The organism is Blautia sp. HCP3S3_C12 (genome assembly GCF_052064155.1).
GTDB lineage: Bacteria > Bacillota > Clostridia > Lachnospirales > Lachnospiraceae > Blautia_A.
On the sequence record NZ_JBQHWC010000007.1, the window covers coordinates 1 to 57,671 of the forward strand.

44 protein-coding genes, 2 tRNA genes and 2 pseudogenes are annotated in these 57,671 nt (G+C 40.0%); 8 read left to right on the plus strand and 40 right to left on the minus strand.

The window, feature by feature from the left end; genetic code table 11:
- From ACTNDS_RS07775 to ACTNDS_RS07875, 21 genes and pseudogenes are all read right to left on the minus strand, one after another.
- On the minus strand, nucleotides 1–634 hold a 634-nt coding region (locus tag ACTNDS_RS07775; protein ID WP_441034836.1), incomplete at its 3' end, for a helix-turn-helix domain-containing protein.
- A 321-nt stretch (nucleotides 635–955) separates the two neighbouring features.
- Nucleotides 956–1,327 (minus strand): TnpV protein, encoded by a 372-nt coding sequence (locus ACTNDS_RS07780; RefSeq protein ID WP_021737611.1) that lies wholly within the window; start codon nucleotides 1,325–1,327, stop codon nucleotides 956–958.
- 31 nt (nucleotides 1,328–1,358) lie between these two features.
- Nucleotides 1,359–1,670: pseudogene (locus tag ACTNDS_RS07785) on the minus strand (23S rRNA (uracil-5-)-methyltransferase RumA); the annotation flags it as partial.
- Nucleotides 1,671–1,948: 278 nt separating this feature from the next.
- Nucleotides 1,949–3,073: a Fic family protein gene (locus tag ACTNDS_RS07790; protein WP_441034837.1), complete on the minus strand. Its 1,125-nt coding sequence runs from the start codon at nucleotides 3,071–3,073 to the stop codon at nucleotides 1,949–1,951.
- A gap of 20 nt (nucleotides 3,074–3,093) precedes the next feature.
- Nucleotides 3,094–4,443, minus strand: coding sequence for a hypothetical protein (locus ACTNDS_RS07795; RefSeq protein WP_441034838.1), 1,350 nt, complete (start codon nucleotides 4,441–4,443; stop codon nucleotides 3,094–3,096).
- A gap of 76 nt (nucleotides 4,444–4,519) precedes the next feature.
- The gene (locus tag ACTNDS_RS07800; RefSeq protein WP_005339644.1) at nucleotides 4,520–4,864 is read right to left on the minus strand and encodes a hypothetical protein; all 345 of its coding nucleotides are present in this window, start codon (nucleotides 4,862–4,864) and stop codon (nucleotides 4,520–4,522) included.
- 681 nt (nucleotides 4,865–5,545) lie between these two features.
- Nucleotides 5,546–5,941, minus strand: a pseudogene (locus ACTNDS_RS07805) ((deoxy)nucleoside triphosphate pyrophosphohydrolase); the annotation flags it as partial.
- Between the two features lie 6 nt (nucleotides 5,942–5,947).
- Nucleotides 5,948–6,703 (minus strand): HNH endonuclease, encoded by a 756-nt coding sequence (locus ACTNDS_RS07810; RefSeq protein WP_441034839.1) that lies wholly within the window; start codon nucleotides 6,701–6,703, stop codon nucleotides 5,948–5,950.
- Between the two features lie 34 nt (nucleotides 6,704–6,737).
- Entirely contained in the window at nucleotides 6,738–7,838 is a 1,101-nt protein-coding gene (locus ACTNDS_RS07815) for a hypothetical protein (protein WP_441034840.1), read from the minus strand.
- Nucleotides 7,839–7,870: 32 nt separating this feature from the next.
- Complete coding sequence (locus ACTNDS_RS07820) at nucleotides 7,871–9,520, minus strand: hypothetical protein (RefSeq protein ID WP_441034842.1); 1,650 nt, start codon at nucleotides 9,518–9,520, stop codon at nucleotides 7,871–7,873.
- 14 nt (nucleotides 9,521–9,534) lie between these two features.
- Entirely contained in the window at nucleotides 9,535–10,119 is a 585-nt protein-coding gene (locus ACTNDS_RS07825) for a hypothetical protein (protein WP_441034843.1), read from the minus strand.
- Nucleotides 10,120–10,134: 15 nt separating this feature from the next.
- Entirely contained in the window at nucleotides 10,135–12,858 is a 2,724-nt protein-coding gene (locus ACTNDS_RS07830; protein WP_441034844.1) for an HNH endonuclease, read from the minus strand.
- 188 nt (nucleotides 12,859–13,046) lie between these two features.
- On the minus strand, nucleotides 13,047–13,343 hold the full coding sequence (locus tag ACTNDS_RS07835; RefSeq protein ID WP_441034845.1) for a hypothetical protein: 297 nt from the start codon (nucleotides 13,341–13,343) through the stop codon (nucleotides 13,047–13,049).
- A gap of 112 nt (nucleotides 13,344–13,455) precedes the next feature.
- Nucleotides 13,456–14,823, minus strand: coding sequence for a recombinase family protein (locus ACTNDS_RS07840; protein ID WP_441034967.1), 1,368 nt, complete (start codon nucleotides 14,821–14,823; stop codon nucleotides 13,456–13,458).
- A complete protein-coding gene (locus tag ACTNDS_RS07845; RefSeq protein WP_441034846.1) occupies nucleotides 14,726–15,994 on the minus strand; it encodes a recombinase family protein in 1,269 nt (422 codons plus the stop codon). The genes ACTNDS_RS07840 and ACTNDS_RS07845 overlap by 98 nt, the downstream gene beginning before the upstream one ends.
- Entirely contained in the window at nucleotides 15,975–16,772 is a 798-nt protein-coding gene (locus ACTNDS_RS07850) for a hypothetical protein (protein ID WP_441034847.1), read from the minus strand. The genes ACTNDS_RS07845 and ACTNDS_RS07850 overlap by 20 nt, the downstream gene beginning before the upstream one ends.
- Before the next feature lie 75 nt (nucleotides 16,773–16,847).
- Nucleotides 16,848–17,363, minus strand: a complete 516-nt coding sequence (locus ACTNDS_RS07855) for an RNA polymerase subunit sigma-70 (protein WP_441034849.1) — start codon at nucleotides 17,361–17,363, stop codon at nucleotides 16,848–16,850.
- A gap of 284 nt (nucleotides 17,364–17,647) precedes the next feature.
- The gene (locus ACTNDS_RS07860) at nucleotides 17,648–17,977 is read right to left on the minus strand and encodes a hypothetical protein (protein ID WP_441034851.1); all 330 of its coding nucleotides are present in this window, start codon (nucleotides 17,975–17,977) and stop codon (nucleotides 17,648–17,650) included.
- A gap of 355 nt (nucleotides 17,978–18,332) precedes the next feature.
- Entirely contained in the window at nucleotides 18,333–20,606 is a 2,274-nt protein-coding gene (locus ACTNDS_RS07865; RefSeq protein WP_441034853.1) for a phage/plasmid primase, P4 family, read from the minus strand.
- 12 nt (nucleotides 20,607–20,618) lie between these two features.
- Nucleotides 20,619–21,602: a phage major capsid protein gene (locus ACTNDS_RS07870; protein ID WP_441034854.1), complete on the minus strand. Its 984-nt coding sequence runs from the start codon at nucleotides 21,600–21,602 to the stop codon at nucleotides 20,619–20,621.
- 17 nt (nucleotides 21,603–21,619) lie between these two features.
- Nucleotides 21,620–21,802 (minus strand): hypothetical protein, encoded by a 183-nt coding sequence (locus tag ACTNDS_RS07875; protein ID WP_441034856.1) that lies wholly within the window; start codon nucleotides 21,800–21,802, stop codon nucleotides 21,620–21,622.
- Between the two features lie 142 nt (nucleotides 21,803–21,944).
- Between ACTNDS_RS07875 and ACTNDS_RS07880 the strand changes: the two genes are divergently transcribed.
- Nucleotides 21,945–22,925, plus strand: coding sequence for a hypothetical protein (locus ACTNDS_RS07880; RefSeq protein ID WP_441034858.1), 981 nt, complete (start codon nucleotides 21,945–21,947; stop codon nucleotides 22,923–22,925).
- Between the two features lie 25 nt (nucleotides 22,926–22,950).
- Here ACTNDS_RS07880 and ACTNDS_RS07885 read toward each other — a convergent pair whose 3' ends face one another.
- The 9 genes from ACTNDS_RS07885 to ACTNDS_RS07925 form a co-directional block, all read right to left on the minus strand.
- Complete coding sequence (locus ACTNDS_RS07885; RefSeq protein ID WP_441034860.1) at nucleotides 22,951–24,330, minus strand: topoisomerase DNA-binding C4 zinc finger domain-containing protein; 1,380 nt, start codon at nucleotides 24,328–24,330, stop codon at nucleotides 22,951–22,953.
- Between the two features lie 25 nt (nucleotides 24,331–24,355).
- A complete protein-coding gene (locus tag ACTNDS_RS07890; RefSeq protein WP_441034862.1) occupies nucleotides 24,356–25,318 on the minus strand; it encodes a DUF4062 domain-containing protein in 963 nt (320 codons plus the stop codon).
- Nucleotides 25,319–25,333: 15 nt separating this feature from the next.
- The gene (locus tag ACTNDS_RS07895) at nucleotides 25,334–28,024 is read right to left on the minus strand and encodes a TnsA endonuclease N-terminal domain-containing protein (RefSeq protein ID WP_441034863.1); all 2,691 of its coding nucleotides are present in this window, start codon (nucleotides 28,022–28,024) and stop codon (nucleotides 25,334–25,336) included.
- Nucleotides 28,025–28,028: 4 nt separating this feature from the next.
- Nucleotides 28,029–29,738, minus strand: a complete 1,710-nt coding sequence (locus tag ACTNDS_RS07900; RefSeq protein WP_441034865.1) for a site-specific DNA-methyltransferase — start codon at nucleotides 29,736–29,738, stop codon at nucleotides 28,029–28,031.
- A 27-nt stretch (nucleotides 29,739–29,765) separates the two neighbouring features.
- The gene (locus tag ACTNDS_RS07905; protein ID WP_441034867.1) at nucleotides 29,766–32,630 is read right to left on the minus strand and encodes an ATP-dependent DNA helicase; all 2,865 of its coding nucleotides are present in this window, start codon (nucleotides 32,628–32,630) and stop codon (nucleotides 29,766–29,768) included.
- An 82-nt stretch (nucleotides 32,631–32,712) separates the two neighbouring features.
- Complete coding sequence (locus ACTNDS_RS07910; RefSeq protein WP_441034869.1) at nucleotides 32,713–32,898, minus strand: DNA-binding protein; 186 nt, start codon at nucleotides 32,896–32,898, stop codon at nucleotides 32,713–32,715.
- Nucleotides 32,899–33,180: 282 nt separating this feature from the next.
- Nucleotides 33,181–34,551, minus strand: a complete 1,371-nt coding sequence (rlmD, locus tag ACTNDS_RS07915) for a 23S rRNA (uracil(1939)-C(5))-methyltransferase RlmD (RefSeq protein WP_441034871.1) — start codon at nucleotides 34,549–34,551, stop codon at nucleotides 33,181–33,183.
- Between the two features lie 5 nt (nucleotides 34,552–34,556).
- Nucleotides 34,557–35,504, minus strand: coding sequence for a 3'-5' exoribonuclease YhaM family protein (locus ACTNDS_RS07920; protein WP_173743172.1), 948 nt, complete (start codon nucleotides 35,502–35,504; stop codon nucleotides 34,557–34,559).
- Between the two features lie 187 nt (nucleotides 35,505–35,691).
- A tRNA-Leu gene (locus tag ACTNDS_RS07925) sits at nucleotides 35,692–35,776 on the minus strand.
- A gap of 241 nt (nucleotides 35,777–36,017) precedes the next feature.
- Between ACTNDS_RS07925 and ACTNDS_RS07930 the strand changes: the two genes are divergently transcribed.
- The 3 genes from ACTNDS_RS07930 to ACTNDS_RS07940 are packed head-to-tail and all read left to right on the plus strand — an operon-like array spanning nucleotide 36,018 to nucleotide 40,531.
- Nucleotides 36,018–38,399 carry an endonuclease MutS2 gene (locus tag ACTNDS_RS07930; protein ID WP_441034873.1) on the plus strand — a complete coding sequence of 794 codons (2,382 nt, stop codon included), beginning with the start codon at nucleotides 36,018–36,020 and terminating at the stop codon, nucleotides 38,397–38,399.
- A 21-nt stretch (nucleotides 38,400–38,420) separates the two neighbouring features.
- Nucleotides 38,421–39,122: a response regulator transcription factor gene (locus ACTNDS_RS07935; protein WP_173743175.1), complete on the plus strand. Its 702-nt coding sequence runs from the start codon at nucleotides 38,421–38,423 to the stop codon at nucleotides 39,120–39,122.
- Nucleotides 39,119–40,531 (plus strand): sensor histidine kinase, encoded by a 1,413-nt coding sequence (locus ACTNDS_RS07940; RefSeq protein WP_019160992.1) that lies wholly within the window; start codon nucleotides 39,119–39,121, stop codon nucleotides 40,529–40,531. The genes ACTNDS_RS07935 and ACTNDS_RS07940 overlap by 4 nt, the downstream gene beginning before the upstream one ends.
- 81 nt (nucleotides 40,532–40,612) lie before the next feature.
- Here ACTNDS_RS07940 and ade read toward each other — a convergent pair whose 3' ends face one another.
- The 3 genes from ade to ACTNDS_RS07955 all read right to left on the minus strand — a co-directional run bounded on the left by ade (nucleotide 40,613) and on the right by ACTNDS_RS07955 (nucleotide 45,392).
- Entirely contained in the window at nucleotides 40,613–42,337 is a 1,725-nt protein-coding gene (ade, locus tag ACTNDS_RS07945) for an adenine deaminase (RefSeq protein ID WP_441034875.1), read from the minus strand.
- A 278-nt stretch (nucleotides 42,338–42,615) separates the two neighbouring features.
- A complete protein-coding gene (locus ACTNDS_RS07950; protein ID WP_441034877.1) occupies nucleotides 42,616–44,592 on the minus strand; it encodes an oleate hydratase in 1,977 nt (658 codons plus the stop codon).
- Nucleotides 44,593–44,837: 245 nt separating this feature from the next.
- Nucleotides 44,838–45,392, minus strand: coding sequence for a TetR/AcrR family transcriptional regulator (locus ACTNDS_RS07955; RefSeq protein ID WP_441034879.1), 555 nt, complete (start codon nucleotides 45,390–45,392; stop codon nucleotides 44,838–44,840).
- A gap of 199 nt (nucleotides 45,393–45,591) precedes the next feature.
- Between ACTNDS_RS07955 and ACTNDS_RS07960 the strand changes: the two genes are divergently transcribed.
- Nucleotides 45,592–47,145: an ABC-F family ATP-binding cassette domain-containing protein gene (locus ACTNDS_RS07960; protein ID WP_441034881.1), complete on the plus strand. Its 1,554-nt coding sequence runs from the start codon at nucleotides 45,592–45,594 to the stop codon at nucleotides 47,143–47,145.
- Nucleotides 47,146–47,328: 183 nt separating this feature from the next.
- Here the strand turns inward: ACTNDS_RS07960 and ACTNDS_RS07965 are convergent, their stop codons facing one another.
- The 6 genes from ACTNDS_RS07965 to glyA all read right to left on the minus strand — a co-directional run bounded on the left by ACTNDS_RS07965 (nucleotide 47,329) and on the right by glyA (nucleotide 53,188).
- Nucleotides 47,329–47,829, minus strand: a complete 501-nt coding sequence (locus tag ACTNDS_RS07965; protein ID WP_019160987.1) for a tRNA (cytidine(34)-2'-O)-methyltransferase — start codon at nucleotides 47,827–47,829, stop codon at nucleotides 47,329–47,331.
- 19 nt (nucleotides 47,830–47,848) lie between these two features.
- Entirely contained in the window at nucleotides 47,849–48,514 is a 666-nt protein-coding gene (locus ACTNDS_RS07970) for an AIR synthase-related protein (protein WP_173743180.1), read from the minus strand.
- Nucleotides 48,515–48,707: 193 nt separating this feature from the next.
- Nucleotides 48,708–50,378, minus strand: coding sequence for a B12-binding domain-containing radical SAM protein (locus ACTNDS_RS07975; protein ID WP_441034884.1), 1,671 nt, complete (start codon nucleotides 50,376–50,378; stop codon nucleotides 48,708–48,710).
- A 6-nt stretch (nucleotides 50,379–50,384) separates the two neighbouring features.
- Complete coding sequence (trxA, locus tag ACTNDS_RS07980; RefSeq protein WP_019160983.1) at nucleotides 50,385–50,687, minus strand: thioredoxin; 303 nt, start codon at nucleotides 50,685–50,687, stop codon at nucleotides 50,385–50,387.
- 38 nt (nucleotides 50,688–50,725) lie between these two features.
- A complete protein-coding gene (locus ACTNDS_RS07985; RefSeq protein ID WP_441034886.1) occupies nucleotides 50,726–51,634 on the minus strand; it encodes an NAD(P)/FAD-dependent oxidoreductase in 909 nt (302 codons plus the stop codon).
- Nucleotides 51,635–51,949: 315 nt separating this feature from the next.
- A complete protein-coding gene (gene glyA, locus ACTNDS_RS07990; protein ID WP_441034888.1) occupies nucleotides 51,950–53,188 on the minus strand; it encodes a serine hydroxymethyltransferase in 1,239 nt (412 codons plus the stop codon).
- Between the two features lie 259 nt (nucleotides 53,189–53,447).
- On the opposite strand from glyA, the gene ACTNDS_RS07995 reads away from it, so the two are divergent.
- The 3 genes from ACTNDS_RS07995 (at nucleotide 53,448) to ACTNDS_RS08005 (ending at nucleotide 56,277) form a co-directional block, all read left to right on the plus strand.
- The gene (locus ACTNDS_RS07995) at nucleotides 53,448–54,632 is read left to right on the plus strand and encodes an iron-containing alcohol dehydrogenase (protein ID WP_303243233.1); all 1,185 of its coding nucleotides are present in this window, start codon (nucleotides 53,448–53,450) and stop codon (nucleotides 54,630–54,632) included.
- 114 nt (nucleotides 54,633–54,746) lie between these two features.
- Nucleotides 54,747–54,819, plus strand: a tRNA-Phe gene (locus tag ACTNDS_RS08000).
- A gap of 174 nt (nucleotides 54,820–54,993) precedes the next feature.
- Nucleotides 54,994–56,277 (plus strand): O-acetylhomoserine aminocarboxypropyltransferase/cysteine synthase family protein, encoded by a 1,284-nt coding sequence (locus tag ACTNDS_RS08005; RefSeq protein ID WP_441034890.1) that lies wholly within the window; start codon nucleotides 54,994–54,996, stop codon nucleotides 56,275–56,277.
- Nucleotides 56,278–56,426: 149 nt separating this feature from the next.
- On the opposite strand, the gene ACTNDS_RS08010 is transcribed toward ACTNDS_RS08005, so the two are convergent.
- Nucleotides 56,427–57,566, minus strand: a complete 1,140-nt coding sequence (locus tag ACTNDS_RS08010; RefSeq protein ID WP_441034892.1) for a 3D domain-containing protein — start codon at nucleotides 57,564–57,566, stop codon at nucleotides 56,427–56,429.
- Nucleotides 57,567–57,671: the final 105 nt, after the last annotated feature.

A 57,671-nucleotide genomic window follows, 5' to 3' on the forward strand; every position in this document is an offset into this window, starting at 1 on the left:
GTTTACCACTGGAAATACAAAATGGATGATATTGAAGAGACTGAGTCTGCATCTGTTTAATATGGTACTTATTAAATGGTCGATGTACTAGATGTATTCTAAAAATTCCTTGTGAAACATAATTTATCTTGTTGGCATCATAATATGTTGGTAACATGTCTTTGGCAAAGAAACAAAACCATGCACCAAATAAAAGCATTAACCCTGTAACCAGCAATATATCACCTTTCATCTCTGCTATTGAATTCCCAGATGCAACTAACATAATAATTTCTGTAATAGATATTAAAAAACATAGCAAATATGCTAATATCCAGTTTTTTCTATGCTGATGAATAGAATTCCTAACAGCCATATCGAGAGAGCCTACTACCAATTCCTCGACTTCTTTTGTATCAATATTTTTCTGTGTATCTATTTTTTCTTCACGTAACAATTCTGTAACGGTAACATCTAATATATCAGCTATTGGTATGAGTAATACGACATTAGGCATACTAAGACCACGTTCCCATTTACTAACTGTTTTATCTGATACATATAATTTTTCAGCCAAATCCTTTTGAGTTAAATTCTTTTCCTTTCTTAATTCGGTTACAAATAAACCAAATTTTTCATTACTAATTTGATACATACATCCACCTCCTGCACACATATTATAATGAGAGTGTGCATAAATCAATCGACTAGCAGTAGAATTACAGAATATTAGCACAAAATTCATCAAATAATCTCCCCATCATGATTATTTCTATAAAGTTATCTTCGAATATTTTTTAAGGCATACTATGGAATAATTAAATCGGCAACTTATGACTATGACGGAAAAAACCAGCCTTCCGGAACTTAGAAAAAGTCACCTGATATGGAATTGTAATTCGATTCTTCTTAGAACTCTTATAAACACAAAAGCTGAACAAATAGGATTTTTCTTCCTACCTGTTCAGCTCTTTGTTTACCTGTAAATCAATTCATTTAACACAATCTCTTCTGCCATATTACGAATACCATTTACTGCTCTGACCCATTCCATCTGGTCACAAGCTTTCAATTCTTCCGTAATGCCCTGCCGCTCTATCATCTGACACACCAGAATATCCATTCTCTCCTGTGCTTCATCGTCCACAGTATTCAGATGTTCTGTCAGTCTGTCTTCCAACATATACAGTGAATACATTGCCGGACGATGCTCTTTCAGATACGTTTTTCGCATCATTCCATATTTCCCATAATGCGGTTCTTCATCTGTACTAACAAGATTCGGATAGTAAATTCCGTCTGCGCCCAGTGTGTAGGTACCACCCATTTTTTCAAATGTGCTTTTCATGTGTTATTCCTCCTTGAAATCAGCGATATCCTTAGATCATCGCAAAATATTTCAGGGCAGCCTTGATAGCATCTTCTTTCTCTTTCGGACATTGTGGAACTCTTGCATTTTCTGATTTTGGAAGGTTATAGTTTTCTCCCACTTCAATTCCACATTTGCGTTTTATCTGAGAAATATATAAACTTGAAACCTTCAGGCCAAATTCTTTCAGCACATAATCTTTGATTTCCTGATAGGTAGCTTTCGTCTCTGCACTGGTTGCATCCAGCTCATCCAGATTCAAGTCGATCTCTATTGTATCATCCGGCTTCTGTTGGGACAAAAGAACAACCGTCTCCACATGCGGAATCGTTTTTCACCGCTTTAACAGTACGCGAACCCGCATAGTTACTGAGTTTTTACACCCTTTGACATGTTGCTAATATCCGCAATCATAAGGTTAAGACATGGCGTACAGACCGTTTGATTTTGTAAACGTGTGGCGGGTACGCCGATATTTTGTAACACTTTTATAATGCAAAATCATTATAAATACTGCTGCCGATTTTGGTAATATATCTGTCCGCAAATTTGTTTAGGGCAGTTTTGCGAATGGCATTAACACCCTTTCAATGACCACTTTTATTGAAACCGATATTTTCCTTTTCCATGTCCGGTTACGGATACGATCACCTTGCTATCAACCAACAGTTTTATCAGTTCGGATGCTCTTGTTGATTTTAACCCGGTAATATCTTCTACAATCGTTCTGCCGAAATATTCTTCTTTTCCACATTTTGAAAACAGTTCAAAAGTGTGATTTATTGTTTTTTCTGAAATCATATCCGAAAAAGCAAGTAATTTATTTCGAATGTTCGCTTTTTGACTTTCAATGTCCGCTTCCGTATTCCCAATGTCCGCTTTTGCACTTTCAAAATCCGTTTCTTTAAACCTTCCACTAATGTGCATCGAACGATTATGAAGTTCATTCTTTTCATCCAACAGTAAATTTCTTAAAAACAATTCCAAATACTCAGTTGTCTCATGAACACCATTTTTCAAATCGTTATAATTGGCCCTAACAAGTGCATTTCTAAAATACCAAGCATTTTCCGCAAAAATATCATTGGTTACCTCAAATCCCAGCGTTCTAAGATACTTAATAAAAAATACTGCTGTAGTTCGTGTGTTTCCCTCGCCGAATACATGTATCTGCCATAATCTTGATACAAAGAGTGCCAAGTGATGAATAATATCTTCCATACTCAGGTTTTTATAGCTAAACTTCTTTTCCTCTGCAAAATCATAGTCCAGAGTTGCTCGAAGTTCTGATGCACTTCCATAAAGAACCGTTGCTCCATTCAGCACCCATTCTTTTTTTGTGATATTATAATCTCTCAGTTTTCCGGCGTGTCCATAAATCCCAGCAAACAACTTTTTATGAATAGAGATATACTCATTCGGGGTAAAACTAAATGCTTTCTCCGACAATATTTTTGCTATTCTAACGGCAACTTTATCAGCCTCTTCCGTACGGTCTTCTGTATTTGCTTTTGGATTTTCTTCATAATACGTATTTAGAAGTTCCTGCGCTTCATCAATCGAAATATCACCTTCAATATTCTTTATTGCAGTATCAATCAAATACTTCGAAGGCTTTAATCCATCCACTGCTTGAAGTCCGATAGCTGTATGCCAGGCGTAACCTTTGTCTCTTTTATTCGGTTCTGATTGTTTTATATACTCTTTAAAAGGATCTTTATCCATCAAATTGCCTCCATTCATTTTTACCAATACCAGCTCTTTCTGATACTGTCTTGCAAAGATTTTTCCTTTTCTTCAGCACTTTTTTCATGCTGACGTTTTCCCAGATATTCATCCTCAGTCGCTATAGACGGATCATACCAGTAAGCTTTCTTCAGAGCCCATTCAATCCATTCTGGAGTAATATCTTCATTTCCACTATCTATCATAGCCTGAATATATTCTCTTATTTCCTTTGCAATTCTATAGTCTTCAGCTTTGTTTACAAGTTCTTTTACAAGACGAATTTCTTGTTCTTTTCTTTGTCTATTTTCTTCTCTGCGTCTCGCTTCTTCAACTTTCTTACGTTCTGCCTCTTCACGTGCTTCTCGTACAATTCTATTCTCTTCTGCCTTCTCATACAGGGTAACCAAAATATCACCCAGTCTATCTTCTAATTTTTCAGAATCGTTATCTCTAATGTAGCTTCGCTCCCCAAACACAATACGAAGTTTACCATTATATACCTTGTCATACTTTCTTATTTGCGGTTTTGAAGCCCATCTATGATTTTTGATATCATCATTATACTTTACGAGCGCCTGTGCCTCTTGCTTAGTCATTTCATGCTTCACCTGATCTTGACTCTCAACCATACGAAATCTAATAATATCACCTCTAATTTTCACAGACAAATCACTATTAATACTTCCACCTAAAGATTCAATTGATTTGAATACGGTATCTAATATGGCAATTGCACGTGACATACACTCATCAGACATTTCCTTAAAGAATGCAGGTTCGTTTTCTGGTTTATTATGTCTTGGATTATAGTATGGCCTACTCTGTGCTTCTTTCAGTTTTGACTTATAATCTGCAATATCCTTCTTGTATTGGACCAACATTTTATGCAATCGTGTACTTTGACTTATCTGCAGATTGCACGCATATTCTAATACTTTATTTCTTTCCGTCGCATCCAAATAATCAAGAATTCCATCCGGCCACTCAGGTATGTTCTCCGTTTTTTTCTGCGGTGAACCTTCCTCGGCTGTTACATCCAATTCTTCTGTTATGTCAGTATGCACTTTCTCTACTACTTCTGCCTTAGCTTTCCGAATACGCTTAACAACCGCGTCTTTCGTTATTAATGAAATTTCTGTATCTTCCAATCCAGAAAATTCTACAATCTCATTTGATACATCTTTTCCCATATTCTTCTTAGTCCAATAACCAGAAGAAGGAAAAGGTATATTTTCTACTTTACAAGTTGCTATCAGTTTACCATAATTCAAGTTATATTTTCTGGCCACCCCTGCAACTGAAAGAGCCCATATTTCATCATAGAGCTGCTTACGAGTCAATTTAACTATTCCTTTTTCATTCTCCATCCTGGCAGCTCCTTTCCTGCATATTTTTTGTCAACATCTTTGTATTTTCCAAGCGAAAACGCATATTCATAAAGCTCTAATTCTGCTGATCCTCGTTTTCGCTTAATAGAAAAACCAAATCTTTTTTCATTTCTTCAAACTGTTCTATTATAGTATTTAGACTCTTTTCTATATTTTGAACTTGTACTTCTGAGGTTTTCCCATACTTATATGCAATCAATCTCTCACCAATTATGTGATAGGACCAACTCTCAGAATATGTTCTATCTCTTTCTTCATTGTGAATTGCAAAACCGATCGGTAAAAGATCATTTCTCATGCCGATACTAACCGCCATAGGGGATATGCCTAGGTAATCTGCCGCTATCTTACATGTTATTTTACTCATATTTCTAATATCTTCATCTGTGTATTTAGGCATAATTTACCTCCATTTCCAAAATATATTTACACGACTCCAGAACATCTTCCGGTATCATTCTATTTTTTCAGTTCTCCATTTAATGACATTAATTGCGTGCTCAATATAGTTTTCATATTCGTCTTTGTCCATATTAATCAAATTTTTTACAGACATGTTATTGTATATTCCAGCAATTATTGCATCATCTCCACACATATATGAATTTGAGTATTTGTTATAAAATGCCAATGCGTGATCCCTGATTTTCTCATTATTAAAATAAATATCAGGACAATCGTAGCAACAAAATTGTCCTCTGTGAACATTTGCCCCCGGCCAAACAGGTATTATATTTCCAACAGTTTCATATACATCAATAAATTGTTGCAATCCCTGATAATTATTGAGTTCTTTACACTTATCAACACAACTCAAAATAAAATCTTCGCTATATGCCAATTCTCTTGGGGAATTTCTATTTTGTGGCCTAATTGTATGTCCGCATACCTCAACCAACTCTGGATACTTTGCTTTAATTCCTAACAAATACATACTTTTAAACGAGTATAGGACATCTGTATAACACCATTCTATTTTCTGACCTCCTACACCTACGATTATTTTGCCCCAAAGCTTCTTTGTCTTTTCCTCATTCAGTTTTTCAACACTCACTTTTCTGGTAAGCATTTCTTGAACGCGCATATTATTCTTAATACATGAAATCAATGCAACGTCCGCCGGCAACCATTTTACACTATCCAATTTATCTATCGTAAGCCATTTTGCATCCTCAGCCTCTTTTAACACAATTTGGCCGCATATAATTTCTGCCCAAAAGCAGTCCATCGAAAGGTGAAATGCGGGATAATCATATTCAATAGTATCAATCAATTCACCAACATTAATGTCTACTTCCAATTCTTCTTTTATTTCTCTCACAAGAGCCTGCTGAGGTGTTTCACCTTCTTCAATCTTTCCTCCTGGAAATTCCCATTGCCCCTTGAACTCTCCATATCCTCTTGCTGTAGCAAAAATCTGTTTCTTATCTTTGATAGAATCACAGATAACTGCAGCTACTACTTTTATCGTCTTCATATTGCATCAAATAAATTCCAGCATTTTCTTTTCCATGCAGAATTCATACCCCATCTTTTTTAATCCAACTTTATCAAATTCAACAGCAATAGATGTTCCTTCAATAGCTGTAATCGTTCCTACACCAAATACCTTATGCTTTACTTGCTTTCCAACAATATCTACTGGAATAACTATAGGTGGTTTCGGTTCTGGCTTTGGAATAACTGGTGGAACATATGCTGGTTTGCTGCCGCATTTTTTCTTAGCATCTATCATTTTCATATATTGCGCATCAACATCCTTACCGCGATTCTTAAAGTCTTCCATATCTTTAAATACAAACATAGCTGGTTTCTTAACGTCATTATCAGGAACCGGGCGAATCGGAAACATCCATACTTTTCTTGGAACACCATCTTCACCAGGCTGTTCTTCTGTGTATGGTTTATCAACTAACTCAATTCTTCCGCAATAAATATATTCCCCTGCATCCATTACCTCAAATAGATGCACATCAACGCCATTACGCTCACACGCTGCAAGTGTTGCATTTTGTGCCCAATTAATATCCTGATCTCCATTCTTTCCCATTCCGGTGTAGTGAAGAACTCCACCAATCCACTTATCGTGATAAATTCCTTTTGTATAATCAGATACTATTACCAAAGTATTCGTAGTTCTAGAACGACGCATACCACCCATATTTCCACATTTGAATGTATCAACAACATCCGCATTTTTTAGTATCTGACCTATCTTTAGTCCTGGATCAAATGCCACAGAACCACCTCCTGCTCTCTATTATGTAATACCACTATTTTTTCTTTCCAAATGAATGGTACTGTATTGTTATCTTGACATCATGTTCTAAAATTGCACCCTTTTTAATAGACTCCCTTCCTGCCACGACCACCTGCTGAACTGCTCTATCTTTTTTTATCCATCCAGTCTTCAAGTCATTAAGAGGTAACGTATACACTTCTGTAAAACCAACATTTAGTAATTCTTGCGCCAACTCATCAAAATCTCTCTTTATCATCTGGCGTGAGGAATATGGAAATGCAAATTCTTTTTTCATATGGTATGTAACAATTATTTCTGCATCATATGGCACCATCATACCAGTATCTATCCATGATTGTCCATTTATCACGACCTGTGCAACCTCTCCAACACGAAAGTTATTATCAATATAAACGTCCTTTACTGGAATTGCTTTGTATTTATTAAATCCAGTTTCCTTCAATATACATAGAACACGCTCATAATTATCACCTATTAAATCACTCGTAGAAAAGTCTATTTGCAAATTCTTCTTATTGAAGAATAATGCTTTCATTCTCTTTTTCCGAAGCTTCTTTTCATATTGTTCAGCAGCACGTTTCTCTGCACGAATTCGTTCCTCTGCCTTACGTTCCTCCTCTGCTTCCTCTTCTTTGTGCTTTGCATATGCAGCTGCACCAAGACCCAATGCTAAACCAGCCAAACCAGCTGCAAGTCCGATCCCATCTGAAGCATCCCCCTCATCGTCTTCATCGTCATTGTCCGAATCATAGTAAGTGCAACTGTTGTCACTCTCATAATATGAGCCACTTCCATCTTTGTTTTTATACCCCCAACTTCCGTCTTCTCCATAATAGGAACCGCTTCCGTCGGCATTTTTATATCCCCAGCTTCCATCAGCACCATAATATGATGCACTTCCGTCAGCATTCTTATATCCCCAGCTTCCATCAGCGCCATAATAAGAACCGCTTCCATCTTCATTCTGATAGCCCCAACTCCCATCAGCGCCATAATAGGAACCGCTTCCGTCATCATTTTTGTAACCCCAGCTTCCATCCTCATCACCTGAATTAAATGTTTCATTCACATCATCCGAATTCAAGTAATCCCAGCCTTTATCTTTTCCCATAGTGACCTCTTTCTCATTGCTACACTTGCAGCCTAATTCACATATCCAATCTTATTAACACCAATCACACCTCGTCTAACCATTACTAATTGCACTGTCGTAAGCTGCGCATGCATAACTTGAGTATACTTAACCTGTGTTCTCTTTATCTCTGTATTCTTTACTAGAATATTTGATACCGCTGTAATAGTAAGTCCCATATCTCGAAGTACTTCTTCCGGAAGTTCATAATTTTGCTCAACCAATCCAAAGCATGTAAATCCAGAATCAACACAAAATGAAATAAGGCATTTCTCGCCAACATTCAAAACTACCGAAGATAAGCAACTTCCTATTAAACTTCCAAGCATATACCCTATAACCGGTAATTCAGGTGCAATAGCTTGACCTATAGCACCGCCAGCCAATGCTGCAAAAGATATCACGATTTCTTTCGTTATAGTTACTCCCATCTCTCTTGATGTCATTTTACCAACAGCTACTAACATGCTGCTCTTAACTACATCGAGACAAATAACTGTCAATGCTCCAATAACATGAGGACTTACATTTACAAAGCCCTCTCCAAGCTTACCTGCTTTACAAGCAATAGTAAGAGCACTTGCAACGGAACCACGTAAAAATCCCTCTGCACTGGCTGATATTGCCACTTTCCCAGTTTTCTTTAGCTGCTCTAAATCAATTTCTCTATTTTTTATTAGTAAGAATATACCTTTAATAATCTCTGGTCCAAGCTGCAATACGAGAGTAATCGCTGCCGCAGTATATCCAGCCTTTAGTGCCTGACTCAATATGTATTCAGCAGTAACCAAATCATTGAGACTAATGCCAAAATCTTCTGGTCTAAATTTTCCTTCTTTTATCAACTCTGCAATAGCTTCCGCTTCTTCTTTCGTTAAAGGAACTGACTCTGCTCCTTGTCCGTCAGAAATTCTATCTACAAGTTTTTCTAGCGTTTCTTGATAATTTGCTAATACTGCTGCACGATTTGAAGTATCTTTTCCACCTTCCTTAGCAATTTCTCTTTCCAAATACTCTATTGCTTCTCGAATCTGATCGGTAGGAATAAGACGCTCTTGTCCATTATAAACAGATGTAAGTAACGTTGTAATATCATACTCTCCAGCATGTAGCTTAATAAACTGTTCTAAGCTTACCGAACTGTCATTTCCATTTTCGGCAAGAAAACTTTTATAATCCTCAATTATTTTTTTTACATTAACATCTTTAATATATCCATACTGCTCAAGATACTGTTCAAATGATATTGCCTCACCTTTACGTGGTTTACTCAAATACTCATGATACGCCTGAATAACATTCTTTGCTTGTGCTTTCACACTTTCATCATATGTGCGGATATATTTTGAACTATATACTTTACCAAAATTAGTAGATATATCAACAGAAGCATGTTCCGTACTTCCATCAACATAAGCCCTGCTAGCTGATCCCCTTAATGCAGCCTCAATATTAAAGGTATCAGCATGCCAATACTCTGCTACAAAGCCTTTTAATTGCTTGACGCCTAAATTGTTTGCACCTAATTCCTGCATATCTTTGGCGAGTTTTTCAATTGCAACATCTACTTCATGAATATACGCATCCCCTATATGAGCAGCATATTCTGCACCCATTTGTTTACTTGAAAACTCCCAACCTGCTTGCATTTCCTGCTGCATAGAGAACACCCCCCTTATGCCTTCATAAATGTATCTAAATAATTGTTATATAAGTCCAATATCCCATATAAATATAACTGTTGGCGCAGTTTTGCCTTATCCTTAAAGAAATCAACTGCAAATGATGCACCTAATCCAACTAATCCAAAAAGGACTGCAATTCCACCTTTCTTTGCAACCTTTACAGGTGTCTTTTCTTTTTTCTTCTCCGGCAATGTTTGCTTTTTAAATTCTGCCAAAAAAGCCTCATAGTCTTCTTTCTTTCCAATAGCATATTCATCCACCAAGATTAGTGCCTGTTTTCCTGCCCAGCCATACTTAATGCCCCACTTATCAAATTTGTAATCAATAACTGGTTCTAATTTATCAGTGCCTTTTATATTTCCAATAAATAAAACTTTATCTTCTACTGTTCCGGCTTTTTTCTGAGATAACCACATTTTTTCATCCCAAGCAACAATTGTAATGCTTCCATCCTCAGTTCCTACAATTTTACCCGTTTCTTTATCGTCGTCATTTGTCTCAACAAGTTTTTTCAACTGATTTAAAAGCAATTCATCTTTATATACTACAATAAGTGTCTTAGGCTCAATAAACATTATATACCTTCCTTTCTACGCTACATATCCATACATTTCTAATAAGCGTTCCAACGTAATTTTTATCCCTACACTCGCCAATGCATCTTTACGCTCTTCATACAATTTTCTAAGTAACACATCTGCATCCTTTCCATAATGAATTTGATTATGACAATTACTGCAAAGCGAAACAATATTCTCTTCCACATCCAATGAAACATCAAATTCATCCGAAAATGCCATAGGGATAAGATGATGCGGTTCTGTATACTTCTTATCCGACTTCTTTCTTATAAATGTTGGATGACTCACATCAATCTCACATTCATAATTTGCATGCGCCAAAGCATTAATAGCAGTTTGTCTATCCCTTGGATATGTCTTATGCCCATTCGTGTAAACAGGTGCTGCTTTTTCTTTTGGTTCACTGTTATACTCAAATCCTTCTGCACTACCAACATTAGCCTGCTTTAATTCTTCTATTAAGCTATTGTCCTCTTTTTCTTCTACTTCAATATCAGCAGAAGTACTTAACTCCGGATATAATGCAGCCATTGCTTTTACTAATTCTGGTCTAATCTTCCATTCAAAACGGCCATCTTCTCTTATACGCCCCCAAAACGGAACTCTCCACCATACTTGACTTCCATCATGTGCAATTATGGCCGGCAAATGCATTTTCTCAGAAATTCTTTTTGCTAATGCTACAATTGGCGTTATATAACTTGTAGGAGAAACACCGTCTTGAATACTTAAATCATAACATGCAGCAGCGTGATTATCTGACAGATAAAATCTCTTTAACAATTCAATATCTGTTTCCTTAAAAATCTCCGAATCTTGCAATAATTCCATCCATTGTTTCTTTGTAATACTAACTTTTGAAACATACTCCTTCGGATAGGCATTGTCTCTCTCTTCCTGTAAATCTTTTTGTAACTTCTGTTCCTCAAACGGTCTCCCAAAAGAGTGATATAAAAAGCTACTAAACAAATGATTATTCCAATCCTTCATTTCCGGACGCTGTTTCTTCCATTCAACCAATTTGTTTTGTTTATCTAAGATGTCATCTGTTGGATTAAATTGCAAATCAAGTTTTTTAATAAAATAATCCAAATGCTCATCAGAAAAAATACATAAATATTCTTCTGGGAAGAAAACCGACAATATCTTACCTCGAAGCAATGGTGCCAATTCACACTTCCTTATTGATTCTAAATCCTTCTTCTCGCCATCCATACGAAGATATACTATTTGTTTTTTAAGTTCCTGCATCACCTCGTCCGGATCGTTTCCAAATCTTTTTGACCATCTATATTTTTCTTCAGTATCAACACCGCTTTTTCCAAAATACAGACCAAATTTAGCAGACGACGAACCATGTATATCTCCAAGTCCCTGCAGCTCTGTTTCTAATCTATAACAGAAACTTGTCTTACTTCCCATTCCCACAACATATTCTTCTTTTGTCATGTTCATGAGCTTATTCATGTTGAAATCATTTACAAACTGCTGCCTTAACTCTTCCAATTCCATTTCTCTCGGCTGTATTTCTGGCAGTTTCTTTATAAACTGATTAATCAAACTATCGATTACCACACAATTTTTTCCAGATAATAACGACTCAATCTCTGCATCCATTGCTTTAGATTCAGTTTCCATTTTTTTAGACGCTACCTTCTTTCCAGCGGTTGCATCTAAAAAGTATCTGGCTAGTTCCTGCGAGATCGGGAATAAATAACCCATGTTTCCTGAACCATTTTTATCAAATGGACTGTATTTTTCCGGCAATAACAGTTTAATATCTTCCCAATAGTCTTTCGGTGCAATGGAATGACTTAATGCATAGAAATTCACATCTACGCGCCATCCTTCTTTTGCCCCATTTTCATCTGACAATTCTATTGTATATGCATCCGTTTTCGCTGTACTTACAGCGACTACATGCTGCTTATATCCATGAAAAATCACATCACCTTTCTTCACTTCTTTTAAGCGTGACCAGTGATGATTTTCTGTTCCATCTTTAGCTTGTTTTAGCGCCTGAAGATATTCTCCTTTACTTTCTTCACCAAAACTCTGATTCTGAAATACATAAAAATACTGTGGAGTACCTACATTGCTAACTACTGAATATCCATATGGCACCGAACTGCCACTTTTAATAACCAATCCCTGCTGCTCCATGAATGTAAGTTCTGCATGTACGTTGGCTTGCTGTTTACCAATTTCATACATGATATCCGTCAATTCTCTTGCAGTCACCGGACGATTATATGCACGTTGTAAAATCGTAATTGCTTCTCGACGTGTTTTTAGAGCAATTCCTTTTTTATCATAGAAATGGTCAAAAACATTTCCCCCAGTTTCTATCACAGAAAATAAATATGCAGAAAGCTGCGAATTAACCTTACTTGGTCCCTGTACAGTTTTTAATCCATTCTCAATAAGTTTACTGCGTCCCATCAACGGATTATCATATTTGTCCAATAAATGTAAGCGCATATAACGACCATAATTTTCGTAACTACTACCATCTAAAACGAATTCCGAATCATCAATAGTAGCTTCCGGCAATTCAACTTCCATTGCTTCACATTTATATCTAATCGCACTCATCGGAGCGCCAACATATATGTATACAATATCTCCTTTTTCAACATATGTACTCTGCTTCCAATCAATCGTATCTAACTTGTCAAATGCACCTTCGACATTATAAGCATTAATATTACAAGTAATAATCCATTCAGTCATGTGACGTCTCCTCTCTATACGCTTTTTACCAAAATACTCCTTTATGCGCAATACACTTCTTTTCAAAAGCGTATAATATCCCTAATATTAAATTATATCACATAACATCCGTTTTTTCATTCAGTTTTTTATGCAGATTGCCCAATCGCTGCTAGCTATTCTTTCAATAAAATATTTCTATTTTTATACTATTTTATGTCACCTGCTTTCTTGATTAACTTAATATCTGCGCCTGTAATCCCTCTCTTCCGATTATACCTACCTGCAAAATAACAAGCCTTACTACAAAATTTCAACTGTCGACCAAGCAACTCCTTCCCACAAACAATACACTTCTCTTGCTTCAATCCCGGCACGTAAAACAAATCATCCTGCGCCTCGTAATGCCAGTGCTGCCTACACCAAGCTGAACAATAATATTTGAATTTACTCCTTACATCAATTTTCTTCCCGCAATACCTGCAATTCTTTAACTTTTCCATCATGGTCACCTCCGATGGTATATATCACTCTAAATGCTGCAAATTACAAGTAAAAAATAACGCTGTACAAGACTTTTCTCATACAGCGCCAAACACCACCCGTTATTTACTTTTATTATTCTGTCTCACATTCAAATTCTGTTCCGTCATAAAAGCGGATTACCAATCGTCCCGATTCAAAAATCTTGATGTAATCCATAGCCATAATCATAAGCTCGCCATCAAGTTCTTTTATCTTTCCCTTCTTTGCAGCGGCCATAATCTGTTTTGTTTTATAGCGCAATAGCTCGTCTCCTTCTTTTAGATTTTTCTTCCAAAAATCCTTATATTCATCGTAGTTTCCGGCTATCTCATTCCAACTCATTATAAAGAGCTTAATTAAGGCTTCCTCCAACACATACCGATTGCTACATATTCTTGCACCACCGACCTTGTTAGTAGAAGCGCAGCGCCACTTTGCAACTCTCCTTCCATCCCGGTAGGTGTACTGTACTCTGGTATAAAGATGATTGCATTCACCGCAAATAACCTTACAACTAAGCGGTTTTGTTTCTGTTAACTGCGCATACGCATTGGTATGATGCTCTTCGCAATATTTTTCACGCCTTGCAATCTCCTGCTGCACTGCATTCCAAGTATCAATATCAATAATGGCTTCATGGTCATCCTGGATATGATACATCTGTAGCTTACCATCATTGACCACACGTTTCTTGGTTAGGAAATCTTGTGTGTAGCTTTTCTGCAAAATGGTATCGCCCATGTACTTCTCATTTCGAAGCATGCTGTCAATAGAAGTTGCCTGCCAATTATATTTTCCATCCCAATTCTTTACCTTTTCACTCCTAAATAACCTTGCAATTCTATCCGGCGTTTTTCCAGTAAGGTATTCTTGATAAATGCGTTTTACAATTTTCGCCTGCGCTTTATTCACTACAAGCTTGTCATCTTTATCGTAGTCATATCCTAAAAATCGCTTGGTGGAAATCTTATAAGTTCCCTGCTCAAATCGCCTACGAATTCCCCATGCGCTGTTTTCGGAAATGGAGCGTGACTCATCCTGGGCCAATGATGATAATATGGTCAAAAGCACCTCACCCTTAGCATCCATAGTATTAATATTCTCTTTCTCAAAAATAATTGCAATGCCCTTTTCCTTGAGCTCACGCACATAATTCAGGCAATCTAATGTGTTTCTTGCAAATCTGGAAATCGACTTTGTAATAATTAAGTCTATCCTTCCCGCCCTACAATCGTCAATCATACGCTTGAATTCTTCTCGCTTTTTGGTATTGGTACCAGATATACCTTCATCCGCATAAATATCCACCAAATCATATTCTGGATTTTTCTCTATCATCTCTGTATAATAACGGACTTGATTCTCATAACTTGATAACTGTTCTTCTTGATCGGTTGACACGCGGCAATATGCTGCAACCTTCTTTTTCTTCGCAATCTGTTGCCCGGACTCCGTTGTCATAGTCTGTTTTGCTGGTATAACAGTAATGTTTCGAGCCATCAACGACCACCTCCTCTACTACAGTTGGCTCTGTAAATATTCTGCCTGCAAGCTCACTATCTCGTACCCGAATCCCCTTACAGGCAGCTTTTCCTTGGTGAATATATGTAGCACATAACCACTCCACCTTCTTGTTGTAAACATATCTTCTTCTAAGAAACTTCCCACAATAGGGGCATATCAACTTATGGCTATTAGGATACCGTTTGGTATAATCCGTATTTCCCTTCTTAATGCCACGCTGCTTTCTGTTGTAGGCCATAAGCTCTTGCGCATGTTCCCAATCCTCCGGTGATATAATCGCTTCATGACTTTCAGTTACATAAAATTGTGTTACCTGGCCGTTATTTTTCACCGTATTGCGCATGTTTTCCGGGGTATAATATTTCTGTAAAAGACTGTCACCCTTGTATTTCTCATTAGTAAGCATTCCCCTTATGGTACTGGCATGCCATGCAGAGCCGGTAACGGTAGTAACACCTTCTTCATTCAGTGCTTTCGCAATACAATGGGTACCAATACCAGATAAGTACATATCAAATATCCTTCGAACAATGGCAGCTTCTGCTTCATTTATCACCAGATTCCCGTTCTCATCCTTGTCATAACCCATAAAGCGGGTTGTGTTAATCATAAGCTCGCCTCGTTCAAATTTCTTTCTGCAGGCCCACTTATTATTTTCACTCATACTTCTGCCTTCTTCCTGAGCAAAGGAAGCCAACACTGCAAGCATCATTTCTCCCTCCGAAGACATGGTGTAAATATTATTTTCTTCAAACAATACTCCAACGCCGATATCCTTAAATTCTCTTACAACTCGAAGGAGTGTCACCGTATTTCTTGCAAATCGTGATATGGATTTTGTGATAATCACATCTATCCTGCCAGCTTTAGCATCGTTTATCATCCGCTGAAATTCTGGTCTCTTTTCTGAAAATCCTGTAATTCCCTGGTCCGCGTACACGCCTACAAATTCATATTCCGGGTTTGATTTTATAAGCGACTCATACGTTGTAATTTGATTTTCCAGTGAATTTTCCTGGCTATCACTATCCGTTGACACCCTTGCATAAGCGCATACTTTTATTTTCGCTTGCTCCTTACACTCAGGTTCAATTTTCTTTATCTTCACCTAACCTCTTCCTTTCATACTTTGCTCTATGTTCAAGCTCCTGTGCTCTTGTACGAAATGCCGCGTTCCCTTCTAACTTAGAAAGTAAAACTTTGCGGCTGGATTTATATTTCTCCCCCGAAAAACCAATCCTTACAAGCCAAACCCGAAAATAATATCTCTCATTATCCGGCGCCGCCTTTGCTAGCTTCACCTTTTTTGTAATAAACGCTTCATTGCATATTGCGGATGCCAAATCCATATAGGCTCTAATCCATTCCGGTTCCTCCGTATACGGAAACCCCTCAAAATGAATTTTTCTCTCATCAAATCGAATGCCTTTTGTGGAGTCTTCGCCGCCTACCTTTTCCCATAAAAATAGGAACTCGCTTACACTCGTCGGCGGTTCCTCGTTCAACATTTCTATCAGTCTATGGGATATCTGAAATCCATTTAACGCGCCTACTGCTTTATTAATGAGTTCTTCTTTGGTCCATATAATTTGCACCAAATGTACCAAACTCTCTGCCGTATGCGCACCAATTGGAATATCAATTGACAAAATACTTCTGTCATCATCCCAACTATCATCAATGAGTTTCTGTGCCGCAAGCGCCTTGAGCACACCTACATTCTCCATAAAATCTTCTACCAGAAGGTTCCCTTCTCTATCAATTGTGAAGGTTCCATCAGTATACTGGAATGTAGGTGGCCCCTGGTAACGCATTTTTACTCCGGTTAAAGAATAAAGCACATCTACCAGTTCTCTCCTATTTTTTGTAAGTGTTAAAATCGTCATCGTGTGACCTCCTTCCATTTTGGTATGTGTATATATCACTCTACCAGGGAAGAAAGTCAACGATTACTTACATAATTATGAGATTTTCTTTAATACAACTTCTGTTGGAGCTTTCCCGCTTATCTCCTGCCTTTTTGCAATTTCCTTCTTATCTACTTCCTCATCAGGATCGGTCCAAAATCGGTCCTGAATATAGCAATCATGGCTGCAATACTTTCTACCTTTATTACCATACGAATAGAAAATACGCTTACAATATCTGCACTCGCACTTATAAGTTGCTTCTTTGCTATGCATAGACTTTTCCGGATGTTCTTTCCACCAAGCCCTGCGGCATGCATCTGAGCAAAAGATCTTTTTACCTGAATGTGCTGTTCGGATAATCTTACCACCGCAATGTTTGCATACTTCCGGATGTTTCTTATGCTCCTCAAAATTCACTTTTACTAAGTCGCTCTTCCCATCAAGTCCATGTGTTTTACAAAAGTAACGCACATTTTCTTTCGATGTTCCAACTACGACAGCAATCGATTTATATCCCAACCCTTTAAGGCGGAGACTTGTAATTTGTTTTGCAATTTCTGGTCTCATATCTAAAATCCTCCGTAATAATCAAAATATTCATAGTTTCTATCCTTTCAAAGCGCACTGAGTATTACACTTCCTGGCGCACTAATTGTCTCGTTTTTACTTTGTTTTCCTTGTTTTATCGTGCTTTGTCCTATTATTCGTGTTCATCGTAATACCCCTCTTTCAATTTCGCGAAAATCTGCGTGAAGGGGGCCATCGGTCTTCAGGGATAAAAGCTGTAGAGATTAACATCCCCCCTACCCTGGATAACCGTCTAACCATTTAACGTTTAGGTGTTTAATTCCCTATGCGATATAGCCACGTGCTTTGTAATCGAAACACTTGCTTCGCTTACTAATACAATAAATCCAGTTAAGCATATGCTCATCAAAAGGTTCATAACCCGAAAGCAACATAGCATGTTTGAACTGGTTATTGGTAAGATAAATCTTGGTGTCATGTTCCTGGATATGCTTGATACCATAACTTGTATGGCCATGAAGCACACCCTTTCTTGGCGTAACATTCTCTTTAATCCAATCCAAAATAACCTGTTGTTCTTCCTTACTTAAATCTGTTAACAACGCTTCATCCCCATCTGTCCAGGGAACACCATTTTTAATCACTGATTTCATCGTTTATTCCTCCTCCGTTTCTATCGTTTTCAACGTTACTTTTTTTGGTGACAATAATTCTTTACTGGTGACAGTACCTTTTTCTTTCATTTCACCAATTGTCACCACACTAATCCCTATGAATATAGGTAGTCACACTGTTCAGGTGACAATAGTGACACAAAAACCAACTGCTTTTTTATATACACGTTTTATAACTACTATTTACTTTCTTTTTCGGTAGAGCCAAGAAATAGAAAGTATTGTCACTTCTGTCACCACCTACCATTACCCCTGCAGAAACTATGGCATTTGTTTGGTGACAATAAATCGTGTACGCTGTCACTTGACTATCACAAAATGACATATACTGTCACTACGCTAGCAAAGGTTCTACATCATCGTATCCATATACTTTTCTGTAGTTTTCCTTTGCTTCATCGGAAAGAGTATAGGTTCTATAAAAGCTGCCTCCCTTTCCTCTTCGAACTACCATATCCTGATAGTTCATACCAACATGCTTTGAAAGATCATCGCGAAACTCTCTGGCTGTTTTTGAAAACCCATGATTATTATCCTTGCACCATTCCTGGTAAACTTTAAATACTTTACCCGTTGTACAAGCATCACTAATCTTTCCTGCTTGTCTTTCCACCATACAATCATCGAAAAATGCAATTACGGTATTGTTTTCCGCCTGATACTGCTTTCTGGAATCCTTCACACAATCCGGTTCTGAAAAAACATATCCATTTGCAATAACTCTCTTAAGAGCCATAACAGCTTTATAGATTATGCCTTCTCTCTCGGCATACATCTTGTCTAGCAGTTTCTTATCCTGCTTTTCCAACGGGATTACATTGTTGCATTCCACCTGCATGATACGGTTATAAACCCATTCTCCATCATCCCCTCCAAAGCGAGGCGTACGATTCATACAGAACCAGAACACACCACCGAATACAAACTCAAAACCATTCTTGCCCTTAAACTCTGCAAAAATGCTATCGCCTCCGGTACACTTCTTGAAAGTCTTAAGTTCATCTACCGTCATAAAGCTCATATCCGAACTTCCCGCCAGACGCTTTCCATAAATGTTACTGGTTCCAAATCTTGCCTCAATTTCACCAAGATCCATTGCAACATAATTCCCCTTTCCAAGAAGAAGCTCTGTTAGTGACTTAAGTTGTGACTTTCCAGTATCACCGGACCCCACCATAAAGAGCGCCTTTTTCATACGCCAGCCTTTCACATTCGAAATACAAACTCCCATAAACTGTAATAAGAGTTCCTGCGTCTCCTTGTTTCCACCAGTAAGTGTATTAAGAAAATCATCAAATACCGGTGTGGCTGCTGCGCTTCCTGTCCAATTGCATGGTAATTGAATGGTTGACAACACATCTGGACTGTGCGGAAGCATCTCCATTGTGTCTATGTCCAGAAATCCATTTGCGAAATTGATAAGATTCTCATTCGTATTCACATCATCACTAATTACAAAATTCAAATCTGTAATAAGCTGCTGGAACACTTCATTAACATCTCTCATATGAAGAAGTGATTCGTCATAATCCATGATGTATTTTTTAATGAGGCCTTTGATCATCTCATCTGCATAAGGCCTATAACAACCATCTTCATAAACATATCTTTGCACACCACTTCTTCCAGTATCTCTAACAGAAAGCATATATTGATTTTCTCTAAAATACTTAGCCAAAAGTGGACAACTCACATGTCGTCTTTCTTTTTCATCTTCCCAGATAAATGGTGGCATGGGAGGTTTTCCTGTATAGAACACACCATTACAAAGCTCAATTGCTTTCTTAATGGTAGTTTCTCTATAGTCATCACGTTCCCACTTGTCACGCATGATAGCACTGCTGCGATACAGCCTATCAATAACCTCCTCATCTCCGCCACTGTAAAAAGCAAGGAAATTACAAAGGGCCAAGTCCGCTTCTGATCCAGAACCATAATCACTTTTATCACCTTCCCCATAAAGCTTATTAAACTTCTCTGCGTTCTTGGCGTTTCTAGCGATATGTATGATATTCATATCTGAAAGATTCTTTGCTTCTTCCTCCTCTGCTGCCTGAAGCGCTTCCTTTGTAAAATTCTCTCGCTTCATATATTGCTCTAAGAAAGCAAGCACACCTTCTGTACATTCTTTTACTGGTACATCATTTGAAACATTACCTGTAAAGGTCATATACCTATTTGTAAATCCACCTATATAACACTCCAAACCGTTATAAGGATTTTTCATATAGTATATGGAAGAAAGCTTCCCGTTTTCTGTAGGAATAGCAGCGGCATCCACCTTAAATACAATATGCCTTCCTTCACCACTAGGAGATATCTCCATATAAGAAGGAACCAGTGAAAGTATTGCTTTTGGAAATGTATCATCCAAAACATGATCCATATCAATAACTGCATACCCTTCTGGGATTACAAAACCAACACCATCAAAACCTGCATTGACGCATTTTATGGCTTCTTCATAAGATACCCAAAGGCCGCCGTATTTCTTATCCGTACCGCATCTGTATTTCGTTTTCGCACTATACAAAACCTTTGTCTTTTTCCCCTTATTGAATTCGTATTTCCATACAACCCATATAGGCATATCCTTTAACGTCTGCATAAAGATCACCTCCTAAGAAGCGATCTTTAATGTCTTGATCGCCTCTGGCAGTACAAGCTTGCCATCCACACGATGAGTTACTCGATATCCAACCATTCCTTTGTCTGAATACACCTCCCCCATACGCTTTATCGATCTGTTGCTTCTATCACCAATCCAGTAATAAGAGAAATCACCAAACATAACAGGACACTTACCTGGCTCAACATCCGGCATGGCATCTGATACATAAACTTCTCTGCCATTCAGCTTCAAAGGTAATTCTTTTGTCATATCACCTTCCCAGATATTACGTCCCATAACAGATCTTTCCTTCTGAAGAATTCTAAGGGCATCTTCACTCATAACCCATACGCCCTTATTTCGATAACGCTGTCCAACACTGTAAAATAATTCGAGAGCATCATCCAAGCAAAGCTTAGAAGTCTCATGTCCAACTGGTGCATCTACAAGAACACCCGTAGGCTTATGAATACCATCACCAGAAATAAATGCTTCTTCCTCAAGTTCACCAATCTTATCACCGGCAGTATCTACAATGTATTTCTCGATATCAAAACCAGCATCTTCGAGCAATTCCTCTGTTACAAGAGTGATATATCCATTCTTATGGGCATCAATTACAACCTGGTAAAATTCCAAATCTGTATCAGGAAATTTTCCACCTTCTTCTACCCAATCTGCAGTTGGATTTTTAGATACTCCTGGAATTCTAAGCAGATGCTCTGTCTTGATTACATTTGAAAGTCGTCTCATAACTCCTTTACTCTCAAGCTTTGTTACCAACTTCTTTTCAAATTCATCCGGCACAAGATATCCGCCCTCCTTATCAGAACCAACCTTAAGTGAATCTGTTACTTCTGCATATCTAAGGTAGTTCATATAATCCTTTGGATACTGCTTTGCCTTGCGAATCATATCGCGCTTTACAGAATCGCCATTCACGATAGCTTCGAGAGCCGCCATTCTCTCTTCAATTGTCTTTTTCTTTTCCATAAAAAATCCCTCCTCTTTTATGCTGTTTTCTTAACAGCAATCTGGTCAATAAGTTTCATAACTTTGCGCTTTTCATCCGCATCAATTTCAAATCTTAATTTCTTACTTAGCGTTACATCTGTAATTCCAAACTCTGCAGCTATCTCCCAGAGTTTCACTTTATGCAACTTTGCATAAGCTCTGATATCTTCATTCGCCATATTTATCCTCCCTTCTGAAACAATTTCTATTATTTTGCTTTTTGCTATTGTTTCTAGATATAGAATACTATATAATCTTACCAACAACAAATTTTAGTTGGTAAGCCTCTTGGTAAGAAAGCGCAAAAGGAGATCCATTATTATGAGTATTTCAGATTACTTTACATGTACAGAAATTGGTGGTTTAACAGAAGTTACCTACCATAATATTTACTTTAAAAACTATTACTTCAAGGAATTAGATGGTAAAAAGTATATCCTACCGTCTATAGATATTGATGCAATCACTATTAACCGTCCTACTGCACTAAGTGCAAAAGATACATTTTTTTCATTATTGAAGCTTTACAACGAAATCTGCAGTTTAAGCTCCGAGGATGCTGACAATGCTATTCTCCGTTGGTGTAATAGCAATGCCCATCCTTATAACATAGACCGCTTATATGATTTACTTGTTCCAATGGATGGTTCCGTAGGAACGTTTGATGAGAATACAATGAAGCTTTGTTCTTTTCCAGTTTTGAAATTTAAAAAGGACCTAATTAAATTAGTCCGCCATTTCAATTTCTCATATGCACTTGAACATTTAGGAAAGAACTCTAGGATTGCTTTTGAACTTTATAAAGAATATCCAGAATGGAAAGAATACAATTATTTTGAACCATATAAGAAGATGGCCCGCAAAGACGCCGGTAATGACGAAAAATCTCTCTTGCGTGCATTTTATAGATATGTGGCTTCCGATTATGAATCTTTAATTCATCTACTGGTAAAAGACTTCAAACCTCAAACTCTTCAAATCAAACTCAATAGAGAAACCATGCAGCCACACCACACGTTATTAGTAGACTCTGTATTTGATATTGGCTGGTTTGTATTTTCGAAGTTTATCACCGAGGATGCTTTATTCATTGATTTTAAGGACTCTGAATATTTTGATGATTTCGAACCTACCGAAGACAATGATTACGCCATAAAAAAATTAACCCGTTGCTTACACTGCGGCGATTATATTCCTAGGTCACATAACCGGAAGTATTGCAACAAGGACGAATGTCAAGCTGCACGAAAACGCAAAAAATCCAGCGATTATACCAAGCGTAAAAACGAAGAAGGCCGCTAGTACTGCGCTAGTGACCTTCATTGTTTTAGTTACGTATTTTTCTATTATACCGGCAAGTTGGGTAATTACTGCATCCCATGAAGCGTCCGTACGGCCCACTCCTCTCGCGAAGTCTTCCCCCGCACTCCGGACATACATTCGGATCATACTTGCTCCTCAATTTTGCTGTTTGCTCTTCAGCTCTTTGTTTAACAGCCGGATTATTTGTAGAACATTCCTTGCAAGTTCCTAAATTAATGTGCCCTGCTCCGCCATAAGTGTTAAACTCACTTTCCATCGCAATCTTTCCACAAAATTCACATTTAATCCAGCGGTTTCCTGCTGCATCTCTAACTTGCGTTTCCTGCTGTGAAAAATTTGATTCCATATTACGCTTAAAATCTTCTTCTCTCTGATGCTTCTCCTCCTGCTGCCGCTCAGCCTCTTTTCTTCTTTTTTCTTCAAATTCCTTCTGACGCTTTTCTGCTTCTTCTCGTTGCTGTTGAAGTCGTTTCGCCGCTTCCTCACGTTGACGTTGCTGTTCCTGCCTATGGCGTTCCTCTTCCTCCTGCATTCTTCTAATATACTCTGCTCTTAATCGCTCTTGCTCAGCTCTACGTTCTTTCTCAATCTGCTGTTCAATATAAAAATTAGCCTTAGCTGCAGATAATAATTGTTCCAATGTATTGCCTGCATATATTATTTCATTATGAGCTATCGAGAAATCGCGCAATTCCCCTTCAGCAAAAACGCTCTCCTTCCAGAGTCCATCCAGGTCCTTTTCATAAAATACTGCCTTCAAACAAGCCTTATCATACTCTGCTTCTTGAATTGACAACAACAAGCAAAAATTCTGCCTATCCTGTAGTTTCATAAGCGCTTCCGGATATTGGCCATCGGTACCACCATTTGACTCATCCACGATGTATACAACTTTTATTCCTGATAAATTGCCATCCAATACATCCAGCTTATCATCAAGCACATTTGCACGTGTTCTCCAATAACGAATAGCAAATTTCTTTTCCAATGATAAGAATGTAAATTCCGGTTTTCTTTTAGTATCTTCTACTGTATCTATCGGAACCCTTGATTCAATATCATTCGCTTTAAGCTTATCGTCCAGCCAGCATTTTAATACAATCTTGGAATCAACTGAGGTTTTACCCTCTGTTGGCATATTGCATTCATATGTACCAGTTCCCGGTTTTTCCCTAAAATGCTGCTCTCTTAAATTTTTATCACCAGCCACGAGAATCAGGTTGGTTCCACATCCACATGGACAAAACAGTTCATTGTTCTGGCTCTTAGCTCTTAATTCTTTTAATTTTTCCGGAATATTTATCTGCTGGCCATTGATAACCGTATAGATAGTTTCAATTCCAATATATTTACCATTGCAGAGTGCTACTGTTCTCTGTGCCATACGGATATCACCACCTTTCTCATGTTTAATCTTTTAGTATATTTTCTGCAACATCATACCCTTTCTTTGAGAGCTGATATATTTCACCACTATTCCCAACCACTATAATTAAAGCATTATGAGCGAGTTCATCTACTGCCGCCTTCCAGATACTTAATCCCTTACCTATTTTGTCAGAATTCATTACAATACCATTGGTTTGAATTTCTGTACCTTCAAGAGAAGATATTACTAAGATTTGACCTGCCGGATCATTAATAGCTTCTTCAAGTAATTTCTTTGCCTCATCAGATAATTTAGGAATTACTATTTTATTCTCATCATCACGAAACATTGCATCAATATCAGCATCCGAAATTGGTTCCCATGTCATTCGTGTTTGCTCAACCTTTTCCAATATCACTGTTTGTAAATTGTCAATTTGCTTTTGTATTTCTATAAAACCCGATTCATCTCCAGCAATTTTAATGGCTTTTTCTGCTTGATCGGCTCTTACCCAGCCAGATCTTGGCGCATCATTAATTATCTTTGGAATAGCCATTGCAATTTTATACTTAAGCTCATTTTCATCGGAATAAAAATCTACAAGTCTTCCAGCATTCTTTACATCATTGCGGAATCTTTCAACATTTTCTCGCTCCTCATCCGTTTTGCCCACTTTTGAAGCAACTAAATTTCCAATATCACTAACTAAAAAAGCAATAATGGGAATATTATTGGCTACAGCATATTTATATTCCTTTTCCGTATAACTAATATTTTCCGTCGGATCAATGGAGCCATACTTACCCGCAACAATTAAAAGATAATAATCACTCATATTTATCATTTTTTTAATATATTCCCATTGACTCAATGAACTTGCTGGAAATTGTTCCATGCCTACAGGAATACAATTCATATCAAGCAAACAACTTATCGCAGCCTGACGCTCCGATTTTAAATCTTCATATGTTGAACTTACAAAGACTTGGTACTTCTTTTCCAAAGAAACACCTCCTTTTTATTTCTTGTCACATCCATATGGTGCTGGGTCTTCAGCAACCATAGAAAGCATACCTTCACCCGCATAATCATAATTAACGATTTTAGACACTCCATCAAGATATGCAAGGATATGCGTATTCATAATCTCGCTTCCAGCGTACATCTTATACTCAACACCACTGGCCACAGCCATTTCGTGGGCGGCTGCCGCCTTTGCTTTAACAACAGCATCATCTATCTTATTGTCACCCTTAACTTCAATAAGCTGGTAAGAACCATCATCCAACTTCGCCAAGAAGTCAGGATAGTAATGTCTTACACGGCCTGATTCCGGATCATAATACTGCACCGACAAATCACCCTGATTTGCTGTAAACATACCTGTGAAGTAGATTTCTTTAATTTTCTTATTAGTAATATACTGCATGAAGCATTCCTTTTCTGGCAATGAATCGAAGCAATATGTGTCGGCATGAAAACTCTTAGCAATCTGCTCCGGTGTAAGACCACCATAGCAATTAGTAATAACCAAATCATCTTTTGCTGAGAATTCATAATAGCCTGCATCCTTTGGCTCACGCAGAAGCACCAATTCCTTGTCTTCTGTTTTTAGCTTAGTCTTCACTTCAAACAGAGCATGGAAAATAGCCGGTACAATTACATCATCCAAAATCTCATTATACTTATTGACAGCTTCAAGAATAACATCAATGCCATCTACTGCTTCACGCAGGATTTTAGCAGTTAAAACACATGAGATATTCAAATATCGAGCTACTTCGCCTACAAGAGAAAATTCACTAAACTTCTTCTGTTCCTTAATGAAATCGATATTCTTCTCCTTTACAGATGAATCACGTGCAATACTGTCCTTTTCGTACATAATACTCTCATATTTAGCATAATCGATTTCACTGATTTTGAAATCCACAGGCTCAAAATATGCCTTTTCATCCAATGTATACTCATGCCAAATTTTCTTGAGCAGGATTTTACGAGGTGGTGGAAGTACACGAACCTTATACTGAGATTTTTTCTTGGTATTTCCGGACTTGATATCTTTAATCTCCATATTAAAGTTCTTGTGCAGCTCATCATCCAAAGTATCATAGTTTTCTTTTGATAAAAATACAGTTGCTGTCAATCGCTCGTCTGTAATATTTCTCAAACAGCGCATTGTCGCCTGTAACACAAAAATCTTTGATTTAGGATTACGGAACATCGCCACGCCAAACAGAGACCTACAGTTCCAGCCTTCTTTACCTTTATCGACTAGAATAATAAACTGCTTGTCATTACCTTGACTACCACGTACATCAAGGTCATTGAAGTTACGGATATCTTCATTCTTTGTATATTTCGTATCACCAACATTAAGAAGGATTGAGCTGGCTGGAATCCCTAAATCAGCTAAAATCTTCTCAAGCGCAGGTCTTACTTCATTTGCTGCCTCTTCCACTCCGGAAGCATAGATAGCGAGCTTAGGGTTAAGGCCTTCGTATGTCTTACCGCCATATCTTTCCCAGAATGTAGTTACTGCTAAGCGCAAAAACTCTGTACTCTTTACGTTTTCAAACGCAATAGGGTCAGCATCCTTCAGGTATCCCTTCCAGATAGATTCCTTCAATCCGTAAGCATACACTACCTCAGGCAATATCTGCTTATTAACATAAGGAGTACCTGTATAGTTATAACAAGCAACAATTGAAGTTCTCTCGGCTAACATATTGATGGTAGCACGAAGGCTTGTCTTATCATTCTTCTGGGCACGAATCTGTTTTTCAAGGTCGGCACCAAACAGGTGATGTGCCTCATCTACATAAACACCGAGCTGTGGCAAACGACACAATTTCTTAAAACGTTGATTGTCCATAAGAGATGCATCGTCCCATGCGTCATCGAGCTCCGAATTATCGTCACCATAAATTGATGACAGAAGAGACCCTTGGCCGAATAAAACTTCGCCCGGCTTAGGTTCTTTTCTCTTCTTTTTCACGATGATTTTTTGCGTGTTTGAAATAATAATATTAAAGTCCGAGTCATCTATCGTATGAAGCGTAGTTCCCGTTTCCTCAAGGAAGTGGAACTTAATATTTGCATCCAATACACGTGCGTATTCAGGAGGAACCACCTTATTCTTATCGAATGTGATAATCTCTCTTAGAGACTGCAATACAGTCTTATCCGGTGCAAACACCAACGCATTATGACAGAAGCGTTTATCTCTTGGATACTTATTTGCAAGCAAAAACTCATAGAAAATACAAGTAGCCATAAGAATTGTTTTTCCAAGGCCCATTGTAAGAGCATAAATATAGTTCGGATATGCCTCTCTATATTTTTTCATCTGCTTGAAAAGTGTATCTGTAACCTGTTCTGTCTGATAATCAAAGAGACGCATCTGACCACCATTATTTACAGAATAATAGGATGCATCAGAGAATTTATCTCTACGATTTCTCCAATCATCAAACATCTCGTAAACCTGCGGATTGCCCATAAACTCCTTTATGAAGACATACATTTCCAGAGCCTCAAACTGAGGTGTACGAAGGAATGCATCCGGGTTTTCATTTCTATCGTTATATGCGAGAAATTTCTTTGTTAGGTCGTTATATCGAGAACGAATTTTACCACGGTTTGTATCGTAGTAATATTTCAATTGCTGATAAAACGCAAATTCCTCGGAATATTGCATTTGAGCCATTGCATTACACCTCCAATTCAAGAGATTCTGAAAGCAGGTCAGTTATCTTAATCTTAATGGTTCCGGCATTTTCAGGGATGTCATATACACCAACAACCATTTCTTTTTTATCTGGTACATCTGTTACTGCCGGCTGCATAACCACACCGTCGTAGTTCCAGTCAATCATAATGGATTCTACGAGCTGTCTCCAGTCTTCAACATATTCTTTTTGGAGAGACAGTTTCTGCATCAGGTTCATAGGGTAGAATGCACAAATTACGAGTTTTCCACCTTCACGAACTACTTCGGCCTCAGCTTCTCTCTTAAGCTGCAAATCAGCCTTGTCACGAAGGATATCCACAATCTGAATATCCAGTTTGTATTCAGAAAGCTCAGCTTCTAGAGATGCTTTCAAATCTGGTTCGTGACCCATACATACGATGGTGATTCTTTCTACTGGTTGAGTTGGATTCTCTTCCTTGCGCTTCTCATAAGTCTTATATGGAAGATTCGCTTTTAAAGATTCCAAATCAGCTTTTGTAGCGATACGATTCACTGGCATAATCTTAACCATACGACCATCAAGCTCACCATCCCATATATCACTTTGTGAAAATGGTTGTATTTCAAGAGCTTCAATCAACAAATTTTTAGCCTCTATCGGATTTCTGAAAAAATCATAGTTATTTACATTATATATTTCAAAGCTAGTATATTTTCCCTGCTCCTCTCCAATTTCTTCTGCTATAGAAATCAAACGTTTAGTAGTCGTTTGAATCGAACCCAAATTAATATCTGCACCAATAAATCTTCTGCCAAGTTTCATGGCCACAGCTTGAGTCGTTCCACTTCCCATAAAACAATCGAATACTAAATCCCCCGGATTAGAAGAAGCCTTTATTATTTTCTCTAACAATGCCTCCGGCTTTTGCGTTGGATAGCCCGTTCTAACACTTGCTGATGGTGCTTCAATAGATACGTCCAATACATCCTCAGGATATTTTCCTAATGGATTAAGCGTTTGGCTACCAAAATTTATGCCATTTCGCACATTATTGATTGCATGACTAAAGCGTTCTACCGTAGCTGCAGCATATTCTGTTCTAACCTCATCGGCATTGAAACAATAATCACTGGTACGAGAATACACAAATAAATTATCATGTCGTTTCGCCCAACAGCCTTTTGGTGTTCCTGCACCAGAATAATGCCAAATAACCTCATTGACAAACTTATCTGGCCCGAAAACTTCATCCATTATCATTCTTAAATGGTGTGCTTTGTGCCAATCACAATGCAAATATATGGTTCCAGTATCAGATAGCAACTCTCTCAAAATGATTAATCTTTCATACATAAACTGAAGATACTCGTCATTTGTCCAGATATCGCCATACTGTTTTTCTTCAAATGATGTACTATCCGTTTCAGCTTTTCCAACGCCCTTAACTTCAATCTTCTTCTTGTAGTCGGCTTTACTATCGAATGGCGGGTCGATGTAGATAAGGTCTATCTTCCCACGATACTCCTTCAGCAAGTGACTCATTACCTGCAGGTTGTCGCCCCAGAAAATCTTATTTATCCAATTGTCCTTCTCTTCACCATAACGCTCACGAAGCTGCGCTGGATAGTATTGCGTGGAACGGTATGGCCTCTTACCCGTCCATCTAAGTTCAGGAAAGCCCTTGATAGTGGGCCTCTGATTAAATTCAAATGTCATCTGTCCATCCATAATGTATATCCTCCAAAAATTTGGTTATTATTGATTTTGGCAGTAGAACCTAAAGTCGCAGTTCTTACATACCTTAATATCGCTTGAACACTTACGATAATCCTTCTTCATAATCTTCTGCACCGTTTCATCAAATGCCGCTATCGTTCCCTCAACAGCAGTCTTGGTATATGGATAGGTTATAGTAGGTACACCGTTTTCCTCGCCAGTATAATACAGGTGCATCTTACTAACTTTCTGTCCAGTACGCTCTTCAATCAAATGCGCATAGATATGAAGCTGTCTACGATACTGTTCCAAGCGTTCAGCCTGTTTAATCATATCAGGCTTCTTTTCTGATTTAAAATCTACAATCTCAACAGTACCATTTTCACCTTTTACAAGGTCAATCTTGCCTTCGATGATATAGTCAGGCTTTACAAGACTTACATCAACCTCAGCCTGCTGAATCAAAGACCAGTCACCATGCTGGCGGTCAACATAGCGAAGCACCTGCTTCAGAGCTGCTTCTCTCTGAGGCTCTGCAAGGTAGGTATGTTCTGTCTTAGAAATAGACGCATAATTCGCATCAAACCACTTTGTAACATTGTCAGCGGTTATAGTAGACTCCTCTTTTCTGAGAGCAGCTCTATGCACGTCTTCTATGGTTTCATGTACCAACATACCGAATATCATCGCACCGGCACGAACTGGCATAAATTCCAATTCTTTATAGAATTTATACTGAAGTGCGCAGGTTTCATATACGGTAATGTGAGATGTAAACGAGAATGTATCCTTTAAATTTACTGCCTTCACTTCTTTGAAACTGAAATCATTTATATTAAATGCCTCAGAATCAACGCTTTGCAGCTCCTCGTATAAATCTTTAAAATACAAACTCGGCGTTCTTTTATTCTCATCACAAGTCAACACCAGCAAATCCTGCGCTCTTGAGAACGCTGTGTAGTACAATCTCCAGAAATCAAAGAACTTCGTATATTCATAAGGCTCATACGCAGGCCTCTTGAAATACTTATCTTCAATATCCAAAATAAGGTCTCTCTGGTTCTTGCGTGGTACACCAGAAAGTGAATCTACAAATACAATCGGGAATTCCATTCCCTTTGACTGATGTATCGTCAGGAATGATACGCATCCGCTTGGTGCATATTCCGCATCATCTTCGTATTCGCTGATTCCGCCATCGTACAGCAATCTCATATAGAGATTAAAGAACTTTTCTGTGTTGCTGTTAATAGTCTTTCCATTCAAGACATCAATTCTATGTAAATATTCAAATTTACCGATTACCTGCGATAGCAATGCAAGGTTTCTAGCTGGCCTTACATCTACAACACCGGCGGTCATATCCGTGGAAAGTATCGTCTTAAACGGTTCATATTCAAACATCTGATACAGCAAACCGGAGTATGTGTAGTCGGTTGTGCCGGTAAGTCCAACATGAATCTTACCGTGATGACGCAACCACCTTACAAAATCACTATTTTCCGGCTTAGTCAGAAATTCATTAGCCGCCACAATACAGCTTCTGAAATATCTCACGTGTTCCGGCTGTAGGAATTTATATTCTTCCTGCTCAAGTCCCATAATATATTTCGGGAAAAGCAGCATCATACTTCCTAAAGCAATCTTTATCTCATCACGTTCAAAGAACATATCAGAACGTGGTGAATACACATTGATGTGATTCTTTTCTAAGAAGGCTGCTAATTTAGTAACCCTCTCGTGTTTTACTGAACTGAATAAAAACGCAATCTGATTATAATTCGTCAGTTTACCCGATTCCTTCAGTTTAGTGATAAATGCCAGTATCTTCTCATGCCACTCATCTTCATCTTCAACGCTGGCCAATTTTACAACAGCAGGGCTTTCAATCGCACTCTTCGCATGAGGTTCAATCCTCTTCTCATAGCGATACTTGTCCCAATGAAATTTGAACCTTGCTCCATCTGTCGTCGCCATCCACTCATTATAAAAATCGACAATATCACTATTGGAACGGTAATTTATAACCAACGGAATAATCTTGCATTTACGCTCCGGAAACTTCTCCGGAAATTCAAGTATATTTCTTATTGTCGCACCACGGAAACGATACAAACCTTGGTCATCATCTCCCACGACACAAATATTCTGTTTTTCGCCACCAAGAAGGAACACTATCTGCTCCTGAATAAAGTTCGTATCTTGGTATTCATCAATCATGATATATCGCAGCTTATTCTGTAATTCTTGCAGAATAGCCGGATTATCCTTCATTAGCCTATATGCTTCTGTCTGAATGGATGCAAAATCCATCAGATTATTCTCTTCTAAGATATCCTTGTAAACCTCTAATACACGCCCCAATGTCTGTATCTGAGGATTCCCATCTGCTTTCAGCTGAGCAGGTTCTACGAGCTCTTCGAGAAGATTATTTACATACACGCATATTTCTTGCGCCATTTTCCATGAGCCGCTAGGAAAAATAGTGTCAACATCTGGTATCGCTCTGAACTTGCTTATATTCTGAAACACCGTATAACTCTGGTCAAACGCATCCAAAGTACGATAATTTCTCTTGAGTCGTGTATACTCCAAATGTTCCTTGATAATCCTCAAGCACAGCGAGTGGAATGTTCCAATATACATATCATTGACATTAACAACAATTCCACGCTTAGAAAGTTCGTTTGTAATACGTGTTACAAGCTCCTTCGCAGCTTTCTCGGTAAATGTAGCCATCAATATCTGTTCAGGCTGAACACCGCATTCCTGAATCAGATAAATAGCTCTCTGTACCAGTGTAAAAGTCTTGCCTGTACCGGGGCCTGCTGTAATAAGCACTGGCCCATCCGAAGTGGATATAGCAAGTTTCTGTCCGTCATTAGCATTTCCAAAATCGAACATTAAACGACCTCCTCCTTTACTATAAGCATATATGTAGGCATAATTATTTCATTATCATCCTCTCATAAATGTAGTCCCAAAATCAAGACTTTATATACTTCCCGGACTTAATTCTTTTATCAACCGGTTTCTCCGCATCTTTCGGTATCGCCCACGAATGCCCAAATTTCATTACTCCCGGCACCATTCCCTCATTACAGATGGTCTGCACTCTTCTCACTGAAAGATTCCATTTTTCTGATGCTTCTTTGATTGTCATATACTCCATATTATTCACTCCATCGAATCATACAAAAGTAACCATTTTACCATACTAATATTATAAGCGTTGAAACGCCGAATATCAACAAAATTCTGCATAAATTTCGGCGTACAACCCACTACCTCACCGCGCACTCCTTCCAACAAAAAATACCTTTCAGCGAACAGTCCTCTAACCTCGCCAAAAGGTATTTATTTTTAACACCCTATTCTATTTTCTGGTTTCATGCACATAATTTTCAGCACTATTTTGTAGATATGTTTTCTTCAAAACACCCCTCAAACCCGCCTAAATTTGGCATTTCTTAGAGAGTAAACATACCGTCTCCACATGAACCGTCATCCCAAATTGATCCACCGGACATACCTTTCTAAGCTCATATCCCCTCTCACACAGATACTTCAGATCCCTTGCCAGCGTCGCACTGTCGCAACTTACATACACAATCCTTTCCGGGTTCATCTCGACCATGGTCTCCAGCAGAGTTTCATCACAGCCTTTTCTTGGCGGGTCTACAACGATGACATCTGCATAAACGCCATTTTTCTTATACTCTCTTGGCAGCACTTCTTCTGCTTTTCCCACAAAGAACTCTGTATTCTCCAGGCCATTAAGTTTCGCATTTTCTTTCGCATTCTCTATAGCTGTAGGAACAATTTCCACACCGCGGACAAATTTTGCTTTCTGTGCCAGGAACAGGGAGATTGTTCCGATCCCACAGTAGAGATCCCATACTGTCTCTTCCCCATGAAGATCTGCGTATTCCAGTGCCTTTGCATAAAGCTTCTGGGTCTGCATAGGATTTACCTGATAGAAAGACAGAGGAGAAATCTGATAGGAAATATCTCCGATCCTGTCTGTGATATATTCCTGACCCCAGAGCAAACGGATTTCCTCACCAAGGATTACATTACTGTGTTTCTTATTTACATTGATGGTGATGCTTGTCATTCCCGGAATCTCACACAGAGATTTTACAAGCTGTTCCTCTTTCGGAATCTTATTTCCGTTCAGGATCAGACAGACCATCACTTCTTTTGTGAAGTATCCGTAACGGATCAGGACATGGCGCACCAGCCCTTTGCCTGTTGCTTCATTATATGGTTCAATCCCGTATTTCTCCATATGTGCGATCACACGGTCCAGAACTTCTTTATTCTCAGGTACACCAAGTGCACAGTCACGGTTCTCGATAATGTTGTGGGTTCTTCCTGCATAGAAACCTGTAACGATTTTTCCCTCTTTATTTCTGCCTACAGGAAACTGTGCCTTATTTCTGTAATGAAAAAGTTCATCCATGCCAATGATCGGCTCCATGGGGATATCTGTAAAGCCGCCGATACGTTCCAGATGTCCCTTCACCTTATTTGTCTTAAATACAAGCTGCTGGTCATAGGAAAGTGCCTGAAGCTGGCATCCGCCACACTGACGGGCAAATTCGCACTTGGGCTCAACTCTGTACGGAGATGGCTTCAGCACTTCCATAAGACGTCCGTAACCATAATTTTTCTTTGCCTTGATAATTTTGGCTGTTACTGTATCTCCGATTACTGCGTCCTTGACAAAAACGGTGAAGCCATCGGCTTTTCCGATACCTTCACCGTCAATTCCGCAATCTTCTATCTCTAACGTAACAAGATCGTTCTTACGAAATTCCATAAAGATTACACCTCATCTGTTCTTCTTAAGTTGGATTCAAACAATTTATTATATCCAAGCCATTCTTTTTTGCTCTTGTTTGCTGCAAAAATCTCTGTGATGGTTTCCATTCTTGCATCTGTATTATCTGCAAGATTGAGGGCTACAGCCTCCACCAGCGCAGGTTTCTTCGGGGAACCGTATTCCAGTTCTCCATGGTGGGACAGGATACAATGGATCAGTTCATTCTTAAGCACCTCCGGAAATTCCGGTATCTGGCGTGCAAGATCATTGATCATCTGCGCTCCCATATAAATATGTCCCAGAAGCTGGCCTTCATCTGTATAATCATTTAACGGAAATGCAGATAATTCTTTTGTCTTTCCGATATCATGAAGAAGTGATGCTGTGATCAGTAAATCCCTGTTGATGACCGGGTACGCCTTTGACATATAATCGCAGAGTCTGGTCACCCCAAGAGTATGCTCCATCAGACCGCCGATAAATCCGTGATGTACTGTCTTCGCAGCAGAATGTCCTTCAAATGCTTTCACAAAAGCTTCATCTTCCACAAATAATTTCTTCAGAAGTGCAGACAGATAATGATTCTCCACACTGTCAATAAATGCTCTCAGCTGGCTGTACATATCATCTGTGCTGTTCTCACTTACAGGAAGATAATCTGCAGGGTCATATTCATCTTCGGCTGCTTTGCGCACACGCTTGATATTCAGCTGCATAGCCCCTGCAAAGCTGGTTACATCTCCTACAACATCAATATAATCCAGGGCATCGAAATCATCAATTCCCAGAGAATTCGGATCCCAGATCTTGCCATCCAGCACGCCTGTTTTGTCCTGTAAAATTATGTTCTCATATGGTTTTCCGTTCTTAGTCATTGCTGACTGCTTCTGCTTACACAGATATATTCCACTGATTCTGTCACCCTCATGTAATTCATTTAAATAACGCATAAACCTCTGCCTCTCTATCTCTCCATCCATTTGTCACGGTAGTAAAAATATTTTATCAAAAACATGTGAACTTTTTATGAATATCTCTCAGGAAAGCTCTGGAGCGCTTTTAATGCACCGGGAACTATTCTGAAAAATAATAAATAAAAAAGAGCAAATCCATAATTCTCTGGTTTGCTCTCAATCATGCGGAAGATGGGACTTGAACCCACACGAGCGCAATGCTCACAAGATCCTTAGTCTTGCTCGTCTGCCAGTTCCGACACTTCCGCATATCGCGTTTCCATTATAAGTTTTACTTATTGTTGCGACAATTGGTACTATACCAAAAATATTTCCAAGTGTCAAGGGATTTTTTTATTTTTTTTAATAATTTTAACTTTTTTCTTTTCATACCCTTCAAAATCATATATAATATGATATCAGGGTCAAAAAAATCAGAAGGTGTTGATGCCTTCTGATAAGATTTTTGCCCGCAAATTCGATTTATCAATTTTTTATCAGGAGATCAATATGAATCATAAAGCATATAAAGCGCTTGAATATTCCAAAATCATCCATATGCTCACAGACAAGGCATCCTCCTCCATGGGTAAGGATATCTGCCGTAAAACAGAACCCTCTACTGACATTGAGGAAATCCGCCATATGCAGACTCAGACCAGGGACGCTCTGACCAGACTTTTCCAAAAGGGAAATATTTCCTTTGGAAGTGTAAAGGACGTCCGCGGTTCTCTGAAACGTCTGGAAATCGGCAGTTCACTGGGAATCGGTGAACTTCTTGCCATCTGCAGCATGCTTGAAAATACCAACCGCGTCAAGGCCTATTCCAGAAGTGATCGCGGAGATTCCCTTCCGGATTCTCTGGATGGGATGTTCGATGCACTGGAGCCTCTTACTCCTCTCACTACAGAAATCCGCAGATGTATTCTTTCTGAAGATGAGATCAGTGATGATGCCAGCAGCACCCTGCGTCAGATTCGCAGAAATATGAAGATCACCGGAGAGAGAATCCATACCCAGCTGTCCTCTCTTGTAAACGGAAGCGCACGTAATTACCTTCAGGACGCAGTGATCACTATGCGAAACGGACGCTACTGTATTCCGGTCAAAGCAGAATACAAAGGACAGGTACCCGGTATGGTACATGATCAGTCCTCTACAGGTTCTACTCTTTTCATAGAGCCTATGGCTGTAGTTAAGCTGAACAATGATATCCGTGAACTGGAACTACAGGAGCAGAAGGAAATTGAGGTAATCCTGGCAGACTTAAGCCAGCAGACTGCAGCACAGACAGATTCCATCCTTGCAGATTTAAATATTATGGTACAGCTGGATGTTATTTTTGCAAGAGCAGCTCTTGCCATGGATATGAATGCCACAGAACCAATTTTCAATGACGAAGGGCGAATCCGCCTGAAACAGGCCCGCCATCCACTTATTGATAAGAAAAAAGCAGTTCCCATTGATATCCGTCTGGGGGAAGATTTCGACCTGCTGGTTGTTACTGGTCCTAATACCGGCGGTAAAACTGTATCCCTGAAAACCGTTGGGCTGCTGACCCTGATGGGACAGTCCGGTCTGCATATTCCAACCCTGGATCGTTCTGAACTGGCATTATTTGAAGAGGTTTACGCAGATATCGGTGACGAACAGAGTATTGAACAATCCTTAAGTACTTTCTCTTCCCACATGACCAATGTGGTTTCTTTTCTGCAGAAAGCCAATCGTCATTCCCTGGTATTGTTCGATGAGCTGGGTGCAGGTACTGACCCTACAGAGGGTGCAGCTCTTGCCATAGCCATTCTCTCCCATCTTCATGAGCAGGGCATCCGTACCATGGCCACTACACATTACAGTGAATTAAAAGTATACGCTCTCTCCACTTCAGGTGTAGAAAATGCCTGCTGTGAATTTGATGTAGAAACCCTTCGCCCTACCTACCGTCTGCTTATCGGTGTCCCGGGCAAAAGTAATGCATTTGCGATTTCCTCCAAGCTGGGACTTCCTGATTATATTATTGAGAAAGCCAAAGAGCAGATCAGTGAACAGGACGAATCCTTTGAGGATGTTCTCACCTCTCTGGAGAGCAGCCGCGTAACTATCGAGAACGAGCGCCGCCAGATTGAACAGTATAAAAAAGAAGTAGAAACACTCAAAGCCCAGATGGAAACCAAACAGGAAAAACTGGAAGATCAAAGAGACCGTATTATCCGTCAGGCAAATGAAGAAGCCCATGCAGTACTGCGGGAAGCCAAAGAATATGCTGACCAGACCATGAAAATGTTCCATAAATTCCAGAAAGACCATGTGGATCTGGCTGCTGTGGAAAAAGAGCGTCAGGATCTGCGCAAACGTATGAATAAAGCGGAAAAAGGCATGACCCAGAAAACTGCAGTCCAGAAGCCAAAGAAGGAACTGACTGCCAAAGATATCTCTCTGGGAGATGCAGTAAAGGTTCTGAGTATGAATCTGAAAGGTACGGTAAGCAGCCGTCCTGACAGTAAGGGCAATCTGTTTGTACAGATGGGAATTATCCGTTCCAAAGTAAAGCTTTCTGATCTGGAGCTGATCGATGAGGCAGAAATCACCACTCCAACCATGCAGCGTACAGGTACCGGCAAGATTCGTATGTCTAAATCTGCACATATATCCACAGAAATCAATCTTCTGGGAAAAACTGTAGATGAGGCAATCGCAGAGCTTGATAAATATCTGGATGACGCCTATATTGCTCATCTGAAATCTGTCCGCATTGTCCACGGTAAGGGAACCGGTGCCCTGAGAAAGGGTGTTCATAATTATCTGAAACGTCAGAAACATGTAGATTCCTTCCGTCTGGGTGAATTCGGCGAGGGTGATGCAGGTGTGACAATTGTAGAATTTAAAAAATAAATATATGAGGAGGTATTTTACATGGTTTCCAAGCAGAAAATCCTTATCGTGGATGATGATAACAATATCGCAGAGCTGATTGCCCTGTATCTCACCAAAGAATGCTTTGAGACAAAAATTGTAAATGACGGGGAAGAAGCCCTGAAGGAATTCAGGAAATTCCAGCCTGATCTGATCATACTGGATCTGATGCTCCCGGGAATTGACGGTTACCAGGTCTGCAGAGAAATCCGGCACAGCTCTGATGTTCCAATCATCATGCTTTCCGCCAAGGGAGAAACCTTTGACAAAGTTCTTGGACTGGAGCTTGGGGCAGATGACTATATTATCAAGCCCTTTGACTCCAAAGAGCTGGTTGCCAGAGTCCGTGCTGTGCTTCGCCGTTTCCAGGTAAAACAGCCAGCTCCTGTTTCCAATGAAAAATGTGTCCGCTATCCTGATTTGGTCATTAATCTGACCAACTACGCGGTCACCTATATGGGAAAACAAATCGACATGCCCCCTAAAGAACTGGAACTTTTGTATTTTCTGGCAGCTTCTCCTAATCAGGTTTTTACAAGAGAACAGCTGCTGGATCATATCTGGGGATATGAATATATCGGAGATACCCGTACAGTAGATGTACATATTAAGAGACTTCGGGAAAAAATCAAAGATAACCCTGCCTGGTCTATTGCCACTGTCTGGGGAATCGGCTACAAATTTGAGGTGAAAAATCAATGAAACAGCATCACCTCTCCACAAAATTTCTAAGATTCTATATTGGTATAGGAATCCTTGGATTTTTTCTGGTAACCCTGGTCGGCTCTTATCTGGTAGAAAAACACTATGAACATTTTCTTAGTTCCACCTTATACAAGGAAGGGTACAATATTGCCTCCAGCGATCAGGTCAAAGCAAGCATGGATTCTGAAAATATCAGCGATCTTCGGCCAGAGTTATCTGCAATCGCAACTTTTCAGGATGCAGTAGTATGGATCATCAACAGCCAGGGAGAATTAAACTACAGTACTGCAGAAGATATTGATCCTGCTCACCCCATTCCATTAGACAATTTTAATGGATCCATCTGGAATAACAACTATTATGAGGTAGGAGATTTCCAGGGATATTTTCCCACCAGTCATCTAAGCATAGTTGTACCTGTCTCCTCCGATAAAAATATCCTTGGATACATTGCCCTGCACTACGATATGGCGAATCTATATCAAAACCGCAGTGATATTCTGATGATCATGCAGATCATCTTTCTACTCTGCTATATAGCTACCAGCGGACTACTGTGGGTCTATAGCCATTACATCCGCAAGCCTCTTACCCAGATTATGAAGGGGGCATCCGAATATGCAAGTGGAAATCTGGAATACCAAATCCAGGTTAACTCAGATGACGAATTGGGTTACCTGGCCCGAACCCTGAACTATATGTCCGATAAGCTGAACAAAAACGGAGAGTATCAGCGTAAATTCATTGCCAATGTGTCCCATGATTTCCGTTCTCCACTTACCTCTATCAAGGGATATGTCAATGCGATCCTGGATGGTACAATCCCCTATGAGATGCAGGAACGTTATCTAAAGATCATTGCCTTTGAATCCGAACGTCTGGAAAAGCTTACCCGCAGCCTGCTCACTTTAAATGAACTGGATATGAAAAAACGAATGATGCATATCCACCGTTTTGATATCAACGATACCATCCAAAACACGGCTGCTACCTTTGAGGGAACCTGCGCCGGACGTCAGATCCGTCTGGAACTGCTGCTTTCAGGCAGGGAACTTTATGTCAGGGCTGATATGGAACAGATCCAGCAGGTACTGTACAATCTGTTAGACAATGCCATTAAATTCAGTAATGACTGCTCCTCTATCCAGATTGAAACTACGGTAAAAAACGGCCGGGTATTTGTATCTGTCAAAGACCACGGTTCCGGAATTTCCAAAGATAATATTTCAAAAATCTGGGATCGTTTCTACAAAATTGATGCCTCCCGGGGAAAAGACCGCAAAGGCACAGGTTTGGGACTCTCCATTGTCAAAGAGATCATCAATGCTCATAATCAGAATATTGATGTAATCAGCACTGAGGGCGTAGGAACAGAATTTATCTTTACATTGGAGAAAGCTAAATAAGCTGCTCCCTTATCAATTCTTCTACACCAAAATACCGCAATAAAGGCAACAAAGCTGTCTTTATTACGGTATTTTTGACTTTCAGCCAAATGGCGTCCTTATTATGCTGTCTTCATTTACAAGATAAATTCCTCTCGGTGTGACCCTTATTTCCGGAATTACAGGTAAAGCCATAAAGGACAGTGTAATAAACGGATCAAATCCTTCTTTTACTCCCATCTCATGGGCTTTCGGAATCATTCTGGCAAGGGCTTCATTTACCCTCTCGTATCCAGCATCACTTATCAGTCCCATGACCGGAAGCGGCAAAGTTCCATAAATCTCCCCATTACATACCAAAGTATATCCTCCCTGAGTACGTATCATTTCTTTTACGGCAAGAGCCATATCATGGTCATTGTCTCCTACTACAATAATATTATGGGAATCATGGGAAACGCTGGAAGCAATCGCTCCACCACAGATTCCGTAGCCTTTTACGATTCCTACCCCCATCTTTCCCGTATTCTTATGCCTCTCGATCACTGCAATTTTTTGATACTCCCTATCCGGAGCAAAATATTTTCCACCATTTTCTTCCACCCATGGAACCTCTTCCAGAACGGCCTTTGTCACTATCTGTTTCTCCTGCATCTGAATCACTCGTGCCTTTGTCCCCGGATGTTTCAATTTCAGACGTTCTTCACTGAAACCAGATACATGGACTGTATTTTTCAGGTAAGGCGGACATATCTTTAATTCCGTTTTTTCTTCTTTGATGATCCTCTTTCCACAATGATATACGTCTACAACATTTAAATCTATCACATTATCCAAAATCACAAAATCCGCCTGTCTTCCAGGAGCGATCATCCCAAGATGGCACAGGCCATAACATCTAGCCGCCTGAATCGTTGCCATCTGAAGAGCTTTCTCCACCGGCAGTCCAAGCTGTACTGCACGTTTTACATTGTAATTAATGTGTCCTTCTCTGCGTATTTCCTCAATATGCTTATCATCTGTACAGAAACAGAAACTGGTAGTATCTGTATGATGCTCCACAATTCCCGACACAATTGCATCCAGATTTCTTGCCGCACTGCCTTCACGAATCAACACATACATCCCGTTTCTTGCTTCAGACATTGCATACTCATAGTCCACACACTCATGATCTGTATCAATCCCTCCAAGTACATATGCTGACAGATCACCAGGTGCCAGAAACGGTGCATGACCATCCTTCACTCTGTCCTGAAACAGCTGGAGCTTTTCATGCATGGCAACACTTCCATTAATCACAGAAGGCGCATCCATCACTTCACCAAGTCCCAGAATCCTTGGATGTTCCAGATATCCCTTCATCTTTCCTGCTGTAAGAATACACCCATTATCATCCACATGAGTTGCCGGAACACAGGAAGGCATCATCACATATACATTTGCCGGCACATTATCCGTCTGATCCAGAATATAATCAATCCCATCTGTACCGGACACATTGGCAGACTCATGAGGATCTACAATAAATGTTGTAGTTCCACACTGTGCAGCCTGCCGCACCAGTTCACCTGGTGTTACCAAGGTAGATTCCAAATGCAGATGACTATCAATAAAGCCCGGACAGATCACCTTTCCTTCCAGATCAATCTCCCTCTCCCCCTTATAGGTACCAACACCGATCACGATCCCATCCGCAACAGCCACATCCCTATCAATAAACTCTCCTGTCCCTGAGCTGAATACCCGTCCATTCTTAAACACCAGCTCAGCCTTCTCAATTCCTCTTGCCATCTGAGAATATCTGCGGTACATCTCAAGCTCCATAAAAAACCTCCTTTCGCTCCCTTGAAAGCCTCCTGTTCCACACATTCATTACTACAGCAAAGTTTCCAATATCTTATCATATTTGTTTATTTTTTTCAGACTTTTTATTATCTTAATTATTTTTTTCTATACATTTCATTATATATTATCATCTGTATTTTTAATTTGCAACCTGTTTTTTTTTATCAAAGCAACCTTACGCCAACTTTTATCGGCTTTACAAAAAAAGGCTGCCGGATCTCTCCTGCAGCCTTTTCATATAACTTACATCTCTATATTTACATCATATAATCTTTGATCACATCATGATCTCTGAGTACTTTCTCTACCACAGTTCCCTTAACAGCTTTCAGAAGCGGTTTCTTCAGCATATCCAGTGGTCCCGGAAGTTCAATTTCCAGTGGAGATTTGCCATCCATCAGCTTCACACTGCTGTCCAGTAATTCTCTGATATCGTAAACACTGCCCCAGACTTCCGGCACACCTCTGTCAACACCCAGAAGTCCATATACAGCCTCCATAGCAGTTCTTACGGAATATTCAGTAGTAAATACAGTATCTCTTGGTGTATCGGCAAACTGTCCCAGGAATGCGAAGTTTACGCAGCCATCCGGGATAACATCAGGTCTGTCACCCTTTGTTCTTGGCATAAAGAATGATGTAATATAAGGCATCATAGTCGGTACACAAACTGCACTGTTCTCAGCCATGTCTTCAATCTGGTCAACCGGAACGCCAAGATGATACAGCCACTCTTCTGTGATTTCCTTACCTGTACACTCTTTCATAGGCTTCTTGATATAATCACCAGGTACATCTGTAAACAGACCATATACCCATACACAAACCTTGTCTTTGTCCTGATCCTTGAACTGTCCCTGTCTGTTGATCGTCCAGCTTAATAACCAGCTGGAATCCTGACAGCTTACAATACCACCTGTAACAACCTTGCCTGTTCTCGGATCACGTTTGCAGATATCTGTAATATAAGGAATAATCTTATCATCCAAAGTGGTAACTGTTGCTGACTCCCAGTTTGTCTTAGCAATATCAGAACAGAATTTTTCAGGATGTCCGAAGGACGGATCCTGTTTTGCAATATTTTTCCACAGGCTCCAGCATCCGCTTGTACGAACTTCTGCATCTCCGTTCGGTGCATGATTCTGATCGCCATAGATGGTTCCCTCTGTACAGCTTCCGTTTGTTACAAATACAAGGTCATTCTCTGTAAGAACAATTCCCTTCTCAATACCATTTACCTTGCACTCGATTGCTTTTGCAATCTTCTTATTGCCTTCAAACTCAAAGAGTACATTTGTAACCTCTGTATTGAACTGGAATTCAACGCCTGCTTCTTCCAGATATTTCTGCATTGGCAGGATCAGGGATTCATACTGATTGTATTTCGTAAATTTCAGGGCACTGAAATCCGGAAGTCCGGAAATATGATGGATAAATCTCTGAAAGTATAATTTCATTTCCAGTGCACTATGCCAGTTTTCAAATGCAAACATGGTTCTCCAGTATAACCAGAATGTGGAATCAAATACCTCCTCATCAAATACATCTTCAATTGTCTTATCATAAAGATCTTCATCCTTTGTCATGAACAGCTTCATGATCTCCATGCAGCCCTTCTGGCTCAGATTGAATTTACCGTCTGTATGAGCATCCTTTCCTCTATCCTTGGTTGCACGGCAAAGAGAATAGTTGGGGTCTTCCTTATTCAGCCAGTAGTATTCATCAAGTACAGATACACCCGGTGTTTCAATGGACGGAATACTTCTGAAAAGATCCCATAAGCATTCGAAATGGTTTTCCATCTCACGTCCGCCGCGCATTACATATCCACGGCTTGGATCAAAGATACCGTCACATGCACCGCCTGCAATATCCATCGCTTCCAGAATATGGATATTCTTTCCAGGCATCTGTCCGTCACGTACAAGGAAACAGGCTGCTGCAAGAGAAGCCAGTCCGCTTCCTACGATATAAGCATGTTTGTCATCTACGCCTTCCGGTTTTCTCGGACGTGCAAATGCTTCATAGTTACCGTTTGTATAATAGATTCCCTTGCTGTTTTTCTCATATTTTCCACGTTCTGTATTGCGATATTCACTTGTATTATGAAGTGCGTCATACTCTTCTTTTTTCTTTGTCTCAGCTGTTTTGTATTTCTTTCCTGCTGCCAATGCTGCAACACCTGCTCCTACTGCCAGCGCAGATACCATACCTAAGCCCTTATTTTTACCCATATGTTTGTCCACCTTTCTTATCAGCAGTCTCTCTGACTTTATTTTATCCATCGTCACTGCATTTTATCCATTGTCAGTTACCTTACATTACATGATCCTCTTTGCATCTGAACATTGTATTCTGTGTAATATATTTCTTTTTTGTTTATGGCCGTATCATAGCAGTCCACATTTCTCTTTTCAATTTACAAAACCCGGTCAATGATAAAAAACTTATCATCTGCCGGGTTTTGATAAAATCTTATTCACATTGCAAAATTCTCAATTGAAGTAGTAATAGTTCCATGTAGGGTAAGGCTGATTTTTCCAACCAGTTCATTAATATCTTCCTTCATTCCATCCTGAATCCATTCAAGCATAATTCCTACAAAACCATATTTATAAAAATTCGCAATAAACTGCTTATCCTCCTGGGTTACATTTTTTCCCTTACATTTCTCTTCCACTACTCCTGCAATCAGGTGATAGGTCAGCTTGTAGAGATAATTTTCCATTTTTTCTCTGCTGACACATCGATACACATTCATAATAAAAGGTTTATTCTCCAGAACAGCCTCAAATACCTGGGTCAGCCCCTCTGTCCAGGAATCATAGGTTTTCTTACCCTGCAATGCCTTGGTTCCATCCTCCACACAGCACCATTCCACCAGATCATAGATATCTTTGAAGTGATAATAAAAGGCCATCCTGCTGATCCCGCAATCCGTAGTAATATCTGTAATTGTAATCTTATCCAAAGGCTTTCGCAAAAGCAAACGCTTCAGGGAATCCTCCAGAGCAATCTTCGTGGTGTTCGACATAGATCTGCCTCCATATTATTTATAAAATTTTTATATTGTATCAGTAAATCATAATTTAAGTCTAACGAAAGAGAAGGATATGGTCAACGAAAATTTTTATAAAATCTATAAACATATTTTTATTATGATGTCTTATTGACAGCATACCCTGTGTTTGCTACACTGACTTTGTATTTTCGCATCAAGAAGAGGAGAATTTATGAGTATATTAAATGTAGAACACCTGACTCACGGCTTTGGTGACCGTGCGATTTTTAATGATGTGTCCTTTCGTCTGCTGAAAGGTGAGCATGTGGGGCTTATCGGAGCCAACGGCGAGGGAAAATCTACCTTTATGAATATTATTACCGGCAAATTAATACCGGACGAAGGCAAAGTGGAATGGGCCAAAAATGTCCGGGTTGGATATCTGGATCAGCACACCGTACTGACTCCCGGAATGACTATTCGCCAGGTACTGGCCTCTGCCTTTGATTTTCTGTACGATATGGAAAAACAGATGAATGAAATCTGTGAAAAAATGGGCGATGCTACTCCTGAAGAGCTGGAGCAGTATATGGAGGATCTGGGTACCCTCCAGGATCTGCTGACCATGCATGATTTCTATATGATTGATGCCAAAGTTGAGGAAGTAGGCCGGGCACTGGGACTGACAGAAATCGGTCTGGACCGTGATGTAACAGAATTATCCGGCGGGCAGCGTACCAAGATCCTGCTGGGCAAACTTCTGCTGGAGAAACCGGATATTCTTCTCCTGGATGAGCCCACCAACTATCTGGATGCAGAGCATATTGAATGGCTGAAACGTTATCTGAATGATTACGAAAATGCCTTTATCCTGATCAGCCACGATATTCCATTTCTGAACAGTGTGATCAATCTGGTCTATCATATGGATAATCAGGAATTGAACCGCTATGTAGGCGATTATGATAAATTTCAGGAAGTGTATGCTATGAAAAAATCCCAGCTAGAGGCCGCCTACAACCGACAGCAGAAGGAAATTGCAGACCTGAAGGATTTTGTAGCCAGAAACAAGGCCCGTGTTGCCACCCGTAATATGGCAATGTCCCGTCAGAAAAAGCTGGACAAAATGGATATGATCGAACTGGCTGCAGAAAAACCAAAACCGGAATTCCATTTCAAGGAAGGCCGCACCACCAGCCGCATTATTTTTGAAGCAAGGGATCTTGTCATCGGATATGACGAGCCGCTGTCCAAACCTTTGAATCTGACCATGGAGCGCAAAGAAAAAGTAGCCCTGATCGGTGCCAACGGCATCGGTAAGACTACTCTGTTAAAAAGTATTCTGGGATTAATCCCGCCTCTGTCCGGCGAAGTAGAACAGGGGGATTACCTGGAAATCGGTTATTTCGAACAGGAAATGTCCGGTTCCGGAGATAACAGCTGCATTGATGAAATCTGGCAGGAATTTCCTTCCTACACCCAGTATGAGGTACGCTCTGCTCTGGCGAAATGTGGTCTCACCACTAAACATATTGAGAGCCGTATCATGGTTTTAAGCGGCGGCGAACAAGCCAAGGTAAGACTTTGCAAATTGTTAAACAGACCTACCAATGTACTTTTGCTGGACGAGCCAACCAACCATCTGGATGTGGCTGCCAAGGAAGAATTAAAGCGAGCCCTGAAGGAGTACAAGGGAAGTGTCCTGATGGTCTGCCATGAGCCGGAATTCTATGAAGGCCTGGCTACTCAGGTCTGGGATCTGTCTCAATGGACCACCAAGCTCTAAATAAATGTTAAGAGAGAATCCTGCTTGCAGGATTCTCCGCCTGCAGCGGGTCGCTTCAGCGACATAATTCCTCTCCGCCGCAGTGCGATCCTGCCCGGAGGGCTTTTTTATGTTATAGGAACATTACGGAGTAATTTCCTATAACATAAAAAAACTTCCATCAGGCAGTCCAGAATCTTTAACTCAATCCCACTCATAATTTCTCAGATGTCCGGCCAGATTCATATGGTCAAAATGATTCTGACGCAGTGCCTCATAAAGAACAATAGCTACAGAATTGCTCAGATTCAAAGAGCGTATATCTCCGATCATAGGAATCCGCACACAGGTATCCTGATGGTTCACAAGAATATCCTCCGGGATTCCTGCACTTTCTTTGCCAAACATAATATAACAGTCTTCCTCATAATTAACATCCACATAGGTCTGGGGAGCTTTTGTAGTGGCATAATAAATCTTTGCTCCCGGATTTTTCTGCAGAAAATCCTCATAATCCAGATAAGTAGTTACATCCAGGTCCTTCCAGTAATCCATTCCTGCACGCTTCAGCGCCTTCTCGCTCAGGGAGAAGCCCAGCGGCTCGATCAGATGAAGTCTGGTGCCTGTTGCCACACAGGTACGTCCAATATTTCCTGTATTTGCCGGAATCTCCGGCTCATGAAGTACAATATTTAACTTTGCCATTTTATTAGTCCTGTTCTTTTTATTTCTTTTGTTTCTTGCACACTTTATATAATTCGTCCTCTGCCGGTCGTTCCAGATATCTTGCATTCCCACCGCTGTACAGCAAACGATCATTTCCGGCATTGGTCTGTCCGATCACTGCTGCTTCATAGCCTGCATTATGAAGTTCCTGAACTAATGCCTCTCCGCCACAGATTCCAATAAGCACAGATCCATGTGAACACAATTTATATGGATTAAGATCAAATATTTCACAGACCTCTATAGTTTCCTGACGGACAGGTACCTTACGGAAATCCACAGTCAGTCCCACCTGGGAAGCCTCTGCCACTTTCCAGAGGGCACTTAAAAATCCCCCTTCGCCCATGGCATAGAGAGCACTTGCACCTGCCTGCACAGCCATCTGCCATATACTGCTGCCTTCTGCTTTTTCCTCCAGATGAAGATTACTCATATCTCTGCCTTCATGGTCTTTTTTACTGAATCCGTATTCCTGCTGCAACAACATACAGTCACAGACAAAGCCTGCTGAAAATCGCTCTGACAGTTTCTCTCTCTCCTGTTTTGCAATACGTGAAGTTCCTCCCAGCGCCACCGGACAGGCCACAACCAGTTCATCTCCCGGCTGCAGGCATCCGGTAACCTCTGCCTGTAATGCTTCCATTGCTTTTTGTCCCAGTCTCATTGTACTGCCCCTTAATAAACCAGAAGAGATAATACCATCGGCACTACCATCGCCAGCACCAGAATCACAGCAATGATCGCACAGATCACTTTACGTTTTTTTGGATTAAACATTCCCATTTCTGTCACCTCGTTTTAATAACAACTCTCAGAGTTGTCTCTGAAATTCAAGCGGATATTCGCAATCCACCTCGCTACTTGATTCGGTTAAAAATTTGTTCTGTAACATCCTCCACATAAGCATTGTTATCCAGAGGATCCTTGCGGTTATAGTCAAAATACAAAGCTCTGCCGTTTCCGAATACTTCCACATGGGCATTTTTCGGTACATGTGCCCGCTTTCTGTAGTCCCATACAAGCTTTTCATAGGGCTTCTGATCCCCGGCAAATCCCGGACGACTCTTCAGATTTTCTCTCAGATAAAGATCCAGTATCATCCGGTCAGCTACCTCTGCCCTGGAAATTCCCGGTACAGTCTCCAGATATTCCAGAAGAATTTCATACCGTCTCATTCTGGTATGAGAAACATCTCCATACCCTTTTTCCATATAAAAGATTCCAAGACCTTCATAAATAGAAAACGCATCCGGAAAAAAGCTCTCCGCATATTCCAGTGTTTTCTGGAATTGTCCACTATTATAATACACTTCCACCATATTTTCCACATTTTTCAATTTCAGAACATGATCATAATCCAGCCATTTTGTGGAAAGAACCTCATAGGGTTCCCGATTCTTATAGACAATGCCATATTCACGGCACATTTCCATCATGTGCGAGCCTTTCAGAACTTTCAAAAATCCCAACTGAAGCTGCTGTGGTTTCAGCGCATAAACATCATTAAAAGAATTACGGAAACTGTCATAGTCCTCATAGGGCAGTCCTGCGATCAAGTCCAGATGCTGATGGATATTTCCAAAGCTGTGGATACGGTCCACAATTCCTTTCAGCTTTTCAAAATCCATTGTTCTGTGTATCGCTTTAATTGTATCCGGATTTGTGGACTGTACTCCGATCTCCAGCTGGATCAGACCTGGGCGCATGGTTGACATTTCCTGCAGTTCCTCTTCTCTTAACAGATCTGCTGATATTTCAAAATGAAAGTTTGTTACCCCATTGTCATGATCATTAATATACTTCCAGATTGCCATCGCATGATCATGTTTACAGTTAAAGGTACGATCTACAAATTTCACCTGCGGAACCTTATGATCTATAAAAAACTGCAGTTCCTTTTTCACCATCTCTATATCCCTGAACCGCAGCTTCTTATCTACAGAAGACAAACAATAGCTGCAGGAAAAGGGACATCCTCTGCTGCTCTCATAATAAATAATCCTGTTCTTAAACTCTGACAGATCTTTGTAAATAAAGGGAATACTGCTGAGATCCATGATCTGACGCCATCCATTATGTATGATCTTCTCTCCGTCTCTGTAGCAGATTCCTGTTATATTTTCCAGTTTTTCCGGATTCTTCTTAACATAATATCCTGAAAGTTCCTGAAAAGTTTCTTCCCCTTCTCCTACCATAACTCCTGTAAATTCCGGATTCTCTGACAGAAATTTCTCCGCATCATAATAAACTTCCGGACCGCCGGCCCAGAAGTCGACGTCCGGAAGAATCTTTGCCAGATCTGCCATCAGTTCTTTTACAAAAGAAATATTCCAGATATAGCAGGACACACATACCACATCCGGATGCTCCAGATAAATATCACGCATGATATCATCTTTCTGCTGATTGATAGTATATTCTTTCAATATGATATGGTCTGTATATTCAGATGCATATGCCTGCAGATCATAGACTGCAAGATTGGAATGAATATATTTGGCATTGCATGCCGCTAGTAAAATCTTCATAAAGCTTTAGCCTTCCAGTGCATTCTTTAAGTCTTCTTTGGAAGTAAGACCTACAAAACGCTGCACTTCTGCCCCATTCTTAAACAGGATCAGTGTAGGGATGCTTACAACGCGAAACTGCTGTGCAAGTGCCATATTCTGATCTACGTCTACTTTTCCTACTGCGTATCCCTCTTCTGCCAGTTCTTCTACAATCGGACCCTGACGCATACATGGACCACACCATGTTGCCCAGAAATCAATAAGAACCGGTTTCTCAGATTTTAATACTTCTGTTTCAAAATTTGCTGTTGTAATCTCTTTTGCCATAATTCATATCTCCTTTGCTTATTCTTTTGACTCTAACATCATTTTAAAGATCTCACATACTTTCCTGCATGAATACCTGCCTGTGCACCTTCATAAACAGCTTTCGCCACCTGAAGAAGCCCACCTGTACAGTCACCTGCCGCATAGAGTCCCGGGATGGTTGTTTCCATATTTTCGTTAACTTTAATGTTTCCTTTTTCCGTAAGTTCAGCTCCCATCTGGCGGGCAATCTCAGTACTGCCTGCAGTTCCCATTGCAATAAATACACCGTCTGCAGGACAGAAATCATTTATCTGCTGACCTGCTTCTCCATTTATTTCCTGTGCCTGTACATCAGGTGCAAGACGGATTCCGGATACCAGATCATCGCCCTCTACAGACTGGATCTTCATTGTGTTTACACTGATATTTTCTTCAGGTGTAAATTCCGGTTCTTCACCGTTTGTATAAATGGTTACTGTAGAAGCAGTATTGGACAATTCCTTTGCTTCATGCATGGCGAAATCACCGTTTCCAAGAACTGCTACATCCTTGCCTCTGTAAAAGAAAGCATCGCAGATTGCACAGTAGCTGACACCTTTTCCCTCAAATTCTTTAACACCCGGAATCTTTGGTGCAGCACGCTTACTTCCTGTTGCAAGTATCAGACTCTGTGTCTCGAAATCCCCTTCCGTAGTCTTTACCACAAAGGTATCAAACCCGCCGACTCCCAGAACCTGTGCATCCAATATTCGTACACCCAGTGCTTTCGCCTGAGCGATTCCTGCATCATATAGTTCCTGACCGGACAGAGGATGTTCCAGCCCGTAATAATTCTCTATCTTCTCAGCTTTTTCCAAAGCACCGATCCCATTATTGATCACCAGGGGATCCAGATTTCCACGAACTGCATAAAGCGCAGCGGAAATTCCTGCAGGTCCGGCACCTATGATTATTACTTTCTCCAATTTATGTCACCTGCTCTCTGTGATTGTTCTCAATACACTGTGATATACACTCTGAATACAGCAATTAAATATTATGACCAATTCCAATAAATCATCAACTGTCATTTAACCTGTTCTGCTTTTCAGTATAATCATCAGCTATTGTTACTATACTACGTTTCCTGAAAAAAATCCATGATTTTATTTGGATAATTTTTGTATAATTTATCCGGGTTAAATAAATTTCGCGCTTCAGCGACATAATAAATAAAAGCGAAGTGCTGTTCACTCATGAACCATGCATTTCACTTTTATACATTATTTTGTATGATTTATTTATCCAACCAGAGGATATTTGTCTGTAAGTTCTTTGACGATTGCCTTTGCCTTTTCCTGGCTGCCTTCTTCTTTTAAGGTCATAGCAATTGCTTCTGCGATCTTGTCCATATCTTCCGGTTTCATGCCTCGTGAAGTAACTGCTGCTGTTCCGAGACGTACACCGCTTGTAACAAATGGAGACTGTGGATCATTTGGAATTGCATTCTTATTGCAGGTAATGTTTACTTCATCAAGAAGATTCTCCATCTGCTTGCCTGTAACGCCCAGACTTCTGAGGTCTACAAGCATCAGATGATTGTCTGTGCCACCGGAAACGATATCAATTCCTCGTTTCTGGAGTCCTTTGCAAAGTGCCTGCGCATTCTCAACAATCATCTTTGCATAGTCCTTAAATTCCGGCTGAAGCGCTTCTTTGAAACATACTGCCTTGGCAGCGATCACGTGCATCAGAGGACCACCCTGGATTCCCGGAAATACTGCTTTATTAAAGTTAAATTTCTTTGCATTCTCTGCGCTGCTTAAGATCAGGCCGCCTCTTGGTCCACGCAGAGTTTTGTGTGTGGTTGTAGTCACAACGTCTGCATAAGGAATCGGGCTTGGATGCTGTCCTCCTGCTACCAGACCGGCGATATGAGCCATATCTACCATCAGATAAGCCCCAACTTCATCTGTAATCTCACGGAATTTCTTAAAATCAATAACTCTGGCATAGGCACTTGCACCTGCTACGATCAGCTTTGGTTTATTCTCAATGGCGATTCTTCTGACTTCTTCATAATCGATCACACCGTCATCATTGACTCCATAATATACCGGCTTAAAGTAGGTTCCGGACATATTTGCAGGACTTCCATGTGTCAGATGTCCACCATGATCCAGATTCATACCCATTACAGTATCTCCCGGCTGCAGCATTGCAAAAAAGACTGCCATATTTGCCTGTGCTCCGGAGTGTGGCTGTACATTTGCATATTCACATCCGAATAATTCTTTCGCACGTTCGATTGCAAGAGCTTCCACCTCATCCACGCAGGAACATCCGCCGTAAAATCTCTTCCCCGGATATCCTTCCGCATATTTATTAGTAAGAGGGCTTCCCATTGCTGCCATAACTGCTTTACTTACCCAGTTCTCTGAAGCAATCAGCTCAATATGGGAATTCTGGCGTGCAAGCTCCGCCTGGATCAGATCTGCGATATCCTTGTCTGTCTTTGCTACGTCGTCGATTGAATACATCTTAGTAATCCTCCTTTGTTATAAGCTCAGTAATTATCACGATTATAACCAATTCTTTCCGTTGTGTCAACCACAAAAAGACATTTGTCCGTGTAGCAAAAATATTTTTTTTTATTTTATTATTTTTTGACTATTTTCCCATTATTTGTTTTAATATAAAGAGGAAGTCCCACCTGCTACCTGTTACGTTTTACACTCAACGCAGGGGACTTACTTGATTCGGTTAACCTGTAAAGCTATAGGAGGTCTTTTACATATCATGAGAAATTTTGAATATTATACACCAACCCAGGTTGTTTTTGGCAAAGATACCCACCTTCAGACAGGTTCCCTGCTGAAGAAATATGGTGCAAAAAAAGTGCTGATCCATTACGGTGGTCAAAGTGCTGTCCGTTCCGGACTGATCGATGAAATCACTTCTAACCTGAGAGAATCAGACCTTGAATATGTCACTCTGGGTGGTGTGGTTCCTAATCCACATCTCTCCAAAGTCCGCGAGGGAATTGAGTTATGCAGAAAAGAAAATGTGGACTTTATTCTTGCTGTAGGAGGTGGAAGTGTTATTGACTCTTCCAAGGCTATCGGCTATGGTGTTGCAAATCCGGACAACGATGTCTGGGATTTCTGTCTGAAAAAGGCTGTTCCAACCGGTTGTCTGCCCATCGGTGTCATTCTTACAATTGCAGCTTCCGGAAGTGAAATGAGCAGTTCCAGCGTTATCACCAATGAAGAAACCAAGGAAAAAAGAGGCTGTGCAAAGACTGATTACTGCAGACCCAAATTTGCTATCTTAAATCCACGTCTCACCTATACACTTCCACAATATCAGACAGAAAGTGGATGTGTGGATATCCTCATGCACACTATGGAGCGATATTTTGTAAATATTGAAACTATGGAGATCACAGATAGTATCAGCGAAGCTCTGATGCAGACGGTCATTTATAATGCCCGTATCCTTATGAAGGAACCGGAAAACTACAGTGCACGGGCAGAAATCATGTGGGCAGGAAGTCTCTCCCACAATGGTCTGACCGGATGCGGTACCGGGGGCGGTGACTGGGCCTGTCATCAGCTTGAACACGAACTGGGCGGTGTCTACAATGTAACCCACGGTGCAGGTCTTGCTGCCATCTGGGGAAGCTGGGCACGCTATGTCTACGAGGTAAATCCTGAACGTTTCGCTCAGTTTGCCACTAACGTATTTGACATTCCATGTGGAACTGATTATAAAGAAACAGCCCTTGCAGGAATCGTAGCAATGGAAAATTTTTTCCGTTCTGTAGAAATGCCCACCAGTTTACACGAACTGGGTCTGGATCTCACAGATCAGCAAATTCATGATCTGGCATTCAAATGCAGTTTCGAAGACACTCGAACCATCGGAGTCTTCAAGCAGCTCAATATGAGAGATATGGAAAAAATCTACCTTATGGCAAGATAAAGTAAATTTTTGTTATAACTTTCTCTTTTTTCGCAAAAATTATAAAAATTACTTGCATTCAAACAATCAATATGCTATGATAAGGCCTGTGATGCAACAAATCACAGACCAAATGCCCAGATAGCTCAGTTGGTAGAGCAGAGGACTGAAAATCCTCGTGTCGCTGGTTCGATTCCGGCTCTGGGCATTTTTTTATTTCATTTTTTATTGTCTTTTTATTGTCTTATCTGGTTTTCGGCGGTATAATTTTCTTACTGCTATCATGAAATTTTGTATCAATATCCCATCATATTATCTGATTTTCCCATATTAATACATAATTTACTGGAGCAACTTACGCATAAAGAAAGGAATCAAACTCATGAGTGACTTAAAATTAGAGACTAAATGTCTCCATTCCGGTTACACCCCATCAAAGGGTGAACCTTGTGCACTTCCAATCTGTCAGAGTACAACATACAAGTATGATACTACTGATGAAATGGGACAGCTTTTCGATCTGAAGGCAGAGGGTTATTTCTATACCCGTCTGCAAAATCCCACAAATGATGCTGTAGCAGCAAAAATTGCAGATCTGGAGGGTGGTGTTGCTGCAATCCTTACTTCTTCCGGACAGGCAGCTAATTTTTACGCAGTTTTCAATATCTGTGAAGCTGGAGATCATGTGGTAGCAGCCTCCACCATTTACGGAGGAACCTTCAACCTCCTGGCTGTTACTTTCAAGAAGCTTGGCATTGACTGCACTTTCGTTGACACCGATGCAAGCTCTGAAGAAATCGCAGCTGCCTTCCGTCCGAACACAAAAGTACTTTTCGCAGAAACCATCGCAAACCCGGCTCTGGTAATTCTGGATATTGAAAAATTCGCAAAGGTTGCTCACGAGCATGAAGTTCCGCTTATTGTAGACAACACCTTTGCTACACCTGTAAACTGCCGTCCTTTTGAATGGGGCGCTGATATCGTTACCCATTCCACAACCAAATATATGGACGGACATGCTGTACAGGTTGGCGGTGCTATCGTTGACAGCGGTAACTTTGACTGGGATGCCTATGGCCACAAATATCACGGACTGACTGAACCGGATGAATCTTATCATGGTGTTATTTATACTAAACAGTTTGGAAAGAAGGCTTATATCACAAAGGCAACCTCTCAGCTGATGCGTGACCTTGGCTCTATCCCGTCTCCTGCAAACTGCTTCCTGTTAAACCTGGGACTGGAAACTCTTCCTCTTCGTGTAGAACGTCACTGCTATAATGCACAGAAGATTGCAGAATTCCTGAATGCCCATGAGAAAGTATCTCACGTAAACTATGCAGGACTTCCTGATGACAAATACTATGCACTTGCTCAAAAATACATGCACGAAGGCAGAACCTGCGGCGTTATCTCCTTTGAACTGACAGGCGGTCGAGAAGCTGCAGTCCGCTTTATGGACAGCTTAAAGCTTGCCACCATCGCAACTCACGTAGCAGCATCTAAAACCATGATCCTGCATCCGGCAAGCCATACTCATCGTCAGATGAACGATGAGCAGCTTGCAGAAGCCGGCGTATCACCGGGAATGATCCGTCTCTCTGTTGGTATTGAAAATGTGGATGACATTATTGCTGATATTGAACAGGCATTACAAAACGCATAAAAGATAATTTCAAAAAATCCGGAAGAACTTCTGAAATGATCACAGATATAACAGATCATTTCCAGATTCTCCCGGATTTTTATTTTCAGGTCAAGCGGATATTCGCAATCCGCTTTGCTACTTGATTCGGTTAAATTCTTTCTTATTTTCTACTTTAACAAATAAACATCTGTATAATATACCCCTTTGTCCTCCCCTTCCTGATGGGTAGCAACATAAATATCTATACAATTATGTTTAATCGCACCACCACAGTCCTCTGCAACATAAACCTGTCCATTGATCACAACCTTAGATCCATATGGAATCTGTGTAGGGTCCACCGCAATCGTACGGTTTGTCGTAGCAGTCACCCCTGTAGAAGTAATGCCATTTGCCCAAGGGCCACAACAAATACTGCAGGGACAATAATGAGTAATCTTAAAGGTTCCCAGCGGAACCAGTGACGCATCTGAAGACACAGCTACCGGAGTTCCCACCTTCACTCCATCCACAGACTCTCCCTTTGAAGCAGTTACACCATCCACAGCCTCTGCAAAAACGCCTTTGCCCTCACTCTTATGAATCGTTCCAGCTTCTTCGCCGTCTACTTTAGCGACCTTTGACTCTTCCGTATTCTCCTCTGCTGCTGTATTCTCCAGAACACTGGTTGGAATATATCCAATGCCTCTTTTTCCATTCTCTTTTTTATAGTAAATCTGACTCCAGATGCCGTTCACTGTAGCCAGGCGCTTCACTTCATCCTCCTGAATGACCTCACCTACTATCTGTCCATCCTTCTTTCCCGGATAATCCAGAATATCACTGTCCTTCAGTGCTGTAAAAGTTCCCCTTGCCTGAGCAACCTGATCACTATCATTGATATGTTTTGTGGGCACATAGCCACTGATCTTTTCCGTACCCTTTTTACTCTTTTTCTCATAAGTCACTTTACTCCAGCCATTATCACATACGGCCACTCTCTCTACACCGGTACCAAGATACACTCTTGCAAGCTTCTTTCCGTTTTTCCCTGGCATAGAACGTATATAAGTCGCCTTTGCAGAAACAGAAACCTTATCTGACTTGGCAACTGCAGTTACCTTCTCTCCACTTCCATTATCAATCTCAAAGGTCTGCAGTGTCTTATTATCCTGCTTATAAGCATTAACTGTCCCCTCATAATCCAGAATATCCGCAGAAACTGTTGTTGGTAAAGTAAGCATACTACAAACTAATAATACTAAAATTTTTTTCTTCATAAACTGAGCCTCAACTCCTTTATCGTCTCTCTCCGTCTGTCCTATCATAGCACACCCCCTCCCAATTTGCAATTTTCCACCCCATCCTTCACGGAATCTTCATAAAATTTCAAAATAAAGAAAAAAAAACATTTGACAAACTCCACTGTATAT

Bases quoted from the DNA above. Each gene is read 5' to 3' on its own strand.
- rlmD (WP_441034871.1), bottom strand. From the start codon at position 34,551: ATGGAATTTCGTAAGAACGATCTTGTTACGTTAGAGATAGAAGATTGC.
- glyA (WP_441034888.1), bottom strand. From the start codon at position 53,188: ATGTATTCAATCGACGACGTAGCAAAGACAGACAAGGATATCGCAGAT.
- ACTNDS_RS07955 (WP_441034879.1), bottom strand. From the start codon at position 45,392: ATGTCGAACACCACGAAGATTGCTCTGGAGGATTCCCTGAAGCGTTTG.
- ACTNDS_RS08005 (WP_441034890.1), top strand. From the start codon at position 54,994: ATGAGTGACTTAAAATTAGAGACTAAATGTCTCCATTCCGGTTACACC.
- ACTNDS_RS07895 (WP_441034863.1), bottom strand. From the start codon at position 28,024: ATGGCTCAAATGCAATATTCCGAGGAATTTGCGTTTTATCAGCAATTG.
- ACTNDS_RS07825 (WP_441034843.1), bottom strand. From the start codon at position 10,119: ATGTTTATTGAGCCTAAGACACTTATTGTAGTATATAAAGATGAATTG.
- trxA (WP_019160983.1), bottom strand. From the start codon at position 50,687: ATGGCAAAAGAGATTACAACAGCAAATTTTGAAACAGAAGTATTAAAA.
- ade (WP_441034875.1), bottom strand. From the start codon at position 42,337: ATGGAGCTTGAGATGTACCGCAGATATTCTCAGATGGCAAGAGGAATT.
- ACTNDS_RS07875 (WP_441034856.1), bottom strand. From the start codon at position 21,802: ATGGCGAATGAAGATATCAGAGCTTATGCAAAGTTGCATAAAGTGAAA.
- ACTNDS_RS07865 (WP_441034853.1), bottom strand. From the start codon at position 20,606: ATGCAGACGTTAAAGGATATGCCTATATGGGTTGTATGGAAATACGAA.
- ACTNDS_RS07920 (WP_173743172.1), bottom strand. From the start codon at position 35,504: ATGCGTTATTTAAATGAATTACATGAGGGTGACAGAATCAGTGGAATA.
- ACTNDS_RS07965 (WP_019160987.1), bottom strand. From the start codon at position 47,829: ATGGCAAAGTTAAATATTGTACTTCATGAGCCGGAGATTCCGGCAAAT.
- ACTNDS_RS07790 (WP_441034837.1), bottom strand. From the start codon at position 3,073: ATGGATAAAGATCCTTTTAAAGAGTATATAAAACAATCAGAACCGAAT.
- ACTNDS_RS07835 (WP_441034845.1), bottom strand. From the start codon at position 13,343: ATGATGGAAAAGTTAAAGAATTGCAGGTATTGCGGGAAGAAAATTGAT.
- ACTNDS_RS07995 (WP_303243233.1), top strand. From the start codon at position 53,448: ATGAGAAATTTTGAATATTATACACCAACCCAGGTTGTTTTTGGCAAA.
- ACTNDS_RS07930 (WP_441034873.1), top strand. From the start codon at position 36,018: ATGAATCATAAAGCATATAAAGCGCTTGAATATTCCAAAATCATCCAT.
- ACTNDS_RS07910 (WP_441034869.1), bottom strand. From the start codon at position 32,898: ATGGAGTATATGACAATCAAAGAAGCATCAGAAAAATGGAATCTTTCA.
- ACTNDS_RS07860 (WP_441034851.1), bottom strand. From the start codon at position 17,977: ATGAAATCAGTGATTAAAAATGGTGTTCCCTGGACAGATGGGGATGAA.
- ACTNDS_RS07960 (WP_441034881.1), top strand. From the start codon at position 45,592: ATGAGTATATTAAATGTAGAACACCTGACTCACGGCTTTGGTGACCGT.
- ACTNDS_RS07870 (WP_441034854.1), bottom strand. From the start codon at position 21,602: ATGGAAAAGAAAAAGACAATTGAAGAGAGAATGGCGGCTCTCGAAGCT.
- ACTNDS_RS07840 (WP_441034967.1), bottom strand. From the start codon at position 14,823: ATGACAACGGAGTCCGGGCAACAGATTGCGAAGAAAAAGAAGGTTGCA.
- ACTNDS_RS07935 (WP_173743175.1), top strand. From the start codon at position 38,421: ATGGTTTCCAAGCAGAAAATCCTTATCGTGGATGATGATAACAATATC.
- ACTNDS_RS07820 (WP_441034842.1), bottom strand. From the start codon at position 9,520: ATGCAGCAGGAAATGCAAGCAGGTTGGGAGTTTTCAAGTAAACAAATG.
- ACTNDS_RS07800 (WP_005339644.1), bottom strand. From the start codon at position 4,864: ATGCCTAAATACACAGATGAAGATATTAGAAATATGAGTAAAATAACA.
- ACTNDS_RS07905 (WP_441034867.1), bottom strand. From the start codon at position 32,630: ATGTTCGATTTTGGAAATGCTAATGACGGACAGAAACTTGCTATATCC.
- ACTNDS_RS07900 (WP_441034865.1), bottom strand. From the start codon at position 29,738: ATGGATGGACAGATGACATTTGAATTTAATCAGAGGCCCACTATCAAG.
- ACTNDS_RS07970 (WP_173743180.1), bottom strand. From the start codon at position 48,514: ATGAGACTGGGACAAAAAGCAATGGAAGCATTACAGGCAGAGGTTACC.
- ACTNDS_RS07830 (WP_441034844.1), bottom strand. From the start codon at position 12,858: ATGACTGAATGGATTATTACTTGTAATATTAATGCTTATAATGTCGAA.
- ACTNDS_RS08010 (WP_441034892.1), bottom strand. From the start codon at position 57,566: ATGATAGGACAGACGGAGAGAGACGATAAAGGAGTTGAGGCTCAGTTT.
- ACTNDS_RS07850 (WP_441034847.1), bottom strand. From the start codon at position 16,772: ATGACGATTTTAACACTTACAAAAAATAGGAGAGAACTGGTAGATGTG.
- ACTNDS_RS07885 (WP_441034860.1), bottom strand. From the start codon at position 24,330: ATGGCACAGAGAACAGTAGCACTCTGCAATGGTAAATATATTGGAATT.
- ACTNDS_RS07815 (WP_441034840.1), bottom strand. From the start codon at position 7,838: ATGGGAAAAGATAAAGGCTGGGATTACTTGAATTCGGATGATGTGAAT.
- ACTNDS_RS07880 (WP_441034858.1), top strand. From the start codon at position 21,945: ATGAGTATTTCAGATTACTTTACATGTACAGAAATTGGTGGTTTAACA.
- ACTNDS_RS07975 (WP_441034884.1), bottom strand. From the start codon at position 50,378: ATGAAGATTTTACTAGCGGCATGCAATGCCAAATATATTCATTCCAAT.
- ACTNDS_RS07855 (WP_441034849.1), bottom strand. From the start codon at position 17,363: ATGAGACCAGAAATTGCAAAACAAATTACAAGTCTCCGCCTTAAAGGG.
- ACTNDS_RS07795 (WP_441034838.1), bottom strand. From the start codon at position 4,443: ATGGAGAATGAAAAAGGAATAGTTAAATTGACTCGTAAGCAGCTCTAT.
- ACTNDS_RS07780 (WP_021737611.1), bottom strand. From the start codon at position 1,327: ATGAAAAGCACATTTGAAAAAATGGGTGGTACCTACACACTGGGCGCA.
- ACTNDS_RS07950 (WP_441034877.1), bottom strand. From the start codon at position 44,592: ATGGGTAAAAATAAGGGCTTAGGTATGGTATCTGCGCTGGCAGTAGGA.
- ACTNDS_RS07940 (WP_019160992.1), top strand. From the start codon at position 39,119: ATGAAACAGCATCACCTCTCCACAAAATTTCTAAGATTCTATATTGGT.